General features: G+C 70.5%; 54 protein-coding genes, 1 tRNA gene and 1 pseudogene (1 of these 56 cut by a window edge). 24 read left to right on the top strand and 32 right to left on the bottom strand.

Annotated features, from left to right (window positions below; genetic code table 11):
- A partial coding sequence (locus tag M1L60_RS38375) for a hypothetical protein (RefSeq protein WP_253242490.1) occupies positions 1–1,390 on the bottom strand: 1,390 nt, incomplete at its 3' end.
- A gap of 71 nt (positions 1,391–1,461) precedes the next feature.
- The gene (locus M1L60_RS38380; protein WP_253242491.1) at positions 1,462–2,349 is read right to left on the bottom strand and encodes a hypothetical protein; all 888 of its coding nucleotides are present in this window, start codon (positions 2,347–2,349) and stop codon (positions 1,462–1,464) included.
- 401 nt (positions 2,350–2,750) lie between these two features.
- Here M1L60_RS38380 and M1L60_RS38385 point away from each other — a divergent pair, with 401 nt between their 5' ends.
- Positions 2,751–2,927, top strand: coding sequence for a hypothetical protein (locus M1L60_RS38385; RefSeq protein ID WP_253242492.1), 177 nt, complete (start codon positions 2,751–2,753; stop codon positions 2,925–2,927).
- Between the two features lie 94 nt (positions 2,928–3,021).
- Here M1L60_RS38385 and clpB read toward each other — a convergent pair whose 3' ends face one another.
- Positions 3,022–5,610 (bottom strand): ATP-dependent chaperone ClpB, encoded by a 2,589-nt coding sequence (gene clpB, locus M1L60_RS38390; RefSeq protein WP_253242493.1) that lies wholly within the window; start codon positions 5,608–5,610, stop codon positions 3,022–3,024.
- 142 nt (positions 5,611–5,752) lie between these two features.
- On the opposite strand from clpB, the gene M1L60_RS38395 reads away from it, so the two are divergent.
- The 4 genes from M1L60_RS38395 (at position 5,753) to M1L60_RS38410 (ending at position 9,287) form a co-directional block, all read left to right on the top strand.
- On the top strand, positions 5,753–6,982 hold the full coding sequence (locus M1L60_RS38395) for a sugar efflux transporter (RefSeq protein ID WP_253242494.1): 1,230 nt from the start codon (positions 5,753–5,755) through the stop codon (positions 6,980–6,982).
- A gap of 22 nt (positions 6,983–7,004) precedes the next feature.
- On the top strand, positions 7,005–7,502 hold the full coding sequence (locus M1L60_RS38400) for a cation:proton antiporter regulatory subunit (RefSeq protein WP_253242495.1): 498 nt from the start codon (positions 7,005–7,007) through the stop codon (positions 7,500–7,502).
- Positions 7,502–8,710: a cation:proton antiporter gene (locus M1L60_RS38405; protein ID WP_253242496.1), complete on the top strand. Its 1,209-nt coding sequence runs from the start codon at positions 7,502–7,504 to the stop codon at positions 8,708–8,710. Before M1L60_RS38400 ends, M1L60_RS38405 begins: the two co-directional genes overlap by 1 nt.
- A 127-nt stretch (positions 8,711–8,837) precedes the next feature.
- Positions 8,838–9,287: a hypothetical protein gene (locus M1L60_RS38410; RefSeq protein WP_253242497.1), complete on the top strand. Its 450-nt coding sequence runs from the start codon at positions 8,838–8,840 to the stop codon at positions 9,285–9,287.
- A 28-nt stretch (positions 9,288–9,315) separates the two neighbouring features.
- On the opposite strand, the gene M1L60_RS38415 is transcribed toward M1L60_RS38410, so the two are convergent.
- From M1L60_RS38415 to dnaK, 4 genes are all read right to left on the bottom strand, one after another.
- Entirely contained in the window at positions 9,316–9,750 is a 435-nt protein-coding gene (locus M1L60_RS38415) for a heat shock protein transcriptional repressor HspR (protein ID WP_253242498.1), read from the bottom strand.
- Between the two features lie 19 nt (positions 9,751–9,769).
- Complete coding sequence (gene dnaJ, locus M1L60_RS38420; RefSeq protein WP_253242499.1) at positions 9,770–10,969, bottom strand: molecular chaperone DnaJ; 1,200 nt, start codon at positions 10,967–10,969, stop codon at positions 9,770–9,772.
- 67 nt (positions 10,970–11,036) lie between these two features.
- On the bottom strand, positions 11,037–11,690 hold the full coding sequence (grpE, locus tag M1L60_RS38425) for a nucleotide exchange factor GrpE (protein WP_253242500.1): 654 nt from the start codon (positions 11,688–11,690) through the stop codon (positions 11,037–11,039).
- Positions 11,687–13,582 (bottom strand): molecular chaperone DnaK, encoded by a 1,896-nt coding sequence (gene dnaK / locus M1L60_RS38430; protein ID WP_253242501.1) that lies wholly within the window; start codon positions 13,580–13,582, stop codon positions 11,687–11,689. The genes grpE and dnaK overlap by 4 nt, the downstream gene beginning before the upstream one ends.
- Positions 13,583–14,174: 592 nt before the next feature.
- Between dnaK and M1L60_RS38435 the strand changes: the two genes are divergently transcribed.
- The 3 genes from M1L60_RS38435 to M1L60_RS38445 are packed head-to-tail and all read left to right on the top strand — an operon-like array spanning position 14,175 to position 18,752.
- Entirely contained in the window at positions 14,175–15,812 is a 1,638-nt protein-coding gene (locus tag M1L60_RS38435; RefSeq protein WP_253242556.1) for a GTPase domain-containing protein, read from the top strand.
- Between the two features lie 26 nt (positions 15,813–15,838).
- Positions 15,839–17,503 (top strand): GTPase, encoded by a 1,665-nt coding sequence (locus M1L60_RS38440; protein ID WP_253242557.1) that lies wholly within the window; start codon positions 15,839–15,841, stop codon positions 17,501–17,503.
- Between the two features lie 37 nt (positions 17,504–17,540).
- Positions 17,541–18,752 carry a hypothetical protein gene (locus tag M1L60_RS38445; RefSeq protein WP_253242502.1) on the top strand — a complete coding sequence of 404 codons (1,212 nt, stop codon included), beginning with the start codon at positions 17,541–17,543 and terminating at the stop codon, positions 18,750–18,752.
- On the opposite strand, the gene M1L60_RS38450 is transcribed toward M1L60_RS38445, so the two are convergent.
- Positions 18,753–20,042: a hypothetical protein gene (locus tag M1L60_RS38450; RefSeq protein ID WP_253242562.1), complete on the bottom strand. Its 1,290-nt coding sequence runs from the start codon at positions 20,040–20,042 to the stop codon at positions 18,753–18,755.
- Between the two features lie 440 nt (positions 20,043–20,482).
- On the opposite strand from M1L60_RS38450, the gene pdhA reads away from it, so the two are divergent.
- From pdhA to M1L60_RS38480, 6 genes are all read left to right on the top strand, one after another.
- Positions 20,483–21,622: a pyruvate dehydrogenase (acetyl-transferring) E1 component subunit alpha gene (pdhA, locus tag M1L60_RS38455; RefSeq protein WP_253242503.1), complete on the top strand. Its 1,140-nt coding sequence runs from the start codon at positions 20,483–20,485 to the stop codon at positions 21,620–21,622.
- A complete protein-coding gene (locus tag M1L60_RS38460; protein WP_253242558.1) occupies positions 21,619–22,608 on the top strand; it encodes an alpha-ketoacid dehydrogenase subunit beta in 990 nt (329 codons plus the stop codon). The genes pdhA and M1L60_RS38460 overlap by 4 nt, the downstream gene beginning before the upstream one ends.
- 5 nt (positions 22,609–22,613) lie before the next feature.
- On the top strand, positions 22,614–24,077 hold the full coding sequence (locus M1L60_RS38465) for a dihydrolipoamide acetyltransferase family protein (protein WP_253242504.1): 1,464 nt from the start codon (positions 22,614–22,616) through the stop codon (positions 24,075–24,077).
- A gap of 167 nt (positions 24,078–24,244) precedes the next feature.
- Positions 24,245–24,385 carry a hypothetical protein gene (locus M1L60_RS38470; RefSeq protein ID WP_221380868.1) on the top strand — a complete coding sequence of 47 codons (141 nt, stop codon included), beginning with the start codon at positions 24,245–24,247 and terminating at the stop codon, positions 24,383–24,385.
- A 309-nt stretch (positions 24,386–24,694) separates the two neighbouring features.
- Positions 24,695–28,636, top strand: a complete 3,942-nt coding sequence (locus M1L60_RS38475; RefSeq protein WP_253242505.1) for an LppU/SCO3897 family protein — start codon at positions 24,695–24,697, stop codon at positions 28,634–28,636.
- Positions 28,637–28,696: 60 nt separating this feature from the next.
- Positions 28,697–30,490, top strand: a complete 1,794-nt coding sequence (locus M1L60_RS38480; RefSeq protein WP_253242506.1) for an NHL domain-containing thioredoxin family protein — start codon at positions 28,697–28,699, stop codon at positions 30,488–30,490.
- Here the strand turns inward: M1L60_RS38480 and M1L60_RS38485 are convergent.
- The 7 genes and pseudogenes from M1L60_RS38485 to M1L60_RS38515 form a co-directional block, all read right to left on the bottom strand.
- Entirely contained in the window at positions 30,487–31,020 is a 534-nt protein-coding gene (locus M1L60_RS38485) for an ATP/GTP-binding protein (RefSeq protein ID WP_253242507.1), read from the bottom strand. The two genes, M1L60_RS38480 and M1L60_RS38485, sit on opposite strands and share 4 nt — an antisense overlap.
- A gap of 525 nt (positions 31,021–31,545) precedes the next feature.
- Positions 31,546–32,388, bottom strand: coding sequence for a phosphotransferase enzyme family protein (locus M1L60_RS38490; protein ID WP_253242508.1), 843 nt, complete (start codon positions 32,386–32,388; stop codon positions 31,546–31,548).
- Positions 32,389–32,663: 275 nt separating this feature from the next.
- A pseudogene (locus M1L60_RS38495) lies at positions 32,664–32,816 on the bottom strand (haloacid dehalogenase); the annotation flags it as partial.
- Positions 32,813–33,004 carry a hypothetical protein gene (locus M1L60_RS38500; protein ID WP_253242509.1) on the bottom strand — a complete coding sequence of 64 codons (192 nt, stop codon included), beginning with the start codon at positions 33,002–33,004 and terminating at the stop codon, positions 32,813–32,815. The gene M1L60_RS38500 and the pseudogene M1L60_RS38495, both read right to left, overlap by 4 nt.
- On the bottom strand, positions 33,001–33,750 hold the full coding sequence (locus tag M1L60_RS38505) for a LamB/YcsF family protein (protein WP_253242559.1): 750 nt from the start codon (positions 33,748–33,750) through the stop codon (positions 33,001–33,003). The genes M1L60_RS38500 and M1L60_RS38505 overlap by 4 nt, the downstream gene beginning before the upstream one ends.
- Positions 33,746–34,570, bottom strand: a complete 825-nt coding sequence (locus tag M1L60_RS38510; protein WP_253242510.1) for a 5-oxoprolinase subunit C family protein — start codon at positions 34,568–34,570, stop codon at positions 33,746–33,748. Before M1L60_RS38510 ends, M1L60_RS38505 begins: the two co-directional genes overlap by 5 nt.
- Positions 34,567–35,172, bottom strand: coding sequence for a 5-oxoprolinase subunit B family protein (locus M1L60_RS38515; RefSeq protein ID WP_253242511.1), 606 nt, complete (start codon positions 35,170–35,172; stop codon positions 34,567–34,569). Before M1L60_RS38515 ends, M1L60_RS38510 begins: the two co-directional genes overlap by 4 nt.
- Positions 35,173–35,239: 67 nt before the next feature.
- Between M1L60_RS38515 and trhA the strand changes: the two genes are divergently transcribed.
- Positions 35,240–35,917, top strand: coding sequence for a PAQR family membrane homeostasis protein TrhA (gene trhA, locus M1L60_RS38520; protein WP_253242512.1), 678 nt, complete (start codon positions 35,240–35,242; stop codon positions 35,915–35,917).
- Here the strand turns inward: trhA and M1L60_RS38525 are convergent.
- Positions 35,914–36,285 carry a winged helix-turn-helix transcriptional regulator gene (locus tag M1L60_RS38525; protein ID WP_253242513.1) on the bottom strand — a complete coding sequence of 124 codons (372 nt, stop codon included), beginning with the start codon at positions 36,283–36,285 and terminating at the stop codon, positions 35,914–35,916. The two genes, trhA and M1L60_RS38525, sit on opposite strands and share 4 nt — an antisense overlap.
- A 117-nt stretch (positions 36,286–36,402) precedes the next feature.
- Between M1L60_RS38525 and M1L60_RS38530 the strand changes: the two genes are divergently transcribed.
- A complete protein-coding gene (locus M1L60_RS38530; RefSeq protein WP_253242514.1) occupies positions 36,403–37,242 on the top strand; it encodes an SDR family oxidoreductase in 840 nt (279 codons plus the stop codon).
- Positions 37,243–37,312: 70 nt separating this feature from the next.
- Here the strand turns inward: M1L60_RS38530 and M1L60_RS38535 are convergent, their stop codons facing one another.
- A complete protein-coding gene (locus M1L60_RS38535) occupies positions 37,313–37,609 on the bottom strand; it encodes a DUF6458 family protein (RefSeq protein WP_253242515.1) in 297 nt (98 codons plus the stop codon).
- Between the two features lie 88 nt (positions 37,610–37,697).
- Between M1L60_RS38535 and M1L60_RS38540 the strand changes: the two genes are divergently transcribed.
- Entirely contained in the window at positions 37,698–38,216 is a 519-nt protein-coding gene (locus tag M1L60_RS38540; protein ID WP_253242516.1) for a SixA phosphatase family protein, read from the top strand.
- A gap of 54 nt (positions 38,217–38,270) precedes the next feature.
- Here the strand turns inward: M1L60_RS38540 and M1L60_RS38545 are convergent, their stop codons facing one another.
- Together M1L60_RS38545 and M1L60_RS38550 are read right to left on the bottom strand one after the other, a co-directional pair.
- On the bottom strand, positions 38,271–40,127 hold the full coding sequence (locus tag M1L60_RS38545; protein ID WP_253242517.1) for an acyl-CoA dehydrogenase: 1,857 nt from the start codon (positions 40,125–40,127) through the stop codon (positions 38,271–38,273).
- A gap of 457 nt (positions 40,128–40,584) precedes the next feature.
- The gene (locus M1L60_RS38550) at positions 40,585–41,712 is read right to left on the bottom strand and encodes a PP2C family protein-serine/threonine phosphatase (RefSeq protein ID WP_253242518.1); all 1,128 of its coding nucleotides are present in this window, start codon (positions 41,710–41,712) and stop codon (positions 40,585–40,587) included.
- A 100-nt stretch (positions 41,713–41,812) separates the two neighbouring features.
- Between M1L60_RS38550 and M1L60_RS38555 the strand changes: the two genes are divergently transcribed.
- Positions 41,813–42,355, top strand: a complete 543-nt coding sequence (locus M1L60_RS38555; RefSeq protein WP_253242519.1) for a phosphoribosyltransferase — start codon at positions 41,813–41,815, stop codon at positions 42,353–42,355.
- Here the strand turns inward: M1L60_RS38555 and M1L60_RS38560 are convergent.
- Positions 42,352–42,627: a YciI family protein gene (locus M1L60_RS38560; protein WP_253242560.1), complete on the bottom strand. Its 276-nt coding sequence runs from the start codon at positions 42,625–42,627 to the stop codon at positions 42,352–42,354. The two genes, M1L60_RS38555 and M1L60_RS38560, sit on opposite strands and share 4 nt — an antisense overlap.
- 74 nt (positions 42,628–42,701) lie before the next feature.
- Between M1L60_RS38560 and M1L60_RS38565 the strand changes: the two genes are divergently transcribed.
- The 3 genes from M1L60_RS38565 (at position 42,702) to M1L60_RS38575 (ending at position 45,125) form a co-directional block, all read left to right on the top strand.
- Positions 42,702–43,562, top strand: a complete 861-nt coding sequence (locus M1L60_RS38565) for an LLM class F420-dependent oxidoreductase (protein ID WP_253242520.1) — start codon at positions 42,702–42,704, stop codon at positions 43,560–43,562.
- Between the two features lie 236 nt (positions 43,563–43,798).
- Positions 43,799–44,275 carry a YcxB family protein gene (locus tag M1L60_RS38570; protein WP_253242521.1) on the top strand — a complete coding sequence of 159 codons (477 nt, stop codon included), beginning with the start codon at positions 43,799–43,801 and terminating at the stop codon, positions 44,273–44,275.
- Between the two features lie 97 nt (positions 44,276–44,372).
- A complete protein-coding gene (locus M1L60_RS38575) occupies positions 44,373–45,125 on the top strand; it encodes a hypothetical protein (RefSeq protein WP_253242522.1) in 753 nt (250 codons plus the stop codon).
- Positions 45,126–45,356: 231 nt separating this feature from the next.
- Here the strand turns inward: M1L60_RS38575 and dcd are convergent, their stop codons facing one another.
- Positions 45,357–45,935, bottom strand: a complete 579-nt coding sequence (gene dcd, locus M1L60_RS38580) for a dCTP deaminase (protein WP_253242523.1) — start codon at positions 45,933–45,935, stop codon at positions 45,357–45,359.
- A 104-nt stretch (positions 45,936–46,039) separates the two neighbouring features.
- Here dcd and M1L60_RS38585 point away from each other — a divergent pair, with 104 nt between their 5' ends.
- The 3 genes from M1L60_RS38585 (at position 46,040) to M1L60_RS38595 (ending at position 47,635) form a co-directional block, all read left to right on the top strand.
- Positions 46,040–46,540, top strand: a complete 501-nt coding sequence (locus M1L60_RS38585) for a pyridoxamine 5'-phosphate oxidase family protein (protein WP_253242524.1) — start codon at positions 46,040–46,042, stop codon at positions 46,538–46,540.
- A gap of 55 nt (positions 46,541–46,595) precedes the next feature.
- Positions 46,596–46,669, top strand: a tRNA-Gly gene (locus M1L60_RS38590).
- Between the two features lie 168 nt (positions 46,670–46,837).
- Entirely contained in the window at positions 46,838–47,635 is a 798-nt protein-coding gene (locus M1L60_RS38595) for a DUF3800 domain-containing protein (RefSeq protein ID WP_253242525.1), read from the top strand.
- Positions 47,636–47,971: 336 nt separating this feature from the next.
- Here M1L60_RS38595 and M1L60_RS38600 read toward each other — a convergent pair whose 3' ends face one another.
- The 11 genes from M1L60_RS38600 to M1L60_RS38650 form a co-directional block, all read right to left on the bottom strand.
- Positions 47,972–49,126 (bottom strand): tyrosine-type recombinase/integrase, encoded by a 1,155-nt coding sequence (locus M1L60_RS38600; RefSeq protein ID WP_253242526.1) that lies wholly within the window; start codon positions 49,124–49,126, stop codon positions 47,972–47,974.
- 2 nt (positions 49,127–49,128) lie between these two features.
- Positions 49,129–49,386, bottom strand: coding sequence for a helix-turn-helix domain-containing protein (locus M1L60_RS38605; RefSeq protein WP_253242527.1), 258 nt, complete (start codon positions 49,384–49,386; stop codon positions 49,129–49,131).
- A gap of 243 nt (positions 49,387–49,629) precedes the next feature.
- Positions 49,630–50,730 (bottom strand): AAA family ATPase, encoded by a 1,101-nt coding sequence (locus M1L60_RS38610; RefSeq protein WP_253242528.1) that lies wholly within the window; start codon positions 50,728–50,730, stop codon positions 49,630–49,632.
- Positions 50,727–51,911 carry a bifunctional DNA primase/polymerase gene (locus M1L60_RS38615; RefSeq protein ID WP_253242529.1) on the bottom strand — a complete coding sequence of 395 codons (1,185 nt, stop codon included), beginning with the start codon at positions 51,909–51,911 and terminating at the stop codon, positions 50,727–50,729. Before M1L60_RS38615 ends, M1L60_RS38610 begins: the two co-directional genes overlap by 4 nt.
- A complete protein-coding gene (locus M1L60_RS38620) occupies positions 51,908–52,294 on the bottom strand; it encodes a hypothetical protein (RefSeq protein ID WP_253242530.1) in 387 nt (128 codons plus the stop codon). The genes M1L60_RS38615 and M1L60_RS38620 overlap by 4 nt, the downstream gene beginning before the upstream one ends.
- Entirely contained in the window at positions 52,294–52,974 is a 681-nt protein-coding gene (locus tag M1L60_RS38625; protein WP_253242531.1) for a DUF4417 domain-containing protein, read from the bottom strand. The genes M1L60_RS38620 and M1L60_RS38625 overlap by 1 nt, the downstream gene beginning before the upstream one ends.
- Entirely contained in the window at positions 52,971–53,342 is a 372-nt protein-coding gene (locus tag M1L60_RS38630; protein ID WP_253242532.1) for an RRQRL motif-containing zinc-binding protein, read from the bottom strand. The genes M1L60_RS38625 and M1L60_RS38630 overlap by 4 nt, the downstream gene beginning before the upstream one ends.
- On the bottom strand, positions 53,342–54,061 hold the full coding sequence (locus tag M1L60_RS38635; RefSeq protein WP_253242561.1) for a DNA methylase: 720 nt from the start codon (positions 54,059–54,061) through the stop codon (positions 53,342–53,344). The genes M1L60_RS38630 and M1L60_RS38635 overlap by 1 nt, the downstream gene beginning before the upstream one ends.
- Positions 54,061–54,399: a hypothetical protein gene (locus M1L60_RS38640; RefSeq protein ID WP_253242533.1), complete on the bottom strand. Its 339-nt coding sequence runs from the start codon at positions 54,397–54,399 to the stop codon at positions 54,061–54,063. The genes M1L60_RS38635 and M1L60_RS38640 overlap by 1 nt, the downstream gene beginning before the upstream one ends.
- The gene (locus M1L60_RS38645) at positions 54,399–54,671 is read right to left on the bottom strand and encodes a hypothetical protein (protein WP_253242534.1); all 273 of its coding nucleotides are present in this window, start codon (positions 54,669–54,671) and stop codon (positions 54,399–54,401) included. The genes M1L60_RS38640 and M1L60_RS38645 overlap by 1 nt, the downstream gene beginning before the upstream one ends.
- 135 nt (positions 54,672–54,806) lie before the next feature.
- Positions 54,807–56,215: the 3' portion of a cell division protein FtsK gene (locus M1L60_RS38650; protein WP_253242535.1), read on the bottom strand. It continues 721 nt past the right edge of the window; the window shows 1,409 of its 2,130 coding nt (coding positions 722–2,130); its start codon lies beyond the right edge, outside the window; its stop codon occupies positions 54,807–54,809.

Consider the following 56,215-nt stretch of genomic DNA (forward strand, 5'->3'; position numbering starts at 1 on the left):
GAACCGGAGGCTGCGTGTCCCCAGAGTGAGGCAACTGCTGCTCACCTCGGGTTTGGGGCACCTGCTGCTCGGCCCAGACCTGCCGCGGCTGCTCCTCACTGGGTTGAACCGGAGGCTGCGTGTCCCCAGAGTGAGGCAACTGCTGCTCACCTCGGGTTTGGGGCACCTGCTGCTCGGCCCAGGTCTGGGGTGGCTGCGGTGTGGCGGGCGCTGTCTGGTCCGGGATTGCGGGTGGCGACGCCGGGGTCGGGAACTGGCTTGACGACGGCTGCTGGTCGACCGCGGATGGCTGCTCCGGAGTGGGGCGTGCGTATGGAGAGTGCGGGTCGGCCGGCGGGTATGAGGGCTGGGTCGGTGGTGGGGTGGTGAAGGCGGCGTCCGGTGCGTGGTCGGCGGGTCGGGCGTAAGGCGAGTGGTCCGGGTGGGTGGCCGGCTGGGTCCCGTGGCCGGGGGCTGGTTGGGCCGCGGGGCCGTAGCCGGGGGCTGGTTGGGCCGTGGGGCCATAGCCGGGGGCCTGCTGGTAAGCACCGCCGGGATATCCGCCCGGCTGACCCCCGTACGCCGGATAGCTTCCCGGCGCCGGGTAGCCCGTCGGCTGGCTTCCGGCCAGAGCCTCCGGAGAGGCGTAGCCCGCCGGCTGACCCCCCGGGGCGGCGTAGCCTCCCGGCTGACTTCCGGCGAGAGCCTCCGGGGAGGCGTAGCCCGGCAACTGGCCGGGGTAGGCCGCCGACGGATGACCCGCGTTGGCGGGAACGCCATAACCGGGATACGCGGCGCCGTAAGCCGGCTGCGGAGCCGAGGGGGCGGCCGGGCGCCGGAAGAAGGTGCGCGGCGCCGTCAGAATCAGGATGCCGACCAGGGCGTAGCCGAGGATCTGGGCGACCGAGAGCCCGGCGTTGGCCCCGATCCAGCCGTCGGGGTAGGCGTCGCTCAGTTGCGCGCCCAGCGACCACGGCGCCGAGTCACCGCTGCGCTGGCCGGCCAGCGTCAGCACCGCCGCGATGCCGCTGAGGATGCCCAGCACGCTGACGACCAGGGTGGCGATCCGAGCCGCGTTGCTGCCGCGGCGCAATGACAGCCCGACCACGACGAACAGGGCGAAGGCGATCACCGCCACGGCCAGCGCGATGGCCGCGCCGAGCCAGACCACAGCGACGTAGTACTCCGGGTCGCTCTCGCCCGTGAACCGGCCGACGGCCGGCGCGCCGGTCACGTCGCGGAAGCGGTTGACCGTGCCGGGCACGATGGCCACCGTCGCGATGGCATAGATCAGGCCGACGCCGGCCATAAGCCACAGCAGGGCGGCGGCGAACGTCACCGCGGGCGGCCGGCCCGCCGGCGACACCGGCGGCGCGGTGGTGATCGGCGGCGGCTGGACTGGGTACGACATCGACGACTCCCCGCGGTGATCCGTTGCGCCGAACCTACCCGGGTGCGGCGCGGAGCGGGGCGCGAACCCCGTCAGGCCGGATCGGTCGGCGGCTTCGGCGGCTGGTCATCGTGGGTCGTGGGCGGCGCGAACGGATCTGACGCCGGCGGGAAGGAGGAAGTGGGCGGCGGCGTCTGTCCGGGGTAGGACGGCAGCCCCGGAGCCGGCTGCCCGGGCTGCCCCTGCTGCCCGGGGTGCGAGGGCCCGGACGAAGGCTGACCGGGGTACGAGGGCCCGGACGTGGGCTGACCGGGGTACGAGGGCCCAGACGAAGGCTGACCAGGGTACGAGGGCCCGGACGTGGGCTGACCGGGGAAAGGCTGCCCGGGGTAGGGCGGCTGGGCCGGGTAGGAGGGCCCGTAGCCGGCACCACCCGGGTACTGCGGATACGGCACCGAGGGATCCCACGCCGCCGCGGCCGGCTTGCGGAAGAACTCGTTGGCCGCCGGCAGGGCGAGCAGGATGACCGTGCCCAGGATGGCCAGCAGCGCGAGCACCGACAGCGTCGTGTTGGACGCCGAGTACCACGACGGCAGCGCATCCTCGATCCGCCGCTGCACCTCGGCCTCGGACGGCCCGCCACCGGCCGTGCCGGTGCCCATCGAGCCGGCCAGCGCCGTACTGCCGAGGCTGGCCCCGAAGCAGCAGAGCGAGATGCCGCCGATGACCCAGGTGACGATGCGGGCCGGATTTTTGCCCCGGCTGTCGAAGATCGCCAGCACGGCGAACCCGACGCCGATCAGCAGGTTGATCACCGCCCCGCCGATGAAGACGATGCCGATGATCGACTCGGCGCCCTCAGCCTCGGTGCCGGCGTAGACGTCCCGGGTCGCCTCGGTGAGCCGCCCGGAGATCGCGATGGTGGTCACCGCGTTGATCACCTGGATGGCCGCCACCACGTAGAGCAGATAGACCGCCACGGTGACGACCGTCGGACGCGGCCGCGCCGCGGATGCCGGAAAACCTGGAACGGTCACAATGCCCCCAAATCTTGATCCATTCACGGTATCGGTCGGCCGCCAACTGCGCGACCGAGCCGCGGAGGCGCGCAAACTGTGGCAACATCGGCCGACGATGACCGAAATATCCGTAAATAGGTCGCTCGTTCAGGGGGCGACACGGGTAGACCGCGATCCCTACACTTCGTCCGTGGCCTCGACGCGGCAGCACCAGCTTCCCGCGATGCCCCCTGCCCGCACGAGTCGCCCGCCCCGCGTGAATACCGCCAGGGCCGAGGCAGACCGTAGCCGGGCCGGCCCATTACGCCGGCCGCGTGACCACACCGCGGCGGCCCCAATCCTGTTAAGGACCGGTGAGTCCCATGCCCCATGCCGACACCCTGACCGTCGTTCACCATGACGACACGAAGACCCGCTTCCGAGACGTCCGCTATCAGCTCCACCGCGACGGCATCCGCATCTGGTCCGCCGAGGGCGAGCAGGTCGTCACCGACGTCTTGATGACGCAGGCCTACCGGCAGAGGCCGGCCACAAATTAATCCACACAACTGAAGACGCGAGGGGCCCCGGGCTTGATCGAAAGATCAAACCCGGGGCCTTTTCCCGTACGGGGTCAGAAGCGCGACACCAAGGTCAGCCGCGGGTGACCCGCAGCCCGTCCTTGACGTCGCCCAGGTCGACCAGCACCGTGTCGCCGTCCTGGATCTCCCCGGCCAGCAGCGCCTTGGCCAGCGCGTCACCGATCGTCGACTGCACCAGTCGCCGCAGCGGCCGGGCGCCGTAGATCGGGTCGTACCCATGCTCGCCCAGCCAGTCGACAGCGGTCGAGCTCACCTCGAGGGTGAGCCGGCGGTCGGCGAGCCGGGTGCGCAGCCGCCCGAGCTGGATGTCGACGATCGCGGCCAGGTCGTTCCGGGTCAGCGCGTGGAAGACCACGATGTCGTCGAGCCGGTTGAGGAACTCGGGCTTGAAGTGCCCGCGCACCACGGCCAGCACCTCGTCGCGCCGTTCCTCGTCGCCCATCGTGATGTCGGCCGTCTGTGAGCCCAGGTTCGACGTGAGCACCAGGATCGCGTTGCGGAAGTCGACCGTGCGGCCCTGCCCGTCGGTCAGCCGGCCGTCGTCGAGCACCTGCAGCAGCACGTCGAAGACGTCGGGGTGGGCCTTCTCGACCTCGTCGAGCAGCACCACGCTGTAGGGCCGGCGCCGCACCGCCTCGGTGAGCTGCCCACCCTCCTCGTAGCCGACGTACCCGGGCGGGGCCCCGACCAGCCGGGCCACCGAGTGCTTCTCGCCGTACTCGCTCATGTCGATCCGGACCATCGCCCGCTCGTCGTCGAACAGGAACCCGGCCAGGGCCTTGGCCAGCTCGGTCTTGCCGACACCGGTCGGGCCCAGGAACAGGAAGCTGCCGGTGGGGCGATCGGGGTCGGCGATGCCGGCCCGGGCCCGCCGCACGGCGCTGGCCACCGCGGCCACCGCCTCGGCCTGGCCGACCACCTTGCCGCGCAGCGATTCCTCCATGCGCAGCAGCTTGGTCGTCTCGCCCTCCATCATCCGGCCGGCCGGGATGCCGGTCCACGACGAGATGACCTCGGCGATGTCGTCCGCGCCGACCTCTTCCTTGACCATGGGCGGCTCCTCGGAGGTCTCCTCGTCGGCCGCCGCCGCGCTGGCCAGCTCGGACTCGAGGGCCGGGATCTCCTGGTACTGCAGGCGGGACGCCGTCTCCCAGTCCGCCTCGCGCTGGGCCCGCTCGAGCGCGGCCTTGATCTCGTCGAGCTGCTTCTTGAGCTCGCCGACGCGGTTGAGGCCACCGCGCTCGCGCTCCCAGCGGGCGTTCATCATGCCGAGCTCGCGGTCGCGGTCGATCAGGTCGCGGTTGAGTCGGTCGAGCCGGGCCACCGACGCGGGGTCGGTCTCTTTCTCGAGGGCCAGCTTCTCGACCCGCATGCGGTCGACCTGCCGCTGCAGCTGGTCGAGCTCGACCGGCCGGGAGTCGATCTCCATGCGGAGGCGGGAGGCGGCCTCGTCGATCAGGTCGATCGCCTTGTCGGGCAGGAACCGGTCGCTGATGTAGCGGTCGGACAGCGAGGCCGCGGCGACCAGGGCGGCGTCGGTGATCTGGACCCGGTGGTGGGCCTCGTAACGCCCCTTGAGCCCGCGCAGGATGCCGATCGTGTCCTCGACCGTGGGCTCGCCGACCACGACCGGCTGGAAGCGCCGCTCGAGGGCCGGGTCTTTCTCGATGTGCTCGCGGTATTCGTCGAGCGTGGTCGCGCCGACCATGCGCAGCTCGCCGCGGGCCAGCATCGGCTTGAGCATGTTGCCGGCATCCATCGAGCCCTCGCCCTTGCCCGCACCGACCACGGTGTGCAGCTCGTCGAGGAACGTGACGACCTGGCCGTTGGAGTTGCGGATCTCTTCGAGGACGCTCTTGAGCCTCTCCTCGAACTGGCCGCGGTACTGCGCGCCGGCCACCATCGCGCCGAGGTCGAGCGACACCAGCTTCTTGTCGCGCAGGGTCTCGGGCACGTCGCCGGCCACGATCCGCTGGGCCAGGCCCTCGACGATCGCCGTCTTGCCGACGCCGGGCTCGCCGATGAGGACCGGGTTGTTCTTGGTACGACGGGAGAGCACCTGGACGACCCGGCGGATCTCGGCATCGCGGCCGATGACGGGGTCGATCTTGCCGTCGCGAGCCAGCGCGGTCAGGTCGACGCTGTATTTCTCGAGCGCCTTGTACGTCTGTTCCGGGTCGGCGTTGGTGACCCGGCGCTCGCCCCCGCGCACCTGCGGGAACGCGGCGACCAGGGCCTCCTCGGTGGCGCCGACGTCCTTGAGGGCCCGCCCCACGGCCCCGCCGACCCGGGCCAGACCGGCCAGCAGGTGCTCGGTCGAGATGTACTCGTCGCCCAGCGGCTGGGCGATCAGCTCGGCCTCGCCGATCGCGTTGACGAACTCGCGCGACAGGCTGGGCTCGGCCGTGCTCGCCCCGCGGGCCGAGGGAATCTGCTCGACGGCCCGCAGCGCGACCCGGCGTACGTCGGCGGGGTTGGCCCCCACCGCCCGCAGCAGGGCCGGCGCCGTTGAGCCGCCGGTGTCCAGCAAAGCCAGCAACATGTGCCACGGCTCGACGGTGGCGTGCCCCCGGCGCCCGGCGTCGGCGACCGCCCCCGTGATCACATCGCGGCTCTTGGTGGTCAAACGTTCGGCGTTCATGCGCTCCCCTGATCGAACTCCACCGAGACTTGAGCGTACTCAACTCAACTCTATGCCGGGGGCGCTACCGCGACAACGTCAGGTCGTGATGGTCGACACGGACCCGCGGAAGAGCACGGGACGGCCCGTAACGTAGGGAATCATGGCCGTTCCACCGACGGCGTCCGGCACGATGTCGCGACGTCTGCTCCCGCTTGCCCTGATCTTCATCGCCGTCGGGATCGGTACCTCATTCGTCGGGCCGTTCCTGGCCCTGTTCCTCAGCGACGGCGTGCACGCCGGCCCGCTCAAGACCACGATCTTCCTGCTCGTCGCGCCGCTCTCCGGCGTCGTGGTGTCGTGGCTGGTCGGGCGTCTCTCCGACCGTCGTCCGATCCGCCGCCCACTGCTGCTGTCGGCCGCGCTGGCCAGCATGGCCGGGGCCGTGCTGACCTCGTTCGTCCGCGACTACTGGGTGCTGCTCGCGGTCACCGTAACCCTGACTTCGCTGGCCGGCGCGCTGTTCCCGCAGAGCTTCGCGTACGCCCGGCAGGTGCTCCAGCAGGGCGACCCGCGCCGGGCCGCAATGGGTATCAGCACGCTTCGCATGCTCTTCTCGGTCGCCTGGGTCGCCGGGCCACCGCTGGCCGCGCTGCTGCTGGCCGCGCGCGGCTTCGCCTACACGTACGGCCTGGTCGCGATCATGTACGGCCTGGCCGCCCTGATCGTCTACCGCTGGCTGCCCGAGGTCAGCGCCCCGGCCGGTCACGCCGAGCACGAGACCGAGAACGTCCCCGAGGCCCCCCGATCGACGATCTTTCTGCTGGTCGCGGGCTTCACCGTCGTGCAGACCGCGATGACCCTGGGCGTGCAGGCGATGCCGCTGTTCGTCAGCACCGACCTGGGCGGCTCGGTCAGCGGGGCCGGCCTGATCCTGGGCTTGTGCGCGGCGCTCGAGATCCCGTTGCTGCTCGGCTTCGGCGCGCTCGGCACCCGGTGGCCGCTGCGCCGGCTCATCCTCATCGGCGTGGTGTTCGGCATCGCGTACCAGGCCGTGGCGGTCGGCGCGGGCACGGTGTGGGTGCTGGCCGCGGCCCAGGTCCTCAACGCCACCTTCATCGCGGCCGTCGGCGGCCTGAGCATCACCTACATGCAAGACCTGATGCCCGGCCACCACGGACGGGCCACGACGCTGATCACCAACACCTTCCCGATCGGCCAGATCCTGGCCGCGCCCGCGTTCGGCCTGGCCCAGCACTTCGACTACCGGCTCGCGTACGCCGTGAATCTGGCCCTGTGCGTGCTGGGCCTCGGCCTGATCCTGGCCGCCCGGCGCGCCCGGCAGGTCGTCCCGGAAGAGCGGCGGGAGGCCATGCTGACCGGAACCGCCTGACCACTGGGCTACCGTGGTGATCGTGCGTGTACGGGTGGAACAGACTCCGTTGCCGGGAATCGGTGTCCGGCATGACCTGGTGACGTCCTCGGGGCGTACGGTCGGCGTGGTCTCGCACCGCAATGGTCGCCGTGACCTGGTGCTTTACGACATCGACGACCCGGATTCGTGCCTGGCCTCGATCCCGCTGACCGACGACGAGGCCGAGGCCCTGGCCGACGTGCTCGGCGCCTCGCTCATGCTGGGTCAGCTGGCCGGGCTCCGGCAGCAGGCGTCCGGGCTGCTTACCGAGCAGATCGCGCTGCCCGCCGGTTCGCCCTTCGTGCGGCGCAAGCTGGGTGACACCCGCACCCGTACGCGCACCGGCGCCTCGATCGTGGCCGTGATGCGCGACCGTGAGGTCGTCGCCTCGCCCGGCCCCGACTTCGTCTTCGAGGCGAACGACGTGGTGGTCGCGGTCGGCACCCGCCAGGGCCTGGACGGCGTGACCGCCATCCTGGCCGGCGACACCGACGACTGATGCACGAAACAACGATCCTCCTCATCGAGGTCGGCGCTCTACTTTTCGCACTCGGCATGCTCGGCCGCCTCGGCCGGCGCTTCGGGCTGTCGCCGATCCCGCTCTATCTGCTGGCCGGTCTGGCCTTCGGGCACGGCGGGTTCGTGCCGCTGTCGGCCAGCGAGGAGTTCATCGAGATCGGCGCCTCCATCGGCGTCATCCTGCTGCTGGTCATGCTCGGTCTCGAGTACTCGGCGGGCGAACTGGTCGGCAACCTGCGCGCGGCTGCCCCGGCCGGGCTGCTCGACGCGGTCTTCAACGCGCTGCCCGGGGCCGCGTTCGCGCTGCTGATGGGCTGGGACTGGCAGGCCGCGCTGGTACTGGCCGGCATCACCTGGGTCTCGTCCTCGGGCGTGATCGCCAAGGTGCTGGGCGACCTGGGCCGGCTCGGTAACCGCGAGACCCCGGTGATCCTCTCGGTGCTGGTCATCGAGGACCTGGCCATGGCCTTCTACCTGCCGCTGGTCACTGCCGTGCTGGCCGGGGTGGGCCTGATCGGCGGCCTCAAGTCGCTGGGCGTGGCGGTGGTAACAGTGATCGCCGTGCTGGTCGTGGCGATCCGATACGGCCGCCAGATCAGCGCCCTGATCTCGGCCAAGGACGCCGAGGCGCTGCTGCTCGGTGTCTTCGGCCTGACGCTGTTCGTGGCCGGCGTGGCCGAGGAGCTCAACGTGTCGGCCGCGGTCGGCGCGTTCTTGGTCGGCATCGCGATCTCGGGTCCGGTGGCGCACCACGCGACCCAGATGCTGTCCCCGCTGCGCGACCTGTTCGCCGCGGTCTTCTTCGTCTTCTTCGGGCTGTCGACCGACCCCGCCGACATGCCGCCGGTGTTGCTGCCGGCCCTGGGGCTGGCCGTGGTCACGATGCTGACCAAGGTGGCGACCGGCTATTTCGCGGCCAAGCGGGTGGGCATCGCCGTTCCCGGCCGGTTGCGGGCCGGGCTGGCCCTCATGCCACGGGGCGAGTTCTCCATCGTCATCGCCGGGCTGGCCGTCGCCTCGGGGGTCGAGCCTGGGCTGGCCCCGCTGGCCACGGCGTACGTGTTGATCACGGTCGTCACCGGCCCCTTGCTGGCCCGGCTGCCGGATTACGACTGGTTCAAGGCCTTCATCCGGCGCTGGAAGCCGCCGCTCCGACCCCCGGTGCAGCCCCTCGCCGCCGAGGACTGACGTTAAGGCTGCTTAAAGCTACTGACTGGTATCCGATTGTGAGGTCTTGACACTTTCGCAGGACTAGGTCGGCGCGCTAGTTTCCCTTGCGACAACTACGTGTTATCGGACTTTCTCGGGCGGCGACGTGACAGTGCGTGAGTCGACTTTTTTCGGGTTCGCCAATCCGGTCGATCCTCGGCCGGAAGAACTCCAGGCGTGGGCCTACCATCCAGAGGCGGTGCCGCTCAGCAGCATGCCTCCCGACTGGGACCTTTTGATCTCCGGCGATGTCCTGGCGCCGACGCTGTTCGAGCTGGCGATGGACCGTCAGTGTCCAGCTCGCCGTTTCGCCCAGCACTGCCTGCACATCTATGCGGCTGACGGCGTCCGGCAGAACGCGTCCAGCCAGCGCAAACGCCGGCTCAAGAAGTTCGTGGAACGGGCCGAGGAGGTCGGCGACGAGCCGATGTCGATCTGGGCCCACAACTGCCGCGTGCTGATGAGCCGCCCGGAGATCTTCGACTACTCCGACTGGATCGAGGGCGGCCTCGTCCGCCATCCCCGGCGCCTGGGGCTGTTCAACAACCGCAGATGAAAAAGGCCCCGGTCGGGGCCTTTTTCCTTTACCGGCCGGGTGCTCGCCGGGGGCGCCACACGACCAGAGCGGTCGAGGGGCGTTCCTGGCGAACCAGATCACCACGGTTGTAGGGGTTCTCGAGCTGGGCCAGCCGGGCGTACGCGTCGGAGAGCTCGTGCTCGAGCTCACGCACCCGCTCCTGCAGGTCACCCACCAGCTGTTCGAGTCCGATGATGCGCTTGATCCCGGCCAGGTTGACGCCTTCCTCCTGGCTGAGCTTCTGCACCTCACGCAGCAGTGCGACGTCCCGCTCGCTGTAGCGGCGCCCGCCACCACCGGCCCGGCCGGGCTGCACGAGCCCGAGCCGGTCGTACTGGCGGAGCGTCTGCGGGTGCATCCCGGCCAGGCGAGCCGCAACCGAGATGATCAGGACCTTCGCGTCGGAGGACTGCTCGACCGAGATGCTGATCTCTTCATGCATGATCCACCTCCTCGCCGATCTAGATGTTCCGGCGCACCCGAGCCTCGAGCCGCTCCCGCCCGGCGGGCGGGGTCAGCTTGGCGAACGTCTCCAGCGCGTCCCGGGCCTCCCCCGTGACGCCACCCGGAATCTGCACGTCGACCGTGACGATCAGGTCCCCGGGTGGTCCGTCCTTGCGTGTCACTCCCTTGCCGCGCGCCCGCAGCTTGCGGCCGCTCGGCGTGCCCGGCGGCACCCGCAGGGTGACCGGGCCGTCCAGCGTCGGCACCCGCAGATCGGTGCCGAGCACCGCCTCGGCGATGGTGACCGGCACGACCAGGGTCAGATCGTCCCCGGTACGCCCGAACACCTCGTCCGGCCGGACGCCGACCTGCACGAACAGGTCGCCCGCGGGGCCGCCGCGGTCGCCCGGCTCGCCCCGGCCGCTGAGCCGGATGCGCTGACCGTCGGCCACGCCGGCCGGGAACCGGACGTTGATCGTGCGGTTCTTGGTGACCCCGCCCGTGCCCCGGCACTCGGTGCACTTCTGGTCGACGATCGTGCCCGCGCCCTGGCAGTCGCGGCAGGGCTCGGAGAAGCTGAACGACCCCTGGTTGCGCGAGATCAGACCGGTGCCCTGGCACTGCGGGCAGGTGCGCGGCGACGTGCCGGGCTTGGCCCCGCTGCCGTGGCAGGTCTCGCACTCGCCCGCCGAACGCAGCGTCAACGGCAGCGTCGTGCCCTTGACCGCCTGCGCGAACTCGAGCGTCACCTCGGTCTCGACATCCCGGCCGCGGCGAGGACCGCCCCGGCGTGCGGCGCCGCCACCAGGGCCGCCGCCCGAAAATATCGAGCTGAATATGTCGGAGAACCCGGCGCCCCCGAAGCGGCGGTCGCCGGCCGCACCACCGGCCGCGCCGGCCCCGCTGAACCCGCCGAACAGGTCGGACGGGTCGAACTGGGTGCCGCCGCCGGGACGGGCGCCCCGGCGGAACGCGCCCGAGCCGAACAGGGAGCGCATCTCGTCGTACTCTTTGCGCTTCTTGTCGTCCGAGAGCACGTCGTACGCCTCGGAGGCGGCCTTGAACTTCTCCTCCGCCTCCTTGTTCCCGGGGTTACGGTCCGGGTGCAGGTCCCGGGCGAGCTTCCGGTAGGCCTTCTTGATCTCGTCGGTCGGAGCGGACTTGGGCACGCCGAGAACGGCATAGAAGTCCTTTTCGAGCCAGTCCTTCGAGCTCATCCCGCCTCCCCTCCCCTGCGGTAGGTCCCGCCTGCCGCGTTGCGGCAGGCGGGACGAACGTGTGAGATCACTCCGGGTCGGCCACCGCGACCAGCGCCGGTCGCAGAAGCCGCTCGCCCAGCGTGTAACCGCGGCGCATGACCTCGACGCAGGTCGGCTCCGTGACGTCCGCGGACGTCAGGTGAGCGACCGCCTCGTGGCGGTTGGGGTCGAACGGGTCGCCCTTCTCGCCGAAGGCCACGAGCCCGAGTTTGCCGGTCACCGTGTTCAGCGACTCGGCCACCGAGGCGAACGGACCGGCCAGGTCGCCGTGCTCGCGCGCCCGGTCAATGTCGTCGAGCACCGGCAGCAGCGAGGTGAGCACCGTGCCGGTGGTCAGCTCGGCCGCCGCCCCGCGGTCGCGGTCGACCCGCTTGCGGTAGTTGGCGTACTCGGCGGTCACCCGCTGCAGGTCGTGGGTCCGCTCGTCGAGCTCGGTCCGCAACGCCTCCAGTTCAGCGCCCAGTGCGGGCTTCTCCTCGGGCTGGTCAGCGGGCTTCGACTCCTCTTCTTCCACTTTCGGAGCCTCCTCCTCGGGCTCAGCCGCGCGGTGCGCGCCGACCGAGGCCTTGCCCTTGGCCGTGGGGGCCTTGGGCTCGACCTTGGTGTCGATCTTGCGGCGGTCCCGGATGACGACCCGCTCGGTCGCCTGACCGTCGTTCTCGTCGTCCGCGGCGGTCACTTCTTGTCGTCCTCCACGATCTCGGCGTCGACGACGTCGTCAGCGCCACCCGCGGCCGGGCCCGAGTTCGGGGTGCTGGTGCTGCCCGGGCCGGCCGCACCCGGGGCGCCGGGGGCGTCGTCGGGGCCGGGGCCGCCGGCGGCCGCCTGCGCGGACTCGCCCTGCGAGTACAGCTGGGAACCGGCCTCCTGCGAGACCTGCGACAGCCGCTCGTGGGCCGACTTGATCTTCTCGATGTCGGTGCCACCGAGCGCGCCGCGCAGCTCGCCCAGCGCCTCGCCGATCTTGTTCTTGCTGTCCTCGGGCAGTTTGTCGCCGCTCTCGGCCAGGAACTTCTCGGTCTGCCACTGCAGCTGCTCGGCCAGGTTGCGGGTCTCCGCGTCGTCGCGGCGCTTCTTGTCCTCGTCGGCGTGGTCCTGAGCGTCGCGCATCATGCGCTCGATGTCGTCCTTCGGCAGCGCGGAGCCGCCGGTGATCGTCATCTTCTGCTCCTTGCCCGTGCCCAGGTCTTTCGCGGACACATGCACGATGCCGTTGGCGTCGATGTCGAACGAGACCTCGATCTGCGGGACGCCGCGGGGCGCCGGGGCGATGCCGCTGAGCTCGAAGGTGCCGAGCTTCTTGTTGTACGCGGCCATCTCCCGCTCGCCCTGGAAGACCTGGATCAGCACGGAGGGCTGGTTGTCTTCCGCGGTCGTGTAGACCTCGGAGCGGTGGGCCGGGATGGTCGTGTTCCGCTCGACCAGCTTGTGCATGATGCCGCCCTTGGTCTCGATGCCCAGCGAGAGCGGGGTGACATCGAGCAGCAGGACGTCCTTGACCTCGCCCTTGAGCACGCCGGCCTGCAGGGCGGCGCCGACGGCGACGACCTCGTCCGGGTTGACGCCCTTGTTGGGCTCCTTGCCGGTGATGCTCTTGACCAGGTCGGCCACGGCCGGCATGCGGGTCGAGCCACCGACCAGGATGATGTGGTCGACGTCGGCCAGCTTGACGTCGGCGTCCTTGATCGCGGACTCGAACGGGCCCTTGCAGCGGTCGAGCAGGTCCTGCGTCATGCGCTGGAACTCGGCGCGCGACAGCGACATGTCGAGGTGCAGCGGGCCGTCGGGGCCGGCCGTGATGTAGGGCAGGTTGATGCTGGTCGTCGTGGCGGCCGAGAGCTCGATCTTGGCCTTCTCGGCGGCCTCGCGCAGACGCTGCAGGGCCATCTTGTCGTTGCCGAGGTCGATGCCGTGCTCGCCGCGGAAGGTCTTGACCAGGTGGTCGATGACCCGCTGGTCCCAGTCGTCGCCGCCGAGGTGGTTGTCACCGGAGGTCGACTTGACCTCGATGACGCCGTCGCCGAGCTCGAGCAGCGACACGTCGAAGGTGCCACCGCCGAGGTCGAAGACCAGAACGGTCTGCTCCTTGGTGCCCTTGTCGAGCCCGTAGGCCAGAGCGGCCGCGGTGGGCTCGTTGACGATCCGCAGGACGTTGAGGCCGGCGATCTCGCCCGCCTCCTTCGTGGCCTGCCGCTGCGCGTCGTTGAAGTAGGCCGGGACGGTGATGACCGCGTCCGTGACCGTCTCGCCGAGGTAGGCCTCGGAGTCGCGCTTGAGCTTCATCAGCACCCGCGCCGAGATCTCCTGCGGGGTGTACTTCTTGCCGTCGATGTCGATCGACCAGTTCGTGCCGACCTCACGCTTGACCGACCGGATGGTGCGGTCGGGGTTGGTCACGGCCTGGCGCTTGGCGACCTCACCGACGAGCACCTCACCGTTGCGGGCGAAGGCGACGATGGACGGGGTCGTCCGGGAGCCCTCCGCGTTGGCGATGACGGTGGGCTCGCCTCCTTCCAGAACGCTGACGCAGGAGTTCGTGGTGCCGAGGTCGATACCGACCGCACGTGCCATGGTTGTTTCCTCGCTTCGGGGTTGCTCAGAAAAGGTTGAGTGCAACGGACTCAATGATGCCACGGGCGCGCACATCGTCAAGTCGAAGTTGAGTCACCCGGACGCAACTACGGGTTGTTCACCGCAGCGCCAGCAGTTCGGTAGATACCTGTCCGGTCACGGCATACCGGCCGCTGTTGTCCTGCATGCATAGATCGGGCACTCTTTAGCCGTGACGACGCACGGTGACGCGGTCGGTCCGTCGGCCCTGTCCGCCGCACCCGCCGCCACGCGAGAACCCGAGCAGGTTTCCCCCGACGGCTCTGCGGGCAAGAAAGAGCAGGTCAGCTCGACGACCGCCGATGCGGCGGACCCCACTGATCGTACGGAAACCGCCGTGCCCCGTCAGCCACATCCGGAACCCGATCCCGGGGAGTCCGCGCCCGAGAAACGGCCCGCCGATCTGGGCGAGGCCGACGCCCGCACGACCACCCCGCCGGCCACTCCGTCGACCGCGCTCGAGGTGGCCCGGCCCACCACGGGTGTCGACCGGCTGGCCGACGTGCTGGGGAAACTGCGGACGGCTATCGGCGAGACGGCGTACCCGTTGGTCATGCCCTCGGCCCAAGAGGCCCAGCGCATCGGCTCGGCCCTGGTCACCCAGCTCGACGACTACCTGGTGCCGCGCCTGGCCCGGCTCGACGCCCCGCTGCTGGTGGTCGTCGGCGGCTCCACCGGCGCCGGCAAGTCGACGCTGGTCAACAGCCTGGTACGGGCGCCCGTGAGCACGGCCGGCGTGCTGCGCCCGACCACCCGCTCGCCGGTGCTGGTCAGCAACCCGGCCGACCTGCCCTGGTTCCAGCAGGGGCAGCTGCTGCCCGGCCTGGTCCGCACCCGCGAGCCCAGCAACGAGGCCACCGCGCTCCAGGTCGTCTCGGCCCCGGCCCTCGGCGCCGGCCTGGCTTTCCTCGACGCGCCCGACATCGACTCGGTGGTCGACCGCAACCGCAAGCTCGCGGCCCAGCTGCTGGCCGCGGCCGACCTGTGGCTCTTCGTCACCACCGCCGCCCGCTACGCCGACGCGGTGCCGTGGGAGCTGCTGACCACGGCCCGGCTGCGGGGCACGGTCATCGCGCTGGTGCTCGACCGGGTGCCGCCCGAGGCCGCGGCCGAGATCGCCACCCACCTGCAGGACATGCTGAACGTGCGCGACCTGGGCGGCGCGCCGCTGTTCGTGCTGCCCGAGACCAGGCTCGACGGCCAGGGGCTGATCGGTGAGGACGTGATCGGCCCGCTGCACGACTGGTTCGGCCGGCTCGCCGCCGACAGCAACGCCCGCTCGGCCGTGGTGCGGCAGACGCTCGACGGCGCGATCGCGTCGCTGGGCCCGGCCGTGGCCGGTCTCGCCGACGCCGCCGACGAGCAGGCCCGCGCGGCCAAGGCGCTGGGCGACCGGGTCACCGCGGCCTACCGCACCGGGCGTCAGACGATGGCCGACGGCCTGCGCGACGGCCGCCTGCTGCGGGGCGAGGTGCTGGCCCGGTGGCAAGAGTTCGTCGGCACCGGCGAGTTCCTCAAGACGCTCGAGAACAAGGTCGGCCAGTTGCGCGACCGATTCGTCTCGGCCCTCACCGGCCGCCCGCTGCCCGGCCGCAACCTGCAGGCGGCGCTCGAGTCGCAGCTGGTCACCCTGCTGCGGGGCATCGCGGCCGACGCGGCCGAGCAGGCGTACGCGGCCTGGCAGGCCCACCCGGCCGGGGCCGCCCTGCTCGAACCCGGGCTCCAGCGCCCGGCCGACGACCTGCCCCAGCGGGCCGACCGCCTGGTCCGCGACTGGCAGCAGTGGGTGCTCGGCCTGGTGCGGGCCGAGGGCGCGGAGAAGCGGGTCGTGGCCCGGGGCGCGGCCTACGCGGTCAACGGGGCCGGCCTGGCCGTGATGATCGCCGTCTTCACCTCGACCGCATTCATCCCGACCGGGCTCGAGGTCGCCGCGGGCGCCGGCAGTGCCGTGGCCGCCCAGAAGGTGCTCGAGGCGATCTTCGGCGACCAGGCCATCCGGACGCTGGCCACCCAGGCCCGTGAAGACCTGCTGCTGCGTACGGGCAAGTTGTTCGACGAAGAGGCGGCCCGCTTCACCGACCGGCTCGCCGCCGTCGGCCTCGACGAGGAACCGGGGACCCGGCTGCGGGAAGCCGCCGCGGCCGTGGAGACTGCCCGTACCGAACTCGCGTTGACGGGAAGCACGACGTGAGCCTGATCGAAAAGGTGCGCGAGGCGATGGCGGGCGACGACCGGGTGGACGCCGAACGGCTGGTGGTGCGGCTCGAGGCCCTGAGCCGGTTCCTGCGCCTGGTCGACCCGCACCTGCCCGACAGCAATCTGGTCGCCGCCCACACGCTGGTCGAACGGGCCGGCAACCGGCTCTCGCTGTCACGCGACCACACCGTCGTCGCGCTCGCGGGCAGCACCGGCAGCGGCAAGTCCAGCCTGTTCAACGCCCTGGCCCGGCTCAAGCTGTCGCCGGTCGGGGTGCGCCGGCCGACGACCGGGGTGGCCCACGCCTGCGTCTGGGGCCCGCTCGAACCGGCCAACCGGCTGCTCGACTGGGTCGGCGTGCTGCCGCGCCACCGCTTCATGCGCGAGAGCGCGCTCGACGGCGACGACGAGGCCGCCATGCGCGGGCTCGTGCTGCTCGACCTGCCCGACTTCGACTCGGTCGAACGCGGCCACCGGCTCGAGGTCGACCGCCTGCTGGGCCTGGTCGACCTGATCGTCTGGGTGGTCGACCCGCAGAAGTACGGCGACCGGATCCTGCACCAGGCCTATCTGTCGCAGTTCCGCTCGCACGCCGCGGTCACCGTCGTGGTGCTGAACCAGGCCGACCGGCTGTCCACGCAAGACACCGAACTCGTCCTGGAAGACCTGAAGCGGCTGCTCGGCGAGGACGGCCTGGCCGAGGCGCCGGTGCTGGCCACCTCGGCCAAGCAGCCCGGCATGCTCAACGAGCTGCGCGGCTCGCTCGAGACCACGGTGGCCGAGCGGCAGGCCGCGCTGCGCCGGGTCGCCGGTGACCTCGACGCGGTCAGCGAACCGCTGACCGCCATGATCGGGCCGCCCGCGGCCGAGGACGAGGTCGACCGGGCCACGGTGCGCCAGCTGACCGACGCGCTGGCCGCCTCGGCCGGGGTCGGCGCCGTCGCCGACGCGTCGGCCGCCGCCTACCGCCACCGCGCCGCGGCCGCCACCGGCTGGCCGCTCACCCGCGGCCTGCGCCGGCTGCGCCCCGACCCGCTGCGCCGTCTGCACCTCGACACCGAACCGGCCGAGGCCAAGACGGCCGAGACCGCCGCCGTCTCGAAAGAGATCGTGCCGCGCACCTCGCTGCCCGAGGCCGACGCGGCCCAGAGGTCGGCCGTCGGCCTGGCCGTCCGCGCGGTGTCCAGCCGGGCCGCGGCGCCGCTGCCCGAAGTGTGGAAGCCCGCGCTGGCCGACGCCGCCCGCTCCCGGTCGGCCGACCTGCCCGACGCGCTCGACCGCGCGATCGGCACCACCGAGCTGGGCCTGCGGAAGGCGCCGCTCTGGTGGCGGGCCGTCGGCGCGCTGCACTGGCTCTTCCTCGCGGCCGCCGTGTTCGGGCTGGGCTGGCTGGCCGCCGGTTACGTGATCCGCGTGCTCGGACTGCCCGAGTTGGACGATCCGCAGGTCGGCGTCGTCCCGATGCCTACAGTTCTGCTGGTGGGCGGCTTGCTGCTGGGCGTCCTGCTGTGGCTGATCATGCGGCCGGCCGTGGAGTGGGGCGCACGCCGCGCCCGCAAACGGGCCGAGCAGCGCCTGCGCGTCTCGGTGACCGAGGTCGGGCGCGAATATGTGGTGGCCCCGGTGCGTGAGGTGCTGAATGCGTACGCACAGGCGCGTGAAGCTTTGACCACCGTGCGTTCGTAGTAGTCCCAGCACGGACCGTGGCGGGTAGGCTCGCGACATGCCCGCACCTCAGACTCCGTACGAGGCGGTCCTGCACGCGGCCCGCGACGTGGCGAAGCTCGGCTGCGCGCTGGATGCCGAGATGCTGGGCACCGCCCTGCTCGGCAGCGTCTATTCCGTGGCGCAAGACGACCGCGGCGCCGCCCTGCGCACCTTCGTCGGCGACTTCCTGGCCGCCACCACCCGTCGGCGCTCGGCCTCGGCCACCACGATCCGCGAGGTCTTCGCGGCGCTCGTGCCTGACGCCGACGGTGCGACCGAGGTGCGGCCGGGTTCGCAGGCGCCACCGTGGACGGCTCAGCTCGGCCGGGTCCGGCCCACCGGTTACTACGCGTACGGCGATGTCTACGGCGACCAGACGTCCTATCTGGTCACCTTCGCCTACGACGACGCCGACGAGGGTGGCCCCGAGCACGCGGTCGTCGCGCTCATCGACCACAACATCGGCATCGCCAAAGACGTGTTCGTCGGCGGTTCGGCCGAGCGGATCCTCGACCAGGTCCGCCAGATGTGCGCCGACGACGAGCTGACCTGGTTCCGGGCCGAAGACCCGGGCCGCCTGCGGGGCGAGATCGACCGCCACCTCGAGATCACCGACAGCCTGACCGACCTGCCGTCCGAGGGCTCGCTGGCCACCGACCGGGCCCTGGCCGGCGCGCGGCTGGCCCTGCTGCCCGCGGCGACCACCCCGCCGCTGAGCGAGCCGGCCGAGGCCGGCCACACCGACCTGGTGCGCGACTTCCTGGCCGCGCCCGAGGCGGCCCGGTTCGGGCTCGACAAGGTTCACGCCGACGACGAGCTGGCGTCACTGCACTTCTGCCTCAGCCTGATCCTCGACCACGCGGCGAGCCTGCCCGACCCCGAGCCGTTGCGGTGGAGCCCGGCCGTGGCCGGCCTGTTCCTGCTCGACTGGGTCCACCGCCGGGCCGTGCTCGACATGGACGACGCGGCGATGCTGCCCCGGGTCACCCGGGCCTGGTCGGCCTACGCGCTGCGCCGGCGCAACCTGCCCGAGTCGGCCGCCGAGCAGACCGACACGGTGGTCGAAGAGATGATCCCCGAGTTCGCCCGGCTCTACGCGACCGGTGAGAAGCGCAGCGCCGCCACGGCGGCGGTGGCCCAGCTGATCAGCGAGGGCGTCGACCCCAACGACGCCGACGCCATCGACGCCTGGCTCGACGCCAACCGCAACCGCCTCGAAGGCAGCTGATCACCAGCGGCCGCTGAGGTCCTCGCTGTGGTCGGCGTGATGCCGGCCGACCCGCGAGCTGCGCTGCTGGTCCGGCGTCTGGTCGTCGGCGTGGTGCATGCTGCCGGCGCGGTGACTGCCCTGGTAAGAGCGGTTCTGGTTCTCGTCCGAGCGCGCCTCGGGGAGCACGCGATGAGCGTGGCTGCCCCGGTTGGCGTAGCTGCGGTCGAGGATGGCGGTCGGTCGGATGTTGTGGGGACGTTCGGCCACAGCTGACCTCCGGCTGTGTTCGGACCGGTCGCGGGACGACCGGTGACGGCTGTGCTTGCTCTCCTCGCACCGGCGCTGCGGCCGGTCGGGGCGTTGGTGGGCCGGCTCGGCACCGTCCGGCTCGTCGTCCTGATCGTCATCACGCGACCAGTCGTCTTGATCGTCATCGCGCGACCGGTCGCCGTGATCGGAGTCGTCCGGCTCGTCGTCGTGATCAGAGTTGCCGTGATCAGAGTTGCCGGGTTGCTCGGTGTAGTCGGTGTCGTCCGGCACTTCGGGCAGATCGGGCACCGACGGGCGGCGGCCCTGGACGGGCGGCGGCTTTTCGTGATCGATCGGCTCGTCCGGAACCACAGGCAGACCGGGCAGTGCCGGGCGCCCCGGGTCGGCGGGTTTGGCCGGATGCGCGGGCTTGGCGGGTTTGGCCCGATGCGCGGGCAGACCAGGTCGAGCCGGCTTCGGGGTCCAGCGGGCGGGCGCGTCGCGCGGGCCACGGTCATCGCCGTCCCGGCCGGCCCGTGAAGTTCCAGACCCATGGCGTACGCCGTCGGCCTTCGAAGTTCCAGACCCTTGGCGTACGCCGTCCCGGTCGGCCTTTGAAGTTCCGGGCCTACGGCGTACGTCGTCCCGAGCCCCGCCCCCGGCCGGCGTCACCGGCTCCCGTCTCCCGGCCTGGCCGATCAACCGACCGGCCCGTACCGCCGCATCGGCGCTCTGCGAAGCGCCCCGGGCCGATCCGTTTCCCCCGTCCGGGTCCGCGGCGGGCGACGACGGCGACGGCGGGACCTGCCGCACCGGCCCGGACGAGGGCGGCGGCAGGAACGGAATGTCCATAGTGTCCGTACGCCCGCCCGAAAGCTCTCGGGAACCGGCCGTGATCGCGGCCAGGGTCGGCATCGAGGCCAGCCCCACCAGCATCGCCACGATCAACACGTACCGTCGCGTGGGCCCGTTGAACCCGGAGTCGGCCCGATAGACCCCGTTGAGCCGCTTGCGCATCACCTTCATCGGCGGCACGAGGTCTTCGCGATCGTCCGGCACGTCCGGGCTCCCCAGCGTCAGCATCGACGGGCGCGGCCGGCTGCAATGATCAACACCGATCCGCCGTGGTCATGGGGGTGAACGACGCATGGGCATATCGGCAGCGGCGTAAAGGGGTCGTTCGTACGGTAGTGACCGTACGAAAGCCACTTAATTGGACAAATACGGGCACCGATATGACCGGAGAATTTCGCGACTGTGATCTCTCTGACCTGTAACGAGGCTCACGTTCTCTGTCAGGATGGGGACGACGGCACCGCCGCCGTCGCTCCCGCCGACCCAGCGGGGGCACGAGGTGGGGACCGTCACTCCCCGGCGGGGTCCAGGCCCCGGCCGAAACGTCGCGCGGCAACCTCACCAGGCCAGGCGCGGCGACCACCGGTCCGCCGCGCGGACGGGCGACACCCGTCGCGGGCGCAGAGATGAACAGGGAGACACGGATGGCAAACGGCGTGAGCGATGTGGGAGCTGACGCACCCGCAGGCGGTTTCGTCCAACTGCTGACCCCCGACGGTGAGCGCATCGACAGCGTCACCACCGCCGACGGCACGACCTATTCCGTCGACTTCACCGACGAGGAATACCGCAGCCTCTACCACGACCTGGTGACCGTCCGCCGCCTCGACGCCGAGGCCACCGCCCTGCAGCGCCAGGGCGAGCTGGGCATCTGGGCCAGCCTGCTGGGTCAGGAAGCGGCTCAGGTCGGTTCCGGTCGCGCCCTGCGCCCGCAGGACATGGCCTTCCCGACCTATCGCGAGCACGGCGTCCTCTACACCCGCGGCATCGACCCGATCATGCCGTTCGGCCTGTTCCGCGGCGTCGACCAGGGTGGCTGGGACGCCAACGAGCACCGCTTCAACGGCTACACCATCGTGATCGGCTCCCAGACCCTGCACGCGACCGGCTACGCCATGGGCGTGACCATGGACGGCAAGACCGGCACCCCCGACGGCGAGGCCGTGATCGCCTACTTCGGCGACGGCGCGACCAGCCAGGGCGAGGTCAACGAGGCGTTCGTCTGGGCCGGCGTCTTCAACGCCCCGATGGTCTTCTTCTGCCAGAACAACCAGTACGCCATCTCCGAGCCCCTCGAGCGGCAGACCCGCATCCCCCTCTACCGCCGGGCCGCCGGCTTCGGCTTCCCGGGCGTACGGATCGACGGCAACGACGTATTGGCCAGCTACGCGGTGACCCGGGCCGCGCTGGACAACGCGCGCAACGGCCAGGGCCCGACGCTGATCGAGGCCTACACCTACCGGATGGGCGCGCACACCAGCTCGGACGACCCGACGCGCTACCGCATCGCCAGCGAGGTCGAGTCGTGGAAGGCCAAGGACCCGATCTCGCGGCTCCGGGCCTTCCTGACCAAGCAGCAGCTGGCCGGCGACGACTTCTTCACCGCGGTCGACGAGTCGGCCAAGAAGCTCGCCCTCGACCTGCGGGAGCGTGTGCTCGCCATGCCCGACCCGCAGCCGGTGAGCATGTTCGACCACGCCTATCCGCACGGCTCGCCCGAGCTCGACGCGCAGCGCGCCGAGTTCGTCGAATACCACGCCTCGTTCGAGGGGAGCGACCACTGATGGCCGAGACTCTTACCTTGGGCAAAGCCCTGAATCACGGCCTGCGTCGCTCGCTGGAAGAGAACGACAAGGTCGTCATCATGGGCGAGGACGTCGGCAAGCTCGGCGGCGTCTTCCGCATCACCGACGGCCTGCAGAAAGACTTCGGCGAGGACCGGGTCATCGACACCCCGCTGGCCGAGGCCGGCATCGTCGGCACCGCGGTCGGCCTGGCCATCCGCGGCTACCGCCCGGTGTGCGAGATCCAGTTCGACGGCTTCGTCTTCCCGGCCTACAACCAGATCGTGGCCCAGGTGGCCAAGATGTTCTACCGCTCCAAGGGCAACGTGCGGCTGCCGATCGTCATCCGCATCCCCTTCGGCGGCGGCATCGGCGCGGTCGAGCACCACTCCGAGTCGCCCGAGGCGTACTTCGCGCACACCCCCGGCCTCAAGGTCGTGACCTGCTCCAACCCGTCCGACGCGTACACGATGATCCAGCAGGCGATCACCTCGGACGACCCGGTCGTGTTCTTCGAGCCGAAGCGCCGCTACTGGGAGAAGGGCGAGGTCGAGCTGGGCGCCGACCTGTCCGGGGCCGACCCCCTGCACGCGGCCCGGGTGGCCCGGGAGGGCGCGGACGCGACCCTCATCGCGTACGGGCCGATGGTTCGCACGGCCCTGGACGCGGCCACCGCCGCGGCCGAGGACGGACGCCACCTCGAGGTCATCGACCTGCGCTCGTTGTCGCCGGTCGACTACGAGACGATCTACGCCTCGGTCCGCAAGACCGGCCGGGCAATCGTGGTGCACGAGGCGCCGGGCAACATCGGTCTCGGGGCCGAACTGGCCGCGCGCATCTCGGAGCAGTGCTTCTATTCGCTCGAGGCGCCGGTGCTGCGGGTCACGGGCTACGACATCCCTTACCCGGCGGCCCGCGTCGAAGAGGAGTACCTGCCCGATCTCGACCGGGTGCTGGACGCCGTCGACCGTTCGTTCGGCTGGTGACGCCGATGTCACGGATCAAAGAGTTCAACCTGCCCGACCTCGGCGAGGGTCTGACCGAGGGCGAGATCCTGGCCTGGCTGGTCAAGGTGGGCGACACGGTCGAGCTGAACCAGCCCATCGTCGAGGTCGAGACGGCCAAGGCGGCGGTCGAGATCCCGGCCAAGTGGGGCGGGGTCATCTCGAAGATCTACGTCGAGGCCGGCACGACGGTCGAGGTCGGCGCGCCCATCGTGGCCATCGACACCGAACCGTCGGCCGGTCCGCTGCCCGAGGGACTGCCCACGCCGTCGGCCGAGTCGCTGGCCGCAGTCGAGATCGCGCCGGTCGAGGGTGCGGTCGAGCCGGGTCTGATCGGTGGTCCGGCTCCGGGCGGTCGCACGGCTGTGCTCGTGGGTTACGGGCCCAAGAACACCACTGCCAAAAGGCGACCCCGCGTCGGTACGCCGGGAGGCAGCGCGCCGACGACAGCCGTGGCTCCCGTGGCGACTCCACCTGCTACGCCCGTACCGGCTCCGCCCGTTGCACCGGCTCCACCTCCGGCGCCGGCTCCGTCCGCGGTGCCGGTCAACGCGCGCGTGCTGGCGAAACCACCGGTACGGAAGCTGGCCCGTGATCTCGGGGTCGACCTCACGGTGATCGTCGGCAGCGGGCCGCTCGGGTCGGTCACCCGGGACGACGTACACCAAGCCGCCGCAGGCGCGGTCGAAGCGCCCGCCGCGGCACCCGCGGTGACCGCCGCCCCGGCCGCGGCCGTGTTCGACGCGAGCCGCGAGCAGCGGATCCCGATCAAGGGCGTGCGCAAGCTCACGGCCGAGAACATGGTCGCCTCGGCCTTCACCGCGCCGCACGTCACGGAGTTCCTCACGATCGACGTGACCCGCACCATGAAGGCGCTCGAGAAGCTGAAGTCCCGGCGTGAGTTCCGCGACGTGCGGATCTCGCCGCTGCTGATGGTGGCCAAGGCCGTGCTGCTCGCGGTCCGGCGGCACCCGATGGTCAACTCGACCTGGTCCGGCGGGACCAACGAGATCGTCGTCAAGGAGTACGTGAACCTCGGCATCGCGGCGGCCACCGAGCGCGGCCTGATCGTCCCCAACATCAAGGACGCCGGACGCCTGAGCCTGCTCGAGCTGGCTGAGGCGCTCAACACACTGGTGCAGGTGGCGAAGTCCGGGAAGACCCCGCCATCCGACATGACGGGTGGGACCCTTTCCATCACAAATGTCGGAGTGTTCGGGGTGGATACGGGCACGCCGATCCTGCCCCCCGGCGAGTCGGCGATCCTGGCCTTCGGTGCCGTGCGGCCGATGCCCTGGGTGCACAAAGACAAGATCAAGGTGCGCCAGGTCACCACGCTCGCGCTCTCCTTCGACCATCGGATCGTCGACGGCGAGCTCGGGTCGAAGTTCTTGCGCGACATCGGCGACTTCCTCACCGACCCGGAGGGCGCCCTGCTGTCATGGACCTAATATTTCGTAGGCAACATTTTCTGTCGACCTACGATCGTTAGGCACGTGCGCAGCGTCACCCCCTAAATCGTTGGCAGCTCGTCCCGTGGAAGAGCACAATGGAGACACACCACGGGACGAGCACCACGATGGGCCGGCGATCCCGGCCCGAGGGAAGTGACTGAGTAATGAGCAGCATCGTCGACCGCGTTCGCCAGCGCCGGTTGATCAACCGTCAGAACCGCGCCATCGACCGGGCCTGGATGACCGCGCCCACGCAGTCGATGCGCGATGAGATCGCCATCTTCGCCCAGCGCCGGCACTTCTGACGTCAACGGCGCCACAGCCCGTCCGGAACCCCCTCCGGACGGGCTGTTTGCTTTCCCGTCTGCTTTCGCGACATTCTCGAAGATCGGTTCACAGGTTCCCCTCCCTGGCGTACGCCGGGATTCCTCAGCACGCCATCGCCCGGTACGGTGGGGCACGGTCATCGAGCCGGCTCGGCCGGTCGGCGCGAGACCGGGGCTCCGACCCGCGAGCGGCGCCCCGCACGGCCTGGCCTCAGAGCTGGGCACGACGCCGGTGAACACCGGCGTCCGTGCAGAGCTGGCACGGCCGCACGAAACGAGGAGGCGCTCATGACGTCCGAGGGGCACTACGCCGGTTCCCAACCGGCCGAGGCCACGTCGGGCGGTCCGACGCCGGAGGGTTTCCCGCCGGACACCGACGGTCAGCGGATCTCCGGCCGGGCTTCGGCCCCGCCGCCCGCCGAAGGTTTCCCCAGCTCTTACGGCCCGCCGCCGCAAGCCACGCCCAACGGTGGTTCACCGTTCGTGGTTCCCGCCGTGCCCACGTTCGGTCAGGGCCCCGACGGCCCGCGCCCGGCCGCCGGCACCTCGTACGGCTCGGCCCGGGTGCCCGCGCCCGACGAGGGCAACAGCCTTCCGCAGCGCAACCCGGCCCCCGCGCCCTCCGCCGAGGGTGGTGGGCTGCCGCAGCGTGGCGCCGCTTCCCCGTTCGGTTCCGTGGCGCCCGGTGAGGCCGGCGACCACGGCTCCCCCTTCGGCCCGTCGCCCGCCTTCGGGGCGCCGCCGTCCGAGGCCGCTCCGGCCGAGCAGCCGCAGTCCGTCTGGGGTCCGCCACCGGCCGCCCCGCCGGCCCGGCAGCCGCTAGAACAGAACTTCATCCAGCGTCCCGGGGCCCCACTGCCGCAGCGCAACGCCAACCCGGTGAGCGTCGACGGGGTCGACGGCTTCGACGGGTTCGCCGCCGCGGCCACGCGCAACCAGGCCGCCGAGGAGCGTCCGCCGTCCGCCGGCGAGCCGGTCGACCCGGCCACCGGTCGCCCGCCCGGCGTCTCGGCGTTCGGCGCCCAGCGCGTCCGCGTGCCCGGCGCCACCCTCACCGGCCTGCCCGACGCGCCGCCGCCGGCCCGGACGGGCGAGAGCGGTGGGTTCCCGCTGCGGGGGGCACCGACCGGTGCGCCCGGTGGCACGGCCTTCCCGACCCGTCGGGGCGACAGCGGCGGCTTCCCGCTGCGGGGCACGCCCGGCAGCGAGGGTGAGCAGGCCCAGCCCGCGGCCGCGACACCGTCCGGCGAACTGCCGGTCCGGGGTCAGCAGGCGCCGTCCGGTGAGCTGCCGGTCCGCGGCCAGCAGGCGCCGTTCAGCCCGCCCGCCGCGGCCAACGGCTTCAGCGCGTTCAGCTCGGCGCCGGGCGCGGCTGAGCAGGCTCCGCATCCGTACGGTCGTCCCGAGCCCTTCGCCGACCCGTTCGGCCGCGCGCCCGAGAGTGGCCCGGCCGCTCCGAGCGAGCCGGCCCGCGAGGGTGAGCCCGAGCGTGGAGGGCTGCCCGATCCGTTCGGCCGCACCTCCGGCGAGGGCGCGGCCCCGGCCTCGACCAGCCCGTTCGGTCCGTCCGGGGATGGGCCGTCGGTGTTCGGCTCGGCTCGTCCGGGTGCGGCTTTCGGCGCGTCCGAGAACGGCTCCGGCGCTGGCCAGCAGAACGATGGCGCGGCCTTCGGGTCGGCACGCGCTTCGGCCTTCGGCTCGGCTGCTCCTTCTTCGGACAACGAGTCGGGCGCTTTCGGGTCGGCTCGGCCTGCTTCGCCGTACGGCCAGCCTGAGGGTGGGTCGGCTCCGGGCAGTGGTGGGCCGGCATTTGGCTCCGCTCGCCCGTCCGGCAACGACTCCGGCGCCTTCGGGTCGGCTCGGCCCGCGTCTCCGTTCGGTTCGGCTGAGGGCGACTCCGCTCCCGGCAGCGGCGGGCCGGCCTTCGGCTCCGCGCGCCCAGGGGCGTACGGCGAGTCGGCTCCCGGCAGCGGCGAGCCGGCTTTCGGCTCCGCACGTCCCTCCAGCAATGACTCCGGCGCCTTCGGCTCGGCCCGGCCCGGCTCCCCGTCCGGCTCGGCGGAGGGCGACTCCCCGTCGGCCGCGGCCGGTAGCGGCGAGTCGGCCTTCGGCTCCGCCCGCCCGGGTGCTTACGGCCAAGCCGGGGGCGACGCGGCTCCCGGCAGCAGCGGATCCGCTTTTGGCTCCGCGCGCCCGTCCGGCAACGACTCCGGCGCCTTCGGGTCGGCTCGGCCTGCTTCGCCGTTCGGTTCGGCTGAGGGCGACTCCGAGCAGGCGAGTGCTTACGGGTCCGCTCGGCCCGCTTCGCCGTACGGGCAGCCTGAGGGTGGCTCGGCTCCCGGCAGCGGTGGGCCCGCTTTCGGCTCGGCCCGGCCCGGCTCTCCGTACGGTTCGGCTGAGGGCGACTCCGCTCCCGGCAGCGGCGGACCGGCCTTCGGCTCCGCCCGGCCCGGTGCGTACGGCCAGTCTGAAAGCGACTCCGGCGCGTTCGGCTCGGCCCGGCCTGCATCTCCGTACGGCCAGCCTGAGGGCGACTCGCGGCCCGGGTCTCCGTACGGCCAGCCCGAGGGTGACTCCGACCAGGCGGCTCCCGGCAGTGGCGGGCCCGCTTTCGGCTCGGCCCGGCCCGGCTCTCCGTTCGGCTCGGCTGAGGGCGACTCCGCTCCCGGCAGCGGCGGACCGGCCTTCGGCTCCGCCCGGCCCGGTGCGTACGGCCAGCCCGACGGCGAATCGGGTGACTCCCGCCCGACCTACGGCTCGGCGCGCCCGGCGTCGCCGTTCGGTGACGACGACGCACAGGCGTCCTCCCCGTTCGGGGTGCGGCGTGAGCCCGGCGCCTCGTTCGGTGCCGCGTCTCCCTTCGGCCCGGCGAGCGACGAGCAGCCCAGCGGTGACTTCGGCCGGCCGGAGCAGTCCGACGACAACCCGGGCTACCCGCAGCGGGTGCCCGGCGCCGCGCTCGGTGCTCTGGGTTCGCCGGCCGCCGCCGTTCCGGCGCCGCGCGACCCGGCCGAGAACCCGCCCGCCGTCGGCTCGGCCCGGCCCGTCGCCGCGAGCGCGTCGGTGCCCACGGCCAGCCGTACCGCGCCGGTCGAGGCGTCCGAGATCCCGCCGGCCGCCGCCGCGCCGCAGGCCCGGGTCTACGGTCGTCCAGCACCGGTCGAGGACGCCGCCGACCAGCCCGCGGACGAGCCGTCGCGCGACGCCGACCAGGGCTTCGGGGCGTTCGGCGCCGATTCACCGTTCGGCCCGCGTCCGGGCGACGACCGGCCCGCGCTGCCTGCGGGCGGATTCGGCTCCCCGGCGTACCCGAACGCTTCGAACGACCCGAACGCGCCCGGCAGCGAACCGGGTGTGCCCGGTGTCGCCCCGCAGTCGCCGGCTCGGGCCACCGCCCGGGCTTCGGCCAGTGCGCGCGTCGCCCCGGCCGGTGGCCCCGGCAACCCGCCGACCGGCATGTCGGCCGCACCGGCCCTGCCCGGCGCGGCGCCCGAGCCCGCGCCGCCCGGCTCGCCCTACTCGGATCGTCCGGCCCCGCCCGGGCCGCGGCCCGGCGAGCCGTACAGCGAGCTGACCACCGACATCGCGGGCCGCGAGCAGCAGCCCTACGTGCCGGCGCCGGCCCTGCCGCCGATGCCTCCGGGCCTCAACGGTTCGGACCCGGCGACCCAGCCGCGGGGCAGCGCCTATGGTTCGGGGCAGTCGCCGAACGGCTTCGGCCCGCAGGACCCGTTCGGTCCCGGTCCGCAGTCACCGGGCGGCTTCGGTCCCGACAACTCGTTCCCCGGGGCGACCAACCGCGCCACGGTGACGCCGCCGACGCCGGAAGAGACGACCAGCTGGCCCGGCGTCGAGGTCGACCAGGGCCGGTTCGACAGCTTCAAGGCCGAGACCGACCCGGCCCCGGCCAAGCCCGAGACGCCGCACGTCCGTCTGCTGCCGATCATGATCGCGGTCGTGGTGGCGGCCGGTCTGATCCTCGGTGTCGTGTTCGGCATCGTCTATCTGGTGGCCGGCGGCGAGGACAAGTCGCTGTCGGTGATCCAGGGCGAGTGCGTGAAGCGCGAGGGCGAGTCGGCCGTCAAGTCGGAGTGTTCCGACGCCACGTCGTTCCAGGTGGTGTCCATTGTGGCCGACAAGTCGGAGTGCGCCGACCCGCAGCAGCCGCACGTGATCAACAAGACCGCGGATGGCAAGGACCAGGTCCTCTGCCTCAAGCCGAACTCCTGACGCTGTCATCCTGACCACCTTCGTGCCGTACCGGACCAACCGGTGCGGCACGATGGTGCGATGACTGCACGTGTGCGCGCGCCTGAACTGCGGGGCCGGGGCTGGCTCAACACCGGCGGCAAGGACCTGACGCTCGCCGACCTGCACGGCAAGATCGTCATCCTCGACTTCTGGACGTACGGCTGCATCAACTGCCTGCACGTTCTCGACGAGCTGCGCCCGCTGGAGCAGAAGTACGGCGACGCCGTCGTCATGATCGGCGTCCACTCGCCCAAGTTCCAGCACGAGCGTGACCACGCCGCGCTGGCCGCCGCGGTCGAGCGCTACGGCGTGCATCACCCGGTGGTCGACGACGCCGACATGCACCTCTGGCAGCAGTACGCGGCCAAGGCGTGGCCCACCCTGGCCGTGATCGACCCGACCGGCTACCTGGTCGCCTCGATGGCCGGCGAGGGTCACGCCGAGGGCCTGTCACGGCTGGTCGACGAGCTGATCATCAAGCACACGGCAGACGGCACGCTGCACCGCGGCGACGGCCCGTACGTTCCTCCGCCCGCCGCCGAGACCGTCTTCCGCTTTCCCGGCAAGGCGATCGAACTACCCGGCGGTCACCTGCTGGTCAGCGACACCGCCCGCCACTCGGTGGTCGAGGTCGAGGCCGACGGCGAGACCCTGGTCCGCCGGTTCGGCAGCGGCAAGCGCGGCGCCCCGTTCAGCGAGCCCCAGGGCCTGCTCCTGCTGCCGGCCGAGGTCGCCGCGGTGGCCGGCTACGACGTCGTGGTGGCCGACACGGTAAACCACCAGCTGCGCGGCCTGCGCCTGGCCGACGGCGAGATCACCCTGATCGCCGGCTCGGGCCGCCCGTGGCGCTCGGCCGTGGACGAGCACGCGCACGACGCCCTGGCCACCGACCTCTCGTCCCCGTGGGACGTCGCCTGGTTCGACGACCGCGTCATCATCGCGATGGCCGGCATCCACGAGCTGTGGTGGTTCGACCCGATCAAGCGCACCGTCGGCGTCTACGCCGGCACCACTGTCGAATCCCTGCGCGACGGTCCGATCCCCGACGTGTGGATGGCCCAGCCGTCCGGCCTGTCCGTCGGTGGCGACCGCCTGTGGATAGCCGACAGCGAGACGTCGGCCCTGCGCTACATCGAGCGCGGCATCCTGCACACCGCCGTCGGCCAGGGCCTGTTCGACTTCGGCCACATCGACGGCCCCGCCAAAGAGGCCCTCTTCCAGCACCCGCTGGGCGTGGCCGCCCTCCCCGACGGCTCGGTCCTGATCGCCGACACCTACAACGGCGCCGTCCGCCGCTTCGACCCCCGGACCGACGAGGTCTCCACCGTCGACTCCGGTCTCGCCGAACCCAGCGACGTCCTGGTCACGACCGCAAGCGAAGTCCTGGTCGTCGAATCCGGCGCCCACCGCCTGACCCGCCTGGCCCCCGGCGCCGTCCGCACCGTGACCGGCGAGCGCCACCGCACCGAACGCCCGGCCAGCCCCGTGGCTCCCGGCCCGCTGACCCTGGACATCGTGTTCACACCCGCACCCGGCCAAAAACTCGACAACCAGTTCGGCCCCTCGACCCGGCTGGAGGTCTCGGCTTCCCCACCCGAACTGTTGCTGGAGGGCGCAGGCCAGACCACCGACCTGTCCCGCCCCCTGGTGATCAACCCGGACGTCCCCGAGGGCATCCTCCAGGTCGTGGCCCAGGCCGCCACCTGCGACGTGGACGTCGAGTTCGCCGCCTGCCACCTGACCCGCCAGGACTGGGGCGTCCCTATCGTGGTCACTCCCAACGGCCCCACCCGCCTGCCCCTGATCCTGCGCGGCCTGGACGACGAGGCCTAGCTGTTCTTCAGCGCGGCGATTACACCCTCCACGCGACCGTCGACCGATCCGCTGAGCTCCAGCACGGGCACGTCCTCCCAGGCGCCCAGCGGGTCGTCGTAGACCAATTCGACCAGCGCGTCGTTCATCCGAGCCCGCAGACCGGGCAGCTCGGCGGCGGGCAACATCCGCTCGGTCTCGGGTGTGATCACGGTGATGACCAGCAGATCGAGGCTCGCAAAGGCCGGCCGCAACAGCTCCCCGTCGAGTTCCTCCGAGAGATCCGCGCCGCCCGCAGCCAGATAGGCGAGGTAGTCCAACGGCGTCCGGTCAAAGACCACCCCCGAGCCCGCCGACCGCAGACTCCGCGCCGACCGCCCCACCAACGCCCGATAGTCCTCCCGCGACGGCGGGAACTGAAACTCGTACCCCTCCGCCTCGAGCAGGTAATACGGCTCTTCCACCCCGACGTGCCCCGGCAGCCGTGCAGTCAGCGCCTCAACCAGCGTCGTCTTCCCGGTCCCGTGCGTACCGGAAATCCCCACCCGCATAAGAACTCCCGCCCACTCAGAGCCTCAGAAAATCGGCCAACCGCAGGTCGGCGCCCCGCGCGTTGTCCATTCTCTGCCTGTCCACAGGCACCACCACACGAGCCCGCCCATTCCGGGACAACCACTCCCCCTGAGCCGGTATTCGGTCGGGGTGTAGCTGCGTCGTCATGGCCTGGGGCATTGGTTCGGCGGCGCCGCGCGTTCTAGCTGGTGGGGGGCGGGCGCATCATCGTCAAGCGGACTCCGCGGGGCCACCAGCGTGTTGGTTCGAGCCAGTTGTTTCGAGGATTCGGGCCTGGGGATTGTCTGCGCGGACACCGCTCGGCCCCAGCAACGCGGTCTGGGGACACTTGGCCGGCACCGCTGGCCGCAATCTTCGCGAGAACCGGCACCACTTGCAGATCATGACCGCCCGGCGGCGCCAACGGGCCCCTCAGTATCCCAGTCACGCTGCGTGCAAAAGATCACGAAGCCACTCTGAGCTTGGACGCGCTGATCTAGCCGATGTCAGGACGCGCTCTATGGTCAGCGAACGTCAGCGGAGGCCAATTCCTGCCCGGCCCGGTGGATCAGACCCGCGACTCTTGAATTCTGCTTCCTCCGTTGATTCCACTCGGCGGACGCGAGGGCGCGGATGACTGTGAAGAAAGGAATCAGCCGGTCGAAGGCCTCACGTTCCTGGTCGGAAGGCCGGTAACCGTGGAGAACGCCTGAGGTCAGGAGCGGGTCGTCAAGATGGAGTGCGGCCAGGTCCATAGCGGCGTCACCCGGCCCAAGATCGTGCAAGTCGATGAGATGTACGGCGCCTCCGTCGTCGACGAGGAAGTGTTCGGGCCTGGCGTCGAAGAGCATCAGCTCTCCCGTGCGCCTTGTCAGTACCGGTCGCAGCGTCTGGTGCCAGCGCCTCAGACGTTCGGCTTCTGCTGGCGTGCCGCCATTCTGTGGCCACCAGTTCATCACGTCGGCCAGCCAGCTGGCGATCCATGCGTCGATGCTGGGCTGGCCAGAGAAGGGCGCTGAGGCGCCAAGTCGATGGACGCGTCGCAGGAGGCGACCGGCTTCCTGCTGGGCAGACAGCGGGCTGGTGTTGGTCAGGGCTTGTCCTTCGGTCCATGACAGGATCAAAACTGCAGGCTCGCCCGGAAGGTGAGCGAGGACGTGCGGCACGGGAAGTCCTGCCGACGCCAGCTTCTCGATTGCCGCGACTTCCGGGCTAAAGGCATCGGCGGTGACGTCGGCTTTCAACACGGCTGTTTCGTCAACACCGTCGAGGCGGGCAACGATCCGCTCCGGGCGTTCCACGAGAACGCTGGTCTCCGTCGTGATATAGCCGGCCCGAGCGGCCAAAGCGACGGGATCGAACCACATAACCCGCTACGTTACCGACGAGCCTCTCGGCCATCCCGACAGAACCGATCTAGGCGTGGACGACGCGTCGTTGCTTGCCGCACTGATCTGGCAGACAAGGCGTGCCTTGTCTGCGATACCCATCACCGTGCGTAAACGGTGAGGCCAGCCCGACTACGCCTGAGCGGATCTCGCTGGGGCGGAGCTCAAACTGGCGAACATCGAAATCGGCGAGATCTCGATGGTGCCGAAACTCAGCGACATCTGGTGCCCGAACTCGCGAACAAAACCACCTGCGGCATGGCGACGCCCTCAACGTCGAGTAGTGCGACCAGCTCTGCGGCCACGCGCGGCGCCGGGTATCCAGCAAAGATCGAGCACACCGGCCCGTCGAAATCCAGAAGCAATGGCCCTGCGCCGACCAGGTCGGCGAGCTCAGGCCGGCTCACGAGCGGTACTCGCGGGCGACGCTGTTCCACATTGAGTCGAACCACAGACGTGCGGCAAGTTCCTGCACCTGGTCAACGATGCCGTCTGCTGCCCGCTTCCGGACAGCAGGGTCGTCGCCGCCCGTTGCGGCCAGCGCCGGCAGGGCCATGGGTACCGACATGTTACAGATCACGTTGGGGATCTTCACGTGAACGGCGCGACTACCAAGTCTGCGGCGGCTAACCCGTTTCGGACTCGGGAGGCCAGGTCCACGGCGCCGGGGGTGTCGCCGTGGACGCAGATCGAGGCCACCGGCGTCGGTACCAAGGCGCCGTCGGGGGCCTCCACGACCTGGTCGACTGCCATGCGTACGGCCCGGGTCACGACCTTGTCCGGGTCGTGCAGCACTGCGCCCGGCAGTGAGCGGGGCATCAGCGTCCCGTCCGCGCGGTAGCCCCGGTCGGCGAAACCCTCACCCACGGCCTTGAGGCCCGCAGATGCCGCGATCCCGGCCAGCACCGACCCGGGCTGGCAGAGCACCGGCAGCGTCGAGTCGTACGCAACGACGGCGGCCACCACCGCACTGGCCTGGCCCTCGTCGACGGCCGCCGTGTTGTAGAGCGCCCCATGCGGCTTCACATAAGCCACCCGACCACCGGCCACCCGGCAGAATGCCTCCAGCGCCCCGATCTGGTACAGAATGTCGTCCCGAAGCTCGTCAACCTCATAGTCGATGCGGCGGCGTCCGAAGCCGGCCAGGTCCCGATAGCCGACCTGCGCGCCGATGGCGACCGAGCGGTCGACCGCCGCGCCGCAGATGCGGTGCATCGTGGACGGGTCGCCGGCGTGGAAGCCGCAGGCCACGTTGGCTGAGGTCACGATGCCGAGCAGGGCCTCGTCGTCGCCCAGGGGCCAGCGGCCGAAGCCCTCACCGAGGTCGGCGTTCAGGTCAATGGAGCTCACGGAACCGCACCGTACTCCCCGGGCGGGCCTGCGCGAGCGGGGTCACGTCGTCCACCACCCCGATGACCGGGTAGCCCCCGGTGGTCGGATGGTCGGCCAGGAAGATCAGCGGCTGCCCGTCGGCCGGCACCTGGATCGCCCCGAGCACGACGCCTTCCGAAGCCAGTTCCCCGGGTACGCCGCGGGTCAGTGCAGCCCCGGTCAGTCGGCAGCCGACCCGGTTGCTCATGGGGCTGACCTGGTATTCATTCTCGAACAGCTCGCGGCCGGAGAACCAGTCGTCCCGCGGCCCGAGCCACACACCCAGCGTGAGCTGATCAACGATGTCGCCGGGTGAGTCGGCCACGAACAGCGCGCTCGACGAGCCGATCGGCAGTGCCATTCCGTTGGCCAGCTTGGGCGGCCCCAGACCGGAGAGGGTGTCGGTCGAGCGGCTGCCCAGCACCGGCTCGATGTCGATGCCCCCGGCCACGGCCACATAGGACCGCACACCCCGGGCTGCTCGACCCACGTCGAGTACCGAGCCCGCCCCGACCTCGATCACCCTGGCCGAGGTCAGCACCTTGTCGACCTTCACGTCGGCGGGGGCGCCGGCCACCGCCACCCGGGCCGGCTCGTCGAAACGGAGTGCGCACCCGAGCAGCGTGGTCTCCAGCCCGGCCGCGGTCGACGAATTGCCGACCAGGGTGTTCGCGTGCCGCAGGGCCCGTTGATCGAGGGCGCCGGAGCGGGGGACGCCGAGGTGGGCGTACCCGGGACGCCCTTGATCCTGGATGGTGGTCAGCGGGCCGGCCCGCACGACCGTGATCACGCCGGCACCAGGCGGACGCGGGTGCCCGGGCCGAGGCGGGCCGGGGGCTCATGGCGTACGTCGAAAAGGGTTTCCGACGTTCGGCCGACCAGCCGCCAACCGCCCGGAGAAGCCGTCGGGTAGATGCCGCAGTAGTCGCCGGCCAGTGCGACCGAGCCCGCCGGCACCCGCGGCCGCGGAGCGTCGAGCCGCGGAACCCCGAACTTTTCCCCAAGCCCCCGCATGTAGGCGAAACCGGGCGCGAACCCGCTGAAGGCCACGGTGAACTGGGTCGATACGAGAAGTTCGATCGCCGCCGGCACCGACCGATTCCACATCCGCGCCACGTCGGGCAGATCTTCGCCGTCGAACTCTGTGGCGATCTCGACCAACGGCCCCTGATCTGGGGAAACGGGGTCCGGCGCGGGCCACGTGGCCAGCTCCCGGGCCAGGCCGGGCTCGACGCCGTCGAGCAGCACAGTGGTCGCCCCGGGCACGATGTCGGTCACCCGCAGCTCGCCGGCTTCACGCCGCCGCCACAATTCGCCGCGCCATGCTTCGACCTGTTCACTGTCGCGACACTCGATCAACAGTGCCGACGCGCCGGCCCGCCGTACTCTCATGACCACCATCGTGCCAGTGAAGAGATTCACTACCCACGAGTAACTTACGATACCGTAGCCTGGAGCCGTGACGACCTCCGCCCCGTTCCGGATGAAGCCGGCCGACCTCGGTAAGCCGAGGCTGCGTGGCCGGTTGCATCAGTACGCGTTCTTCGTCGCGCTCGTCTGCGGCATCGTCCTGTGTTCGATCGCCCTCAGCCGGCCCGGCATCGAACCCTTCGTGAGCACGCTGATCTACAGCTTCACCGTGTGTGGGCTGTTCGGCATCAGCGCGCTCTATCACCGACGGGTGTGGAGCGAGCGCGGCTACCAGATCATGCGCCGCGCCGATCACTCCATGATCTTCATCTTCATCGCCGGCACCTACACCCCGTTCTGCATTCAACTGCTGTCACCGGCCAAGGCGACGCTGATGCTGAGCCTGACCTGGGGTGGCGCGCTCGGCGGGGTGGCCCTCAAGACGATCTGGCCGCATCTGCCCCGCTGGGTCGGCGCACCGCTCTATCTCGCGCTGGGCTGGGGCGCGGTCGCGATCCTGCCCGACGTGCTGCGCACCGGCGGCGTCGCCTGCCTGGTGCTGCTGGCCGCCGGCGGTGTCATCTACAGCGTCGGCGCCGTCTTCTACGCACTGCGCCGCCCCAACCCGTGGCCCGAGGTGTTCGGCCACCACGAGTTCTTCCACGCCTGCACCCTGGTCGCGGCGATCTGCCACCACATCGCCATCTACTTCACCCTGTACGCCTAAGCGCTCACGCGTACGCCGGGGTTGTCGTAGGCCGCGCGCGCGGCCTGCACGTCCTCGATGTGGTTCTCGGCCCAGTTCTCCAGCGCGCCGACCAGGCCGAGCAGGCTGCGCCCGAGCGCGGTCAGCTCGTAGTCGACCCGCGGTGGCACCTCGGCGTGCACCGTACGGCCGATCAGCCCGTCGCGCTCGAGGCCGCGCAGCGTCTGGGTGAGCATCTTGGGGCTGACCCCCTCGATCCGGCGCGACAACGCCGTGTACCGCTGCGGCCCGTCGGCGAGCATCATCACGATCAGGACGCTCCAGGTGTCACCGATCCGGTCGAGGATCTGGCGGCTGGGGCAGTTTTTCGCGTACGCACTGGCTTCCACCTCTTTACTATCCCTCGGGTGAGTACTGCACTTCAAGGTGCCTACTACCCAACGGGAAGTGACCGCTGACCTGCGGCGTTGGCTAGTTGTTGTCAGAACAACCAGCAGGAGGACAGCATGACCATCGTCATCACGGGCGCCACCGGGCACCTGGGCCGGCTCACCATCCAGTCGCTGCTCGCCAAGGGTGTGCCCGCGAGCGAGATCGTCGGTCTCGGCCGCCAGGTCGACAAGATCGCCGACCTGGGCGTAACGGTCAGGCAGGTCGCGTACGAGGACCCGGAGGCGCTGCGGGCCGCGTTCGAAGGCGCCGACAAGCTGCTGTTCATCTCGGGCAGCGAGGCCGGCAACCGCCTCGCCCAGCACCGCAACGTGGTCGACGCGGCCCAGGCGGCCAACGTCGGCCTCGTCGTCTACACGAGCGCCCCCAAGGCCGACACGACCGACATGAAGCTGGCCGCCGAGCACAAGACCACCGAGCAGTGGATCAAGGACACCGGTCTGCCGTACGTCTTCCTGCGCAACAACTGGTACGTCGAGAACTACAGCGTCGAGCAGGCGCTCGCACACGGCCTGTTCGGCGCGGCCGGCGACGGCAAGATCAGCGGCTCCCCGCGGGCCGACTACGCCGAGGCGGCCGCGGCCGTGCTCGTCGGCGACGGCCACGAGGGCAAGGTGTACGAGCTGGGCGGCGAGGCCTTCACGCTGACCGAGCTCGCGGCCGAGATCGCCCGGCAGTCCGGAAAGCCGGTGACGTACACCGATCTGGGCGAGGAGAAGTTCCGCGAGATGCTCGTCGGCGTGGGCCTGCCCGAGGCCTTCGCGGCGATCCTGGCCGACGTCGACCGGGCCGCGTCGCAGGGCGCGCTGTTCGTGCCCCGCGAAGACCTGGAGAAGCTGCTCGGCCGCCCGTCGACGCCGCTGGCGACGGCGATCGCGGCCGAACTGAAGAGCTGACAAACGCGCGCGACGCCGGCTCGCCGCCAGGGGGATGAGCGGCTTGCCGGCGTCGCGAGTCTCAGGGGGATCAGTAACCCGGGGGCGGGGGCGGCGGCGCGTCCTCGCGACGGGTCTCGCGGTACTCGCTGCGCACCTGCTGATTCGGGGCGTACGGGTCACCCGCGACCGGGGTGGCGGTCTGCCGGGTCACGACCGTGCGGCGGCGGCTGTTCCAGTACCAGAGAGTGACGATCAGGCCGACCAGGCCGGCTGCCATCAGGATCCAGCCGATGATGTTGATGTCGATCCCGCTGATGTCCGCGTTGACGGCGAACGCCAGGATGGCGCCCAACGCCAGCAGGAAGATGCTTCCGCCGATGCCCATCGCGGGCCTCCTTGATCCTCACCGTGGTCAATGCGTCTGAACGGGGTTTACCCACGCGCCCGAAAAATCAATCAGGCAAGCTGAACGCATGACCACACGGACGCTCGTTCTGCTGCGCCATGCCAAGGCCGAGAGGCCGGACGGACTCTCCGATTTCGACCGGAAACTGACCACGGTCGGGGAGACCGACGCCGACGCCGCCGGCGCCTGGCTGGCCGACGAGCGACTGCATCCGGGCCTGGTGCTCTGCTCGTCGGCCGCCCGCACCCGGCAGACCTGGCAGGGCGTGTCGATCGCGCTGGCCCAGGCCCACGCGGGTGGCGGGTCGCCCGAGGTGCGCTACGACGAGGGGCTCTATCACGGTGGTGTGACCGAGGTCTTCGATCTCGTACGCCGGGTCCCCGACACGGTCCGCACGGTGCTCGTGGTCGGGCACAACCCGTGGGTGTCCGAGGTGTCGTTGATGCTGATTCCCGACGAGCAGTACGACGGCCAGTTGGTCGAACTCAGGACGGCCGGGCTGGCCGTCCACCGCTCGGACAGTCCGTGGTCGTCGTTCGAACCCCGCTCGATGCGCCTGATCGAGCGGCACACCGCGCGGGGGTGAACAGAAAAAGCCGGCGGACGGGGGCGTCCGCCGGCTTTTCTGTGGGGGGTTACGTCAGAAGACGTCCTCGGAAATGTCCATGATGTCCAGACTGGCGTTCTCGATGATCCGCCGGTCGGAGCCGATCCGCGGCAGCACCTCGCGGACGAAGAATCGCGCGGCCGCCACCTTGCCCTCGTAGAAGTTCTTGTCGGCGGCCGAGACGTCGCCGCTGAGCGCCTTGAGCGCCACCTCGGCCTGACGCAGCAGCAGCCACGCGAGCACCACGTCGCCCAGGGCGAGCAGGATGCGCCGCGAGTTCAGCCCCACCTTGTACAGCTCGCGGGTGTCGCCGCCCTGCACCGCGCCCAGCCAGGTCATGGTCGTGGCCAGGATCTGCTGCATCTCGCCCAGCGCCTTGCCCAGGCCGAGCCGCTCCAGCTTGAGCTGGCCGTTGCCGGCGTCGCTCTCGACGAACGCCTGCATCTCGCCCGCCAGCGAGGCCAGCGCGACTCCCTGGTCCTTCACGATCTTGCGGAAGACCAGGTCGAGGCTCTGGATGGCGGTCGTGCCCTCGTACAGGGTGTCGATCTTGGCGTCCCGCACGTACTGCTCGAGCGGGTAGTCCTGCAGGAAGCCCGAACCGCCGAAGGTCTGCAGCGACTCGTGACCCAGCAGCTCGTACGCCCGCTCCGAGCCCACGCCCTTGACCAGCGGCAGCAGCAGGTCGTTGACCTTGCTCGCAGCTTTGGCGGCCTCGGCGTCGCCGGCCGCCTGGGCGATGGCGACCTTGTCCTGCCAGGTGGCGGTGTAGATCACCAGGGCCCGCAGAGCCTCCGAGTACGACTTCTGGAGCATCAGGGACCGGCGTACGTCGGGGTGGTGCGTGATCGTGACCCGCGGGGCCGCCTTGTCGTCGTTCTGCACGAGGTCGGCGCCCTGGACGCGGTTCTTGGCGTACTCGAGCGCGTTCAGGTAACCGGTCGACAGGGTGGCGATGGCCTTCGTGCCGACCATCATGCGGGCGTACTCAATGATCATGAACATCTGGCGGATGCCCTGGTGCTTCTCGCCGAGCAGCCAGCCCTTGGCCGGGGTGCCGTGCTCGCCGAACGTCATCTCGCACGTGTTCGAGACCTTGAGGCCCATCTTGTGCTCGATGTTGGTGGCGTAGACGCCGTTGCGCTCGCCGAGCTCACCGGTCTCGGCGTCGAAGTGGTACTTCGGCACGATGAACAGCGACAGGCCCTTGGTGCCCGGGCCACCGACCCCCTCGACGCCGACCGGACGGGCCAGCACGTAGTGGATGATGTTGTCGGTCAGGTCGTGCTCACCCGAGGTGATGAACCGCTTGACGCCCTCGATGTGCCACGAGCCGTCGGCCTGCGGGATGGCCCGGGTGCGGCCGGCGCCGACGTCGGAGCCCGCGTCGGGCTCGGTCAGCACCATCGACGAGCCCCAGAGCTTGTCGACGAAGAGCTTGGCCCACTTCTTCTGCTCCTCGGTGCCCTCGGCCTCGATCACGGACGCGAAGGACGGGCCGGAGGAGTACATCCAGACCGGGGCGTTGGCGCCGAGCACGTTCTCGGCCAGGCCCCACCAGAAGGCGCGCGGGGCGAGGGTGCCGCCGAGCGAACCGGGCAGGTCGAGGCGCCAGAACTCGGACGCCATCCACTGCTCGAACGACTTCTTGAACGACTCCGGCAGCGGCGCGGAGTGCGTGGCCGGGTCGAACACCGGCGGGTTGCGGTCGGCCTCGACGTAGCTGGCCGCCAGATCCTCCGTGGCCAGCCGGTTGACCTCGGTCAACACGTCGCGGGCAGTCTCGGCGTCGATCTCGTCGTAGGGCGCCTGGCCGAAGGCCTGATCGGCCCCGAAGACCTCGAAGATGTTGAACTGGAGGTCCCGAAGGTTGCTCTTGTAGTGAGTCATAGTGCTTGGCCCCGCTCTCCGAACGCCGCCGGTCTGGAGTTACCCGTCAGTAACAGCCACTGTATTACTGATCGGTAGGACCGGACAACCCGCGAGCTGTTTCGTGACCAACCACCCTCCGGTGGGGGTCTGTCCGTCGGTTCGCACATCAAAAGCCTCCGATCGGGTGGCCAGCAGGATGGCCGTTCGGCTATTTGCGGACTCCCATGCGGCCCACTCGTATCGGTGGCCGACGCGGCTCGTTGCTCCGGATAGACACGGAGCTTTTCCGCTTCGACCAGCCGCCAAGGGGGCGTGCCATGTTCTCCACGATCAAGAGCCTCATTCCGGAGCCCCGCCAGGCGAACCAGCCACGCCACTACATCGGGCGTCACCGCCGTCCGGAACCCGTGCCGGTACCGATCTCGCCGGCCCCGGTCGGCGAAGCCGCGAGCACCGCGGAAGCGCAACCCGCCGCCTAACTTCCGGCGGCTCCCACTTCCCAGCTCGGCATCGGCATCGTCGCGCCGTCGTCCGGGCCCGCGTATTCCAGCAGCACCAGCGCGATGTCGTCCTCGAGCCGGCCGTGGACCCAGTCGACCAGGGCCGTCTCGAGTGAAGCGAGCCCGTCACCGACCGTGCCATGGCCGAGCAGCCGCCACGCCCGGTCGGCGGTCGGGAAGAACTCGCCCTCCCGTCGCGCCTCGCCCAGACCGTCGGTGAACAACAGCAGGCGGTCGCCCGGCTCGAGCCGCTCGACCCGCGCCTTCACCTCGGGCATGAAACCCAGCGGGGGCGCCGGCGCCGGGGGCTCGAGCGGAATGACCTTGCCCCGCCGCAGCAGCAGCGGCGCCGGATGTCCACAGTTGACGATCGTCAGCGTGCCACCCCGCTCCTCGACCAGGGCGGCGGTCACGAAATCCTCGTCGCCGACACTGCGCGCCACGGCCCGGTCGAGGTCGGTCACCATCGCCTTGAGATCGGCCCGCTCGTACGCGACGTGGCGGTACGAACCCAGCACGATGCTGGCCAGCCGCACGGCGTCCAGACCCTTGCCCCGGACGTCGCCGATGATGATCCGGACCCCGTACGGAGTGTCGAGCGCCTCGTAGAGGTCGCCCCCGATGTCGGCCGCGGCGGTGGCCGAGATGTACCGGCCCGCGACCGCGAGCGCGCCCACCTGCGGCCCGAGCGGCCGCAGAACCGCCTGCTGGGACACCGTGGCCAGGCGCTGGAGCTCGACGATCTTGTCGGCCTGGCGCTGCCGCATGGTGGCCACCGCGGCCGCGATGCCGGTGGCCAGCAGGATGCCGAAGACGCTGACCGCGCCCGGGACGGTGAGCGGGCCGGCCATGCCCACGAAGACCATGCCCACGATCGTGGCCAGCACCCCGGCCACGAGCACGGTCTGCCAGTACGCGAAGACGACGGCCAGGAACGGCACGGCCGCGAACAGGGCCACGAAGTCGGCGCTCTCGCGGTCCGCCAGCTCCACGGCGGACACGACTGCGAGCAGCACAAGGGCCGCGCCGAGTCCGGCGCGGGATCCAGGGCTCAGCGGGCGTCGGCCCGGCGGCAGGTCAGGCATGGCTACGCGACACAGCATGCACGATCGAAGCGACCGACGGCACTAACTTGACCCCTAGTCTGAGCGGGTTCTGACCGCGCGGACGAAGGGAACGGTCGGGCGGTGACAGGATGTCCGCGTGACGACCGATCTGCGTGATCATCTGAGGGCGGCGTTCCGGTGGACCGATCCGGGCGACGGCAGCGGCTATCTGGTGAGCGACCGCTCCGGTTGGTGGCGCGAGCCGGCCATCCTCGCCGGACTCGGGGACGGCCTGGCCGATCTGTTCCGCGCCGAGCGCCCGACGGTGGTCGTCTCGCCCGAGGTGACCGGGTTCCTGGTCGGCCCGCTGGTGGCGCGGGCGCTCGGGGCCGGGTTCGTCGAGGCCTACCGGGCCGGCGCGCGGCGGCCCATCGCCGAACCGATGATCTGGGCCGAGGTGCCGGCCGATCACCGGGGCGACAACCAACACCTGGGCGTACGGCGGGAGTTGATCCGCCCGGACGACCGCGTGCTCGTCGTCGACGACTGGGCGGCGACCGGGGCTCAGGCCCGGGCCCTGCGCACGCTGTTCGCCGGCCAGTACGTCGGCACCGCGGTGATCGTGGACGAGTGCCCGCCCGAGGTCGCCCGCGAGCTGACCCTGCGCGGGCTGCTCACGGACGACGACCTCGAGCCTTAGGGCTTGGGGAAGTCCTTCAGCGCGCCGCGGGTCGGCACCCAGCCGGTGGCCGAGTATTCGGCGACGCCCCGCAGCACGTACGGGTCCTGCCCGATGAGCTCGCGGGCGCGGGCCTCGTCGTCGACGTTGAGCAGCACGACGCCGCCGTTCGGCGGGTCCTGACGGCCGGCCGTGACGACCAGGTTCTGCGCCTCGAGACCCTCCAGATAGGCCAGATGCGCGTCGCGCACCTCGTCGACCTGCTCGATCGGCACCAGGTATTTCGAGATCATCAGGTACACGTGTGGCGTTCCTCTCCGGTGGTCACCGGGCGTGTCAAGTCGTCCGCAATCGTACGATCGAAATCGTGAACAGCCTCGGGCGGTACGGAATCTGGGTCTCCCGACACAACTGGCCGCAGGAACGAAACCGGGTCGCCTCGGCCGCGCAGGAACTCGAGAGTCTGGGCTTCGGCGCGGTGTGGATCGGCGGCAGCCCGCCCGACGACCTCGAGCTGCCCGAGGCGATCCTGGCCGCGACGACGACCCTGGTCGTGGGCACGAGCGTGGTCGACATCTGGCACAGCCACGGCGAGTCGCTGGCGGCCGCGCAGGCGCGGGTGCGCCACCAGTTCCCCGGGCGGTTCCGGCTGGGTGTGGGCTCCGGGCACGCGCCGACCGCGGCCGCCGTCGGGCAGAGCTACGTGCAGCCGCTGACCCAGCTGCGCAGCTTCCTCACCGACAAGCTGCACCGGGTGCCCCTGGCCGAGCTCATGATCGCCGCGCTGGGTCCGAAGGCGCTGGCCACGGCGCGCGAGCTGACCGCCGGCGCGCTGCCCTATCTGATGCCGCCGGAACACACGGCCGAGGCGCGCCAGATCCTCGGGGCCGACAGCCTGCTGGCGCCCGAACAAAAGGTGTTCCTGGGCACCGATCCGGTCGAGGCTCGCGGTGTGGCCCGTCGGGTGCTGAAGCCGTATCTGTCGTTGCCGAACTACACCAACCCGTGGCGCCGCTTCGGCTTCACCGATGACGACCTGGCCGGCGAGGGCAGCGACCGGTTGGTCGACTGGGCTGTGGCCTGGGGAGACGCGGCCACGGTACGCAAGCGGGTCGACGCTCACCTCGAGGCCGGCGCCGACCACGTGGCCGTGCAGGTGCTGTCGGCCGATCCGGCCCCGCACCTGCCGCACGCCGAGTGGCGAGCGGTCGCCGAAGCGCTCGCCTGACCTACTTGCGCCGGGTCTTGGCGATCGTGAGACCGATCGCCGCCACGATCCCGGTGACGCCGAGGAAGCAGCTGAACAGAATCAGCAAGTGCCAAGGTTTGATCGCGCCCATAGCGGCACAGCCTAAGGGATCACCGCACTGTGCCAGGTTTTGTCTCAGGTGACGCCGTCCGCGGATCGGCCGTCGGCCAAGTGGAGGATGTCCGGACTCTTACCATAAAAGTTACATTTCGGGAGTGTTTCTCCAGATCGTAACGCGGCCGGATCCCCTCCTGACCGCTGAAGCCCTGCGCCACGGACTGCGCCGGCCGGTGTTGCTCGCCCGGCTCAGCGGCTGGGCCCTCCTCGGCCTTGCCCTGCTGCTCCAGCTGCACGGCGACGGCCTCAACTTCACGCTGCTCGTCGCGGGCGTGGCGCTGGCCGTGATCGTCCCGATGTTCCTGGTCAACGGCGGGGTGCGGCGAGCCCTGCGCGACGGCGGCCCGACCACCGTCGAGATCGGCGAGGACGGGGTAGCCTGCTCGACCGTCGAGAGCCGGCACGCGTACGCGTGGAACGCCTTCACCCACGTCGACCACCTCGCTGGGCAGCTGGTGCTGGGGCTCGGCCACAGGCGGTTCGTACAGGTGCCGACCAGGGGCATGTCGGTCCTGCAGATCCATCAGGTGCTGACCACCGCGGCCGCCCACGGCATCCCCGTCAACCGAGGCTGAGTCTCGGATCTCATCCGGTCGGGAAGTTTGACAGGCCGGCTGGTCTCGAACGATTGCCGGGAAAACGATCACTGCTCAAAATTCCTATAATGGACATATGACCCATACCTCCAACTCCTCCCGCTCCCGAAGGCCGCTGCTCGCTGCGGCTGCCGTGGTGATGACCGCAACCACAGGCCTGGCCGTCGCCGGCGCCCAGCCCGCCCTGGCTTCGTCGCACCGGCCCTGCACCGTGGTGAAGCACAGCAACACCGATGGCGTCGCCAAGGTCGGCACAGGCACCGCCACCCTCGGCGCCGACGGCCTCAAGGTCTCGACGGCCCCGTCGAAGGACGAGGACAAGGTGTCGTGGCGCGACAACTTCTGGCCGGTCGCCGCCAACACCGTCAATGAGCTTTCGTACGAGACGGTGAAGCTGGACAAGGCCGGCGCCGGCGTCAACGACGCCGCATTGCCCGCCTACCACATCTTCGTCAAGACCCCGGCCGGCGAGGGCACCCTGGTCTACGAGCCGTACTGGTACCTGATGAAGCTGGGCCTGCCCGGCAACCCGCAGCGTGGGCTGCGTACCGAGTGGGACGTCCTGCAGGGCAAGCTGTGGACCCCCTCGACCACGATCAACGGTCTCGCCAAGACCGCCGGCGGTGAGCCGCTGAAGACGTTCGCCGAGGTGGTGGCCGACAACCCGAAGATGACCGTCACCGGCATCGGCTTCGGGCTGGGCACCTACAACCCCGGCACGACGGCAATCGTCGACGACCAGCGCTTCGCGACCAAGACGTCGTGCTCCGAGCACCAGTGGTCGACCGGTTTCCGCACCGGCATCTGGTGGCCGGGCTGGTTGCGCTGATTTTCGGTACGCCGATGGTCGGGCCGGCCCTCTCGGGGCTCGGCCCGATCGGTCTTTCTCGGGCGCAACCATTCACGCAGGTCGCCCGGGCGGGTTTCGCCAGCGGCCGGCGAAGCCCGGCCGGGCCCTCGGCGGGAGCAGCGGCCTGTCATCCCCGTCCAACCTCCCCGCCCGCCACCCAAGACCGGACTGAAGGCCTCAAGCCCGCTACGACATCCAGTTTTTGATCTCTTAGCTGGTCGGCCAAAGGCGGAAGTTCTGCGAGGAGCGACTCGGGGTGGGCCCGCGTTGGCCCTGGTAGCGGGAGCCGTAGACGGCGGAACCGTAAGGATGCTCGGCCGGGCTCGACAGGCGGAAGATGCAGAGCTGGCCGATCTTCATGCCGGGCCAGAGCTTGATCGGCAGATTGGCCACGTTGGACAGCTCCAGCGTGACGTGACCGGAGAAACCCGGGTCGATGAAGCCGGCGGTGGAGTGGGTCAGCAGGCCCAGGCGACCCAGGCTGCTCTTGCCCTCGAGCCGCCCCGCGAGCTGCTCGCCCAGCGTGATGACCTCGAGTGTCGACGCCAGCACGAACTCGCCCGGGTGCAGCACGAACGGCTCGCCGTCGCCGACCTCGACCAGCGCGGTGAGATCGTCTTGCTGCTCGGCCGGGTCGATGTGGGTGTAGAGATGGTTGTTGAACACCCGGAAGAAGCGGTCGAGCCGCACGTCGATGCTGGACGGTTGCAGCAACTCCGGCTCGAAGGGCGCCAGAGCGAGATCGCCCGCCTTGATCTCGGAGACCAGGTCACGGTCGGAGAGCAGCATCGCAACACCATACCGAGCGGAAGCCGGACACTCTTGAGCGCACGCCCCTCACCCGATCGGTGTTTTGCTGGCCGTGTCGAACGTGTGTTCGATAGAATCAGGCCATGGCTTCCTGGTCCGATTTCGCCGCCTCCGAGCCCACGCTGGCCGCGGGCATCCAAGCGCTACTCCAGCAGTACGGTCCCGGCCTGGCCTACCTGGCCACCGTGCGACCCGACGGCGCCCCACGCCTGCATCCGGTCTCCCCCGTGCTCACCGACCAGGGCCTGTTCTGCTTCATCGTCCCGTCCCCCAAACGCCGCGACCTCGAACGCGACGGTCGCTACGCCCTCCACTCGTTCCCCCCGGAAGAAAACGACGACGAGGCCATCCTCACCGGCCGCGCCACCCCCGTCCACGACCGCCGGGTGATCGCCCGCCTGGCCGCCGACCTGCACGCCTCCCCCGAGGTCGAGTGGCGGCTGTTCGAGCTCTCCATCGAATCCGCCACGCTGCGCACCCACGGGCCGGCCGGCGCCCTCCCGCTGGCCGTCGGCCCCGCGGTCACCCCACTGACCCGCACGTGGCGGGCCGAGTCAGCCCGCCCCTTGGCCGCCGTGGGTTGAACGGTCCAGCCCGGTCCCGCCACCCCGGCCCGAGATCGGGTACAGTGAGGCCGCCGCGGGTGTAGTTCAATGGCAGAACATCAGCTTCCCAAGCTGACAGTGCGGGTTCGATTCCCGTCACCCGCTCCACAGACGGAAGCCCTGGTCAGGACCGATGGTCCCCCAGGGCCTCCGTCTTTCTAGGTGATGCTGAAACAGGGATGGGCCATTAGCGGGCCATTAGACTCCCCTACGGGCACTGCGTTGCCGCAGAGATCGCGACTATTCGTAGAAGAGCCCGTCACGTAGAGTTCGTACGTGCTCTTCGCCTACATCGACGAATCTGGTGATCCTTCTGGTGATCCCGCGCATCGAGGCTCTCCTGCCTACACACTCGGCATCGTCCTTGTGCGCGGTGAGGATTGGGTCGATGCGTTCGACGGTCTCATCGCTCTAAGGCGGGAACTTAGGCAGAACCTCGGAGTACCTGCTCGGGCCGAGGTCAAGGCTTCATACCTAGTTAGGAACGACGGCCCCTTCACATCCCTCGGTTTGAGCGCGAACCAGCGGCGCTACATCTACCGGCGACACATGGCCATCTTGGCGCCGTTGCGCGCTCGGGCGTTCGCCGTCTTTGTCGACAAGCAAGCGATGGCCGCTCAGGGCCGGCTCCACGAAACCCGTGATCTGGTGTGGGAGACGCTCTTCCAGCGACTCACCCTGACCCACGACAGGGACGTTCCCGATCAACGAACGCCCATCCTGTTAGTCCATGACGAAGGCGAAGATCTGACCATCCGCAAACTTGCGAGGAAAGCCCGCCGTTACCTGACGTCTGGCAAAGCCTACGGACCGCCGGGCACTTTCCGCCTGAGTCAGCGGTGGCTGCTTGACGACCCGGTCTCCCGGCAGTCACACCACTCACTTTTTGTCCAGTGCGCTGATCTCGTCGCCTACGCGGCAACCAAGAGGCTTATACCGGGGGGAAGACGGCAAACTCGTGTGTGCCCGCCAGCAACCTGGGAACACTTGGGCGACGCATGCCATCGACCGGTGAATCTGCTGGCCACGCAGCGCGACGCATCAGTGCCCGGCGGAATCGTCATCAGACGATAAAGCCCCCCGACCGATGGTCGGGGGGCGGGCTGGCACCTAGCCGGACACAGGCCCGGGACAGCGCCAAGACCAACGTAACATCGCTCGGCACATTACGAACCCCTCGCGACGGGTGTGTCACAAAAGAGGCGCGATAGTGACTTGACGATGCCGATAGGCTCAGGTGTCGCTTCGCGATGCTCGCACCCTCCGGGCACCTGAGCCTATCGGCAAACAATAGATTTGACTCGTCCACTAGGCTCAGACCGTCGCTTCGCGATGCGCAGCACCCAACGGGCGGTCTGAGCCTAGTGGACGACGCGCGAGTGGGACCGTTGTTCCCTTTCCTAGTCAGGTTCAGGATCGCTGCTGCTGGCGCTTGCTGGGCCTGCGCCGGGCCGCCTTGACCGCCTGATCGATGGCGTCGGCGATGCCGTGGTCGGCCTCCCGGTTGGTGTGCTGGTAGATCAACGCGGCACGCGGACTGTCGTGACCCATCCGCGCCATGATGTCCCGCAGGCTCGCGCCCGGCGCCCGCGAGGCGAGGCTGTTGCCGGTGTGCCGCAGGTCGTGGAAGTGCAGACCGGCCGCGCCGATCGCCGCGACCGCCTCAGGCCACTTAACCAGCTTGTTGAAGTTGCCGCGCCAGATGTTGCGCCCGCTCCCGCCGGTGAAGACGAACGCTTCGGGGGCCTCGCCGACGTACGCGTCCATGTGCTGTTTCAGCACGGGTTGGGCCGCCTTGGGCAGAGCGATGGTACGCAGGCCGGCCTTCGACTTCGGTGGGCCGAGGATTAGGCCGGTGCCTCGGTGTTCGACGAACGCCTGTCGTACCCGCACCGTGCCGGCCGACAGGTCGATGTCGCACCGTTGCAGCGCTACCGCCTCGCCCCACCGCAGGGATCCGAACGCTGTGACCAGGATCAACGCTTGGAATCGGTCCGGTACCCGCTCGGCCAGGTCGAAGATCTGCGGGACGGTCAGGACCGGCCGCTCTGCGGGCTTTTCCTGGTCGGCACCGACCACGCGGCACGGGTTGATCCTGATCAGTTCGTCTTCCTTGACGGCGGTCATCAGGACCGCGCGCAGCAGTCGGTACGCCTTGGCAGCCATGGTCACCGATACGCCTTCGGTCAGCAGTCGTGTCCGCCACTCGCGGACCATGGGGGTGTCGATCCGGTTGAGCGGCATGTCGCCGAGGTAGGGCGTGATGTGCCGGCCGAGCGTCCATCGGTAGAGGTGCGTGGTTCGGGGCCGTAGGTTCGGCCGCTCGGTGATCCAGCGTTCGGCATAGTCCTGGAGCCGGATCTTGCCGCGCTCGGGGTCGATCCACTCGCCGCGCACCATCTGTGCCTCGATCAGCGAGAGGTACTTCTCGGCCTCGGCCTTGCGGGCGAAGGTCTGCGGTGCGGAGCGCATCCGTCCGTCGGGGCCGGGGTAACGGGCCTGGTAGCGGCCGGACTCGCGCTTGCGGATGTTGCCGAATCGGCGGTGTCCATCTTGGTTGGCCATGATCAGGCGACACTCCTCAATCCGCGCCAGACGGTCTCTGCGGTCATCGGCTCGACTCGGCCGGCGCGGACGAACGCGGCCAGGTCGGCGGGGTCGATGCGGATCGACCGGCCGAGGCGGTGAAAGGCGATCTGTCGCTCGGCGACGGCGCGGCGGACGTAGCGCACGCTCATGCCAATGCGGGTTGCGGCTTCTTCGATGGTCAGCATTTCGGCGGGCAGCTCCAGGACCGGGGCGTTCTGGGTGATCCGCTTAGCCATCGGGCGTGTCCTTTCCAGACGGTGCGGTGCATCGGGCGGTGCTGCGGAGCGTTGAGAGGGCCGACAGTGGCCTCAATGACGATGCATGCGGTTCGGTGAGGGCGGGTGGGCCACGGCGGCAGAGACCCTCGCGACGGCCCACTGAGAGCCACTCTGAGCCAAGATCTCGGTCGTCCTGGTGTCTTCGTATACGTCTGTGCCGAGACAGCCGTATAGCTCCCTGTTTCAGAGTGTCTGGTCCAGTCATGGCCACAGCTCAGCTGTCCCTAAGGTGTCCCCACCGTTTTCCCTGTTCACAACGGTTTCGGGGACAGCAGGGACAGCGGGGACACCGGGGACGCGGTACCGGCCGCCGGTGTCGGCGGCGAGCTGCCCGTCGGCGAGCATCCGCTGGCAGGTCTTCTTGGTCAGGTCGTACGGCAGGGCCGTTCCAGTGGCGATCGCCTTCGGTCCGCTGTGCGGCGTGACCCGTAGGAAGCGCAGGATCGTCGCGCGGGTCTCGCCGACCTGGTGGTCTTCGGCCGGGCCATCGAGCATCTGCCACGCACCGACGGCGGGGTCGAAGCTCAGGGCGTATTCGTTCTCGTCGACGTCGCGGCCGGTCACGTGCAGCACGCCGTCGCCCTGGTTACGTGCCCGCTTGAGCACCAACGTGGCGTCGGCGGCCCCGGCGAGGCCGTTGGTGCCGGATACCTCGGTCAGGAAGTCGTCGGATCCTGCCTTGCGCACGTGGTGGACCAGCACGAACGCGACGCCGTAGTCGTCGGCAACCTTCTTGGCCCGGCCAACGGCGGCATAGTCCGCGTCGTAGGCCGACGCGCCGGGGGCGGAGTTGCCGCGCAGCTTGGCGAACACGTCGATGATGACCATGCGTGCGTTCGGGTGACGGTCGAGCCACGCGGCGATGGCCTGGTCGCCGCCCTGCGGTAGCGGCGGGCACTCGGTGGCCAGGGTGAGCCCGGCCGGCGCCGGGCGCGGGCCAAGCACTTTGCCGAGCCGGGACTGTAGGCGGCGGGCGGTGTCTTCCAGGGCGAGATAGAGCACCGGTCCGGCTTCCACGGGGATCGAGCCGAACGCCCGGCCGCCGAGGGCGACGTCAACGCCAAGGCCGAGCGACATCCAGGACTTGCCGACCTTGGGCGGCCCGCAGAGCAGGTTGACGCCCTCGGACAGCACACCGGGCACGGCCCACTTGGGCGGGGCGAAGGTCATCGACATGATGTCAGCGGCGGTCCACGACGTGCGGATCCGCGCGGGCCGCCCCTGCTCGGCCGACAGGACCTCGGCAGCATCGTCCGGCCCGGCAACACGCAGGTTCGGCCGGTCGGCCGACACGGCGCTCACGCGGCCACCGTCCGAGGGCGGCGGGCGCCAGCAGCGAGCCCGGAGCGGATCGTGCGCAGCGTCTCGAACCGGGTGAGCCCGATCGACAGCGCGGTCTGCTCGAGTAACCCGGCCGCCTGATCTGCGGGCAGCGCTCCCCCGGCGGCGAGCTGGCCGAGCGCGACCGCCGAGACGTAGAGCGCGTGGTTGCGCTCGCCCTCGCCCGCGCGGCTGAGGTAGTCGAGCTGGCCGCCGATCGCGGCATCGAGGTAGGCGCCGGTCCGACCGGTGGGCAGGTCGACGGCGACCGGACGTTGCGCCGGTAGTGGCGGCGGAGCGAGACGTGCGGCGAGCCAGCCGGGCAGGTCGGCGACCTCGGCCTCGCGGGCGAGGGTGTAGGGGCGTCCGGCGACGGTGCTGCCGGCCGCAACGACGTAGCCGCCGTGGGCGCGGGTGTCGACCAGCCAGCCGAGGCCGTTGCCCCGCTCCCCGGCCGTGTTGCGCAGCGCCGGACCGCCGGCCGGGTGCCGGAAGTAGAGGTGCGTCCCGCCCCGGCCGGTCGCCACGGTGTAGGTGTCGTCAGGCACGATCTCCCCGGCGGCCTTGCACACTTCGACGAGGATGTCGAACCCGTGCTCCGCAGGCGGGTAGAGGCACCCGGACGGCGCGACCTGATCAGGCTTGCGCGCATCCAAGTCGATAATGACCAGCCCGGACGGGCCGCAGGCGATGCCGACCCCGTACGGCACGCTGGCCCACCCGCGCCGGATCCGGTCGGGGTCGATGGTGGCGCGGGCTTCCCAGCCGGTGTGCCCGTCGCGGCAGCGCCGGTCGGTGCCGGTGCAGGCTTCGGCCGGGTGGTCGGGGAAGGCGGGCCGCTTGTCGTCGGGCCGCAGCGGGAAGACGTGCCAGCCGCGCACGGCGGCGGCGAGGGCCACATCGCGCAGGAATCCGTTGTCTCGCATGGGTTCCGGCCTCCTGATCTCGGGTGTAGACGGGCACTTGTCGAGGGCGCAGGCAGCGCAGTAGCGGGGTTTCTCCCAATGGGGGATCTGCAACGGCAGACCGGACACGGTGTCCTCGGCCGCGACCAGCCGGTCGCAGATGTGCGGGTACGGTCCATCAACCGGCACGAACCGGCCGAGGGCCTTGCTCGCGGCGATCCAATGCCCGCCCGGTCGACCTGCTCGGTTGGCGGTCATGGCCGGTCCGGTTCGATCCAGATTTTGTGGCGGTCCTCGCCACCGATCCGGATTGCGGCGTCGCGCTCGCGGTCGCCGAGCCGGTGGCGGTGCGGTTCGGGTTCGAGCCGGACCCGGTCGTCGTCGATCAGTTCCCGCAACGCCTGGTCGACCTCAGCCCGGGGCAGGTCGGCAAGCTGCTCGCGCAGGTCGGCGAGATCGATCCACCGTCCTTTCGGCCCGCCGCCGGTGGCCTCGGCCAGTTCGGTATACACGTCGCGGATCCGGTCGGTGCCCTGCTTCGGCTCGGCCGCCTTCTCGGGCATGGCTGGCGGTGGTGCGGCGCCGGGCTGGTCGCCGCCCTGCGGTGGGAGCGCCCGGCCGGGGCCGCCTCGGCCGCCCATTACCGGCCTGCCCATCGCGACGGGTAGGACCGGGTCGGGGTGTCACCAACCGTGCAGGTCGGCGCGGGCGTGCCGTACACGAGCACGAGCGGCGGGCGGACCTGTTCGCACATCGCCGCGTAGCCGGCCGCGAACAGGGTCCGGGCCTCGGCGTCGCGGACGATGCCGACGGTGGACACGGCCACGATCGAGCCGGGCGTGATGCCGGCGAACGCGAACGGGTAGCTGTCCGGCGTCGACCAGGAAACGGTCGGGATCGCGGTGATGCCGTGCGAGAGCATCCAGGCGCCGCACCACCTTGAGCGGTAGACCTGCCATTGCTGCATGACCAGCGGCATCGTGGTCCACAGGCTGAAATCCGGCGTGAGGGCCGTACCGACCGAGGCGCACCGCGACAGCCCGCGTTCGGGTTTGGTCCACACGGTCTCGAACCGGTAATCGTCCAGGAAGAAGTGCAGCGCATCGCCCGGCCCGGCGGCGGCGATCGCGCGCCGGTCGGTGTAGGGCAGTAACCGTGCAGGTTCGCAGGTCGCGGCTGGCAGGTCGGGGATACCCCAATGGTTGGCCGAGGGGAACAGGGCTCGGGTGTTGAGCCGGTCGAAACCGCCGGGCAGCTCGGCCCATCGGTGGCTCGATCGGGTGGCGCCGATCCGGTACTCGGGGGCGAGAGCGGTGGTCACGGGTGGCTCCGTTCGTCGTGGCAGGTCAAGCACTCGCCGAACGACCGCGCGATGTAGTAGCCCCGGACCTGCCCACACCGCTTGCACGTGCGCCGGGCCGTGAGGGCGGCCCGGATCGCGGCGAGCTGCGCGCGGCTCGCTGGCCGCTTCGGCCGGGCCAGCTCGAGCCGGTAGAGGTAGGCGGCCCGGACCCCGCCGACCCCGGCCCACAAGATTTGCGCGGCGATCGGCTGACGGCCCGGACATAGGCCCCGAGCGCGTAGCTGCCGGCGAGTGGCGAACCCCTCGGGGGCGCCGCGCCACCAATAGGTCGGCAGACCGTGACGGTCGCCCTCGGGGTCGTGGAAGTCGGCCCGGATCCGGCCCATCAGGCGGCCCTCGACAGGGTCGCGCCCGGCCGACCTGCACGGTTGCTGCCGGCCAGGAACGCGCGGCCGAGCCATTCGGTGTAGGCGGGTGGGATGGCCTCGGTCAGTTCCTCCCGGACGTCGGTCCAGTCGATGCCCATCGCGGTCTGCATCTCCGCGATCGACGCTTTCCCGCCGCCGGCGCCGTACGCGGCCACATAGGGTCCGTCGTGGTAGACCCCGTGCCGCCAGCCCCGCACCCGTCCCCGATGCGCGACGTGGGCCGGCCGGGCGACGGTCCAGCCGCCGAGTTCGAAGTTGCGGTGACGGATCACGCCGAGGCCGAACATCTCCCCGCACAAGATGACGTCCTTGCGGACCGGCGCCGTCCCGGTCGGCTGCTCGATCACGTAGGGCAGACCGGCCCGATCCAGCCGGGCACGTAGGGCGGGAATGAGTTGGGTGTGCTCGCGGCCCCAGCCCATCGCCCGGTTGGTGCCCTGGGTCAGCGCGCACCCTTCCTGGCACGGCGGCGAGGTGTGGATCAGGGTGAACGCGTGCACCGTGTCGCGGGCCAAAAGGTCGTCCAGGAAGGACAGAGCGTCGGCCCGGACGAATCGGTACGGGTAGCGGGGCCGGTCGACGATGTCCACGCCGATCACGTCGAACCCGGCCGCCGCGTACCCGCCGGCGGCGCCGCCGGCGCAGCAGAACAGATCCAGCAACAGAGGTCGGGCCATCACGCGGCCCTCCGCTCGATCGCGGGCCGCTCGGCCCGGTCTCGCAGGACACCGCGCCTGATCGCGACGGCGGCCAGCAGTTCCCGCATCAGCCGCAACGTGAGAGCGACCTGCCACCGGGCGCCCGTTTCGCTGCTGTGCAACGGGATCCGGGCGCGGATCTCGGCGTACTCGGTGTCGCCGGCGCGCACGCGGGTGATGACGGCCCGGCCGCCGATGCTGTCGGCGATCAGGTCTGCCGACCGGTGCTCGGCGACCCCGCAGCGGTGATCGCGGGTACACCAGGTCGTGTGCTCGGTGAGCTCGCGCCGGAAGCGGGCCATGGTCCGGGCGGCCATCAGCGGGTGCCCTTGTCGTGCAGCTCGCGCAGGTTGTTGAGGATCCGGCGGCCGATACGGAGCCGGCGTCCGTCGCCGTGGCAGCGTCGACACAGGCCGAACGCGCGGCCGAACGGCGACCGGCGCTTGCCGCTGCCGTCGCACTTGCGGCAGGCGCCGAACGGCCAGAGCCAGCAGCCGATCCCGTAACAGAGAGTGGCGATCACGGCGGCGGCGATCAGGACGGCGATCATGGTGGTTTCCGGGGTTGCGGTCGCGGCGAGGGCAGGCACGGCGAGCCTCCTGAGGGCGGTTTCGGGCGTGGAGGGCTGGTGGGGCGACCCGCGACCGGTCGATGTCTGCGCTGAACAGGCCGGTCGCGGGTTGAGTCGCGTTGGCGCGACCGGTCGCGGGTGGGCCGCGACCGGTCAGGCGGCCTTGCGGCGGCCGATCGCGGCGTCGATGTCGTCGGTCTTGGCTCCTTTGAGGGCCTTGCCGGATCGCTTGACGTCTACGCTCCGTACACCAAAGCTGCGGACCTGAGCGGAGATCGATTCGGCGGTGACGTCCGCGTACGCCTCGGGCAGCCGTTCGGCCAGGCGGGTAGCGATCTCTTCCCACTGCGCGCCGGTCTCGCCCCGCTCGATCACCGAGCGGACGTCGGCCAGCACATCGCGGACCTCGCGGGCGATGTCCTCCCCGGCCGCCATGCCCGAGAGGGTGCTGGCCGCTTCACGCAGCTTGCGGGCCGCGACCAGGATCTTCTCGGCGTCGTCGGCGTCCGCAAGATAGGTCCGCACGGTCGGGGTGGCGTCCGACGCGCCGCGCAGGATCCCGACGCCCTTGTAGGACGGCAGCAGCGTCGACGAGTCGTAGCCCTCGGAGTTCGCGCCCGCCCCGAGGACCAGGTCGGAGACGTTCCACGAGCCCGTACGCAGGGAGAACCGGACCTGGTGGTTGTCGCGGAAGCTGATGAACTGGGTCGCGACCTGCCCGCCACCGACACCCGAGGGCCGCTGGGTGGCGTCGACGAAGATGACCCCGGCCGCCGGGGCGACCTTGACCAGGTAGACCAGCAGACCGGCGATCTCCTTGCTGATGTCGCCCAGGTCGAAGTACTCCTGGAACTCGTCCATGACCACCAGCCGGACCGGCATCTTGTACTTCGGATCCCGGGCGATCTCGCGGGTCAGCTTGCCCTCGGGACAGACGTCGACCGGCAGCTTGGACAGCCGCTCGTAGCGGTCCTGCACGTCGGCCTTGATCTCGCGTAGCGCTTCGAGCACGATCTCGGCGGGGTCGCCGTCGCGGGTCATGGCCAGGCCGAACGCGCACCGGTCGGCGATCAGGGCGAACTTGCGCCAGTCCGGCTTGCCGCCGCCATCGAGCACGGTCAGCTTCACGTACGGGTCCAGCCCGGCGTACAGGGCCAGGGTGCGGGCGGCGAACGTCTTGCCCTGCCGAGGCTGCGCGCCGATCAGGATCGAGTTCCACATCAGGTCGACGGCGACCTTGTTGCCGCGCTCGTCCAGCCCGAACGGGGCCGGCTGCCAGATATCGGTCGGCTTGCACCGCAGCAACGGGGTACGGCCGGCGCCCTGCGCGAGCGGGTCACGGTCGGCCACCCACAGCGTGTGCCGCCGGTGGCTGCTGGGATCGCGGGTGATGAACACCTGCGACACGGCCACATCCAGACCCGAGGCGACCGCGCCGCGCGCCTTGACCGCGTCGTCGAAGGTCTTGCCGTACGGCAGGTCGATCGATACCTGCGAGCCGGTGCCCGACGCGTCGCGGGCCATGGTCGACCCGAACCCGATCTGCTGGTGGGCCTTGTCCG

Source organism: Paractinoplanes aksuensis (assembly GCF_024137025.1).
GTDB lineage: Bacteria > Actinomycetota > Actinomycetes > Mycobacteriales > Micromonosporaceae > Actinoplanes > Actinoplanes aksuensis.

Bases quoted from the DNA above. Each gene is read 5' to 3' on its own strand.
- M1L60_RS38440 (WP_253242557.1), top strand. From the start codon at position 15,839: ATGGCGGGCGACGACCGGGTGGACGCCGAACGGCTGGTGGTGCGGCTC.
- M1L60_RS38620 (WP_253242530.1), bottom strand. From the start codon at position 52,294: ATGGGCGGCCGAGGCGGCCCCGGCCGGGCGCTCCCACCGCAGGGCGGC.
- M1L60_RS38475 (WP_253242505.1), top strand. From the start codon at position 24,695: ATGACGTCCGAGGGGCACTACGCCGGTTCCCAACCGGCCGAGGCCACG.
- M1L60_RS38615 (WP_253242529.1), bottom strand. From the start codon at position 51,911: ATGACCGCCAACCGAGCAGGTCGACCGGGCGGGCATTGGATCGCCGCG.
- M1L60_RS38465 (WP_253242504.1), top strand. From the start codon at position 22,614: ATGTCACGGATCAAAGAGTTCAACCTGCCCGACCTCGGCGAGGGTCTG.
- pdhA (WP_253242503.1), top strand. From the start codon at position 20,483: ATGGCAAACGGCGTGAGCGATGTGGGAGCTGACGCACCCGCAGGCGGT.
- M1L60_RS38535 (WP_253242515.1), bottom strand. From the start codon at position 37,609: ATGGGCATCGGCGGAAGCATCTTCCTGCTGGCGTTGGGCGCCATCCTG.
- dnaJ (WP_253242499.1), bottom strand. From the start codon at position 10,969: ATGAGCTCGAAGGACTGGCTCGAAAAGGACTTCTATGCCGTTCTCGGC.
- M1L60_RS38630 (WP_253242532.1), bottom strand. From the start codon at position 53,342: ATGGGCCGGATCCGGGCCGACTTCCACGACCCCGAGGGCGACCGTCAC.
- M1L60_RS38445 (WP_253242502.1), top strand. From the start codon at position 17,541: ATGCCCGCACCTCAGACTCCGTACGAGGCGGTCCTGCACGCGGCCCGC.
- clpB (WP_253242493.1), bottom strand. From the start codon at position 5,610: ATGAACGCCGAACGTTTGACCACCAAGAGCCGCGATGTGATCACGGGG.
- M1L60_RS38385 (WP_253242492.1), top strand. From the start codon at position 2,751: ATGCCCCATGCCGACACCCTGACCGTCGTTCACCATGACGACACGAAG.
- M1L60_RS38560 (WP_253242560.1), bottom strand. From the start codon at position 42,627: ATGATCTCGAAATACCTGGTGCCGATCGAGCAGGTCGACGAGGTGCGC.
- dcd (WP_253242523.1), bottom strand. From the start codon at position 45,935: ATGCTGCTCTCCGACCGTGACCTGGTCTCCGAGATCAAGGCGGGCGAT.
- M1L60_RS38550 (WP_253242518.1), bottom strand. From the start codon at position 41,712: ATGCTGTGTCGCGTAGCCATGCCTGACCTGCCGCCGGGCCGACGCCCG.
- M1L60_RS38515 (WP_253242511.1), bottom strand. From the start codon at position 35,172: ATGAGAGTACGGCGGGCCGGCGCGTCGGCACTGTTGATCGAGTGTCGC.
- M1L60_RS38585 (WP_253242524.1), top strand. From the start codon at position 46,040: ATGGCTTCCTGGTCCGATTTCGCCGCCTCCGAGCCCACGCTGGCCGCG.
- M1L60_RS38600 (WP_253242526.1), bottom strand. From the start codon at position 49,126: ATGGCCAACCAAGATGGACACCGCCGATTCGGCAACATCCGCAAGCGC.
- M1L60_RS38395 (WP_253242494.1), top strand. From the start codon at position 5,753: ATGGCCGTTCCACCGACGGCGTCCGGCACGATGTCGCGACGTCTGCTC.
- M1L60_RS38530 (WP_253242514.1), top strand. From the start codon at position 36,403: ATGACCATCGTCATCACGGGCGCCACCGGGCACCTGGGCCGGCTCACC.
- M1L60_RS38490 (WP_253242508.1), bottom strand. From the start codon at position 32,388: ATGTGGTTCGATCCCGTCGCTTTGGCCGCTCGGGCCGGCTATATCACG.
- M1L60_RS38415 (WP_253242498.1), bottom strand. From the start codon at position 9,750: ATGCATGAAGAGATCAGCATCTCGGTCGAGCAGTCCTCCGACGCGAAG.
- M1L60_RS38480 (WP_253242506.1), top strand. From the start codon at position 28,697: ATGACTGCACGTGTGCGCGCGCCTGAACTGCGGGGCCGGGGCTGGCTC.
- M1L60_RS38635 (WP_253242561.1), bottom strand. From the start codon at position 54,061: ATGGCCCGACCTCTGTTGCTGGATCTGTTCTGCTGCGCCGGCGGCGCC.
- M1L60_RS38540 (WP_253242516.1), top strand. From the start codon at position 37,698: ATGACCACACGGACGCTCGTTCTGCTGCGCCATGCCAAGGCCGAGAGG.
- dnaK (WP_253242501.1), bottom strand. From the start codon at position 13,582: ATGGCACGTGCGGTCGGTATCGACCTCGGCACCACGAACTCCTGCGTC.
- M1L60_RS38605 (WP_253242527.1), bottom strand. From the start codon at position 49,386: ATGGCTAAGCGGATCACCCAGAACGCCCCGGTCCTGGAGCTGCCCGCC.
- M1L60_RS38545 (WP_253242517.1), bottom strand. From the start codon at position 40,127: ATGACTCACTACAAGAGCAACCTTCGGGACCTCCAGTTCAACATCTTC.
- M1L60_RS38575 (WP_253242522.1), top strand. From the start codon at position 44,373: ATGACCCATACCTCCAACTCCTCCCGCTCCCGAAGGCCGCTGCTCGCT.
- M1L60_RS38640 (WP_253242533.1), bottom strand. From the start codon at position 54,399: ATGGCCGCCCGGACCATGGCCCGCTTCCGGCGCGAGCTCACCGAGCAC.
- M1L60_RS38485 (WP_253242507.1), bottom strand. From the start codon at position 31,020: ATGCGGGTGGGGATTTCCGGTACGCACGGGACCGGGAAGACGACGCTG.
- M1L60_RS38435 (WP_253242556.1), top strand. From the start codon at position 14,175: ATGCCCTCGGCCCAAGAGGCCCAGCGCATCGGCTCGGCCCTGGTCACC.
- M1L60_RS38470 (WP_221380868.1), top strand. From the start codon at position 24,245: ATGAGCAGCATCGTCGACCGCGTTCGCCAGCGCCGGTTGATCAACCGT.
- M1L60_RS38405 (WP_253242496.1), top strand. From the start codon at position 7,502: ATGCACGAAACAACGATCCTCCTCATCGAGGTCGGCGCTCTACTTTTC.